Here is a 57,011-nt window from a genome sequence, read left to right on the forward strand (position 1 = left end):
CCACCTATGGCGTAGTCTTCTTCATTTTGAACTTTTCTTCCTTGATATATTCCAAATCCGATGAAACAGGCAAAATATAAAACAAACACAGCCAAGTATTGCAAATTATTACTAAAGCTCATATCCATCCTTAATGCCTCCCGTTCAAATTCTTTGATTCTCGGAAGCTTTCATCTGCTGCAGCCAAAAGAAAGAACGTTCCAAGGAATGTTCTCACTATAAAAGAAAGGAGCACAAAAACCTATATCTATCCTTCTTTAAAATTTTGTACCTAATGGACAAATTATGAATGCAATAAAGTTGGTAATAATTTACAGTAAAATATGACGAGAGGCGTCGTGATTAAGAATATTAAATTATTATGATGAAATTTAATCGCCATGGTCTCTAAAAGTCCCAGTATAATATAAAGGCACATAGAAGCAGTTCAGAATGACGAAGGAGGGCTTTTTATGATGGAAGCGCCTGTTTTGTTTGAGAAAAAAGAGGCTGCGGCGTGGGTTACTCTAAACCGCGCGGAGCGGATGAACACATTGACGCCGGAGCTGATCGCCACGCTTTTGGAGACGCTTGCGCGCTGTGAGGCCGATGATGAGGTGCGCGTCGTGGTGCTATGCGGAAAGGGCCGCGCTTTTTGCGCCGGCGGCGACCTTCCCACAATCCGTGGCTTTGAGCGTGTGGAGGAGGCCGAGGCCTATGTGCGCGGCGCGGGAAAGATAACGTCCGCCATTTTGTCCTCCAAAAAGCCCTATATAGCGATGGTGGGCGGCGCCGCGGCGGGAGCCGGCTTCAATATCGCGCTTGCCTGCGATTTTATCTGTGCCGCGCGCGGCGCTAAATTCACTCAGGCCTTTGCTGCGATAGGGCTCATCTCCGACTGCGGCGGTAGCCTGCTTCTGCCGAAGCTTGTCGGGCTTGCGGCGGCAAAGCGCCTTATGATGCTGCCTGATGTTTTGTCCGCCGAGGAGGCGGCGTCGCTCGGTATAGTGACAGAGGTGGCGGACGATGCGCGGCTTGCCGAATGTGTGGGAAAGCTGGTGAGTCGTTTTGGGGCGCAGTCTCCGCTTGCCTCTGCCGCCAGCAAGCGTATGCTGAACATGCGGCTTTGCGCGGAGCTGGACGGAGCTCTCCTTTTGGAGGAGGACGCCCAGTCGCAGCTTATCGTAGGCGCCGACTGTAAAGAGGGTATAGATGCGTTTTTTGCAAAGCGGGCGCCGGTATTTCACGGCAAAAGCTGACGACGGCCACGCGGCGAAGAATGCGCATAACAGGTATAACGACAGTAAGGGGCCGCGGCAAGCGGCCCCTTACTGTCGTTATTTTTTATTTTTGCCGGATCGCCGTCTTAGTCCCTTAGACGCTTTTTATATATTCGTTCATCGGTTTTGACATATAGGCGTTGTCGGGGAATTTGTCTGTCGTCACATAGCCCGGAGCTGCGTCTATAAGCTGAGGGATGCGGTTGACTATCGTGGCGCATGTAAGTTCAACGGTGGCTGGGCGGTTCACTACGGCAGTCGTCTCCGGCTCGCCGAACAGCGTCCAGACGTTGGCGTCGTATTCATCAGGCGCGTAGACTTTGCCGATGCACTCCGTCTCAATGACGACGCCCTCTTTCGTCTCTGTGGTGACGATGGCGCGCATTCCCGTCGCGTCGCCGGATTTTACCGTCATGCCGAGCGTGGACGATTTCAGATCGCCGTCGTGCGTCGTAGCGACGCACCTTTGAGTCTGCGACGTAGGCGTGAGGCCCAGCTTCGCGCAGAGCCAGCCGTTCTGGTTCCACATGTATGACGGGATGTAGGCGCCGCTTTCCACCAGTTTCTTTATTTCGTCGGAGGAGAGTTTGTTGTAGGCGCCGATTTTTTCGTCAAATTCCTCTGGCGAAAGCCCCGCTCCGTGCCCTTCGGCAAGAGCTATGCCGTAGTCTTCAACGTTGTAGCTGCTTGCGCCGTATATTTTCGTTATAGCGGCGGACGATCCCGCGAGGTTTGAAACGAGCGTGCCCCAGAACAGGTCGGGGTAGCCGCTGCCGCATAGCGTGCACTGGTTTGCCTTGGCCAGCTCGTCAAGTTCCTGTGTGACGGCGGGTGAGGAGTTCCACGGAAAGAGCGCCTCTTCACATGTGGTTATCGCGTTGACGCCGTTCTTCGCGCATATCGAGAAGGGTTCTTTCAGCTCGTTCATAGTGCTTCTGGTGGCGATGACGCAGACGTCGGGGCGCGTTTCTTTCAGCACGCGGTCGGCGTCTTTCGCGTCGGAGATGATGACGCCTGTAGGCGCGCCGCCAGTTATCTCGCAGACGTCATGTCCGATGACCGCCGGGTTCATGTCAAAGGCGGCGACAAGCTGCCCGCCCTTTTCCTGTGCGTACCTCATCAGATATTTGCTCATCTTTCCGCATCCGTACTGAGCGATTCTTACCTTTCTGTCCATTGCGATACCTCCGTCATGGTAGATTTGCGTAAATTGCGTAAGATAATGTTAGCCTATTTTCCATAAAAGATAAAGGCGAAAAAATGCGGAGTTTGCGGATAAAAAAAAGCGAAGGCCCGTGGTGAGGGGCCTTCGCGCTGCATTGTCTGGCATTTAGTTGTTGTTGTTAAAGTAGACCGCTTTTGACATATATAGGGAAAAAATCAGGCAAATTCCCGCCACCGCGGACATTCCCACTGTAAGCACAAATCTTCCGACGTCCATAGAGAACCCCTCCTCATACTGGATTATGATTCCACTAATGCCGCCCGTCCGAAAGTTTGTCAGGAAAGGAAGTGTGCGCGCTCAAGCCCCTCTCATCCACAGTGGTTTTATTTTGCTCTATGAGCATAACCTATATTGGAAGATTAGTAAAAGGTATTTTTTTAAATAATGGCGGCAATATCGGAGGCGTCGAATATTTTTCCTCTAAATGCAGCGCGACGCAGCACAAACGAAAACAGAAATTATGAAAAAGAAAAACAGGGGCGGTCGTCAAAGGATATTTTGATTTTTCTGCACCCTATATGCGCCCCCAGAGAAAGGCAGTTGTGATAATAAAAAACAGCAAGGCCCGCGAATTGCTGCGAAGCCTTGCTGTTGCTTGTTTTTTTATGGCGGGCCCGACCGGAATTGAACCGATGGCCTACTGCTTAGGAGGCAGTCGCTCTATCCAGCTGAGCTACGGGTCCGCTTGCACGCAGATTAGTCTAGCACGAAGTGCCGCCCTTTCGCAATATCTTTTTGAGCATTTTGCTAAAGTTTGATGTTGGCGGTCTTCTGCTTTCCGTTGTCGGAGAAGGTCACGGCGACTATCGCGTTTGCGGCGGCGCGGTTTTGCAGATAGGCGTTGAGCTGCGCTACATTCACCTGGGCTGTGCTGTTGCCGTCAACTTTATAGAGGACGGCGTCGTTTTTCACTCCGGCGTAGGCCGCGGCTGTGGCTGGAACGAGCGACTGCACTATGAGAAAGCCTTCGGGGCTGCGCGCGTCGTCTGTCAGTGTGAAGCCTAAGAGCTTCGAGGTCTCTTTGGGTAGCACTGGTGCGGGCGGCGTGTATTGGGCTGTGCTCGTCTGCGTGATGTTGTACTGCGGCGATAGGACGCTCACTGTGACGTTGTTCGTCGTTCTGTCAACGGTGTAGACGAGCGTCAAGTCCTGCTGAAAACCGGCCACTTTCAGTACGCTGACGGGCGTGCGGGCGTCGAGGAATGTCGCCTGTCCCTGCGAGTGCCAGTAGTTGTTGAGGTCGGCCAGCGCCTGGTCGGGCCCCGCCTGCGAGATTATCTGCATGACGTGCGCGCTCTGTTGGGAGGCTATGTTTGTGGCGGCGGAGCTTACCTGCGACATTTTCAGCGCGTAGGCCTGTTCTCTGGCCTGAGCGTCGGCCTGCGCCTGCATCTGCGCCTGATTGTTGAGCATTGCGCTTACGAGGATGCCAAGGCCAAGGCCGCCGGCGAACCAGCCGTCGTCATAGCCGTACCATCTGTCGTAGTGGCGGCCGCCGTAGTAGTAATGCCGCGGCGGGGGCGTCCAGCGCGGAGCGGGCCTCGGACCGTGGTACATTCTTGGAGGAGGCGGTGGAGGCCCCCATCCCGGCACGTGGCCCGGATTTGGCCCGTGTCCAGGGCCGTGTCCGTAACCGGGGGGAGGCGGGGCGGCCGCGGCGGCTGTGGCCAGCGTCAGCGCCAAAATAAGCGCCAGTAGTTTTATCTTCAAATTTATCTGTCTCCTCTCTCGATCATCTTGATTTCAAGTATCTCGTAAGAGAAGTATACACTATTTTTTAGCGGGCGGCCTGCGTCAAATCATGGGAGAACGGGTCGTATCCGAAGGGCAGCGCGTAGGTTCCTGTGCTTTCAGCGGATTGTTGAAGCGACGGGTTTGAGATGACAACTGTGACGCCGTCTGTCGCCTCGTTTATCGTATATCGTATGGCAAGCTGCGGCTGCTGCGGAAAGCCGGTTACACTCAGTATGGAGATGGGGCGTCCCTCGGTGAGCAGGGCGCTCTGCCCTGCTCCGCGCCAATAATTTACAAGCGTCTGCATCGCATGAGCCGGCCCCTGGCGCGAGATGAGCCGCGCAATATTGCTCTGCTGGTTGTCGGCCTCCGTCTGCATTGCGTTCTGAGACTGGCGCATCATGGCGCTGTTTCCCTGCGCGCTTGAACTGTTTGCGATGGCGCGAAGCAGCAGGCCTATGCCGGCGCCTATCGCGGCCGATTTCCAACCGTCGCCTCCGTCATCGCGGTTGTGATGGTAATAGTAGTCGTAGACGGGCGCGGCGCAGGCGGCTGATGCGGGCGCAAAAAGCAGACATAGCGCCGCCGCCGTGGAAATTATTTTTTTCATTGTATATCACTCCGTTCATGTTTAGTGGCTTTGAGTGATATTTTGTGCTTAATCCTCTTTATAGGAGGCGGTAAGTTTGTGGAAAATTTCCAGATTTTTTGCGGTATTTTGCCTTGCGATGCCTACTAGCATGATTACGCTTGAATTTTTAAATAGCGCCGCCTGATAGACGAGGGACTGCGGCGCGCCGTTTGTGTAGGCGACTGTGACTACCGCGGGAAGTCCGGCTATCGTCTCCGCGGACTGGGATATTATTTCCAGTTTCGCGTCGCGCTCGACTTCGGTGATGTTTTTCTTCGCAAATTCAGCGCGCATTTCAGCCGTGGCGCAGCTTCGCTGAAGGCTGGAGATGACAAAGAGCGCCTGATCCGCCTCTTTTGTCGGTATGGAGCCGTCTTTTGTGTAGATTAGCGCGCCCTGACGGAAGCCGGCTATTTTAAACGGCGTGCGCGCTGTGGAGACGCTTCCAAGAAGAGGAGGCGAGAGCGTTTCCGCCTCGCTGCCCGTCCACCACGCGCTTTTTATCATGGCAAGCACCGTTTCGCCCGTCTTTTGGTCGGCGGCGTCGTATAGCCCGCTTATCATCCAGCAGAGGTTTTCACCGCGGTCTACGACGAGCACCCATTTTCCTATGGTGAGCTTGCCGCTTGTCTGGAATATCTTCAGAAGCTCCGCCCTGTCGCCGTTCCAGATAAACGAGGAGCGCGATTTGACGGACATTTTCTGTTTGTTGAGGCAGCCGGCGGATATTTCCGCAAGCAGTTTGTCGAAGGGCATACTGATGGCCGCGGCTTCAAGCGAAACTTTTTTTGCGGCGTCGGCCACGCCGCCCTCCGTCTTTGCGAAGGCGTATCCAGCCTTTGGCGCGACGGATACCGGGATGGCGAAGTAGTCTTTGTGGAGCTGCCCTTTTGCGGTGTTTATGGTTTTTGGCGCGGCGGCGTAGGCCGCGGCCGACAATATCAAGGTCACAAGGAGCGCAAGCGCCGCCGATGCCGCAGTGTGTTTTATCTTCATTCGCATCTCCCTTTGTCGTAGCTCAGACAGTTATGTGCGCGCCGCGTCAGTTGCCCCCGGAGCCGCCTTCTTTTTCTTCTTCCGGCATGATGTTGCCGAGCACGTCGGGCACGCCGGGCAGTATCTTCTTGAAGAGTTCATTGAAGAAGCCCTTCACAGCGCCGGTCTGCATTGATTCTTTAAGCTCCTGCGCGTATCCGCGCGCCTCTTCGGTGTCGAGCGCCAGAAGCGCCTTTATCTCGCTTTTTGCGGCCTCGTTGTTTTTGTCCGCGATATAGAGTTTGCCAAGGCGGTAGCGCGCTTCGGCGTTTTTCGGCTCTATTGAGACTACCTTTTCAAAGTTGTCGCGCGCCTCAGCTTTGTCTCCAAGGTGGAGCCGCGCCGTGCCGAGCGCGAAAAGTATCGCAGCGTCTGGGCGAAGCGACCAGCGGTTTGCCTTTTCCAGACAAACGGCCGCCCTCGTGTAGTCTCCGCGTTCAAGCAGCGCTATGCCGTCTTGCGCGTTTTTGTTTTTCACGGCTCCCATTGCGAAATATCCCGTTCCCGCAAGCAGCGCCACGACTATTATTATAACCAGCAGCGTTATTATGCCGCCGCGTTTTTTGCTCATTTCGATCCCCTCTTCGCGGTCGATTTAATGTGTTGTATCAAGCGCGGGCGTCCAGTTGTACTTTAGCAGGCGCAGCCGGCCGCAGCGCTCTTCGAGCATGTGGATGCCGCAGTAATCCTGCGTGAAAAAGAACATGTCGTTCAAATCAAGCCGCAGATAGTGCGCCATGAGGCTCCAGATGGCAGCGCCGTGCGCGACTATCATGAGGTTCTCGCCGGGAAATGCGGCGCGCAGCTCTTCAAAGGCCGGAACGGTGCGCTGCTGCAGCTGGATGAAGTTTTCTCCGCCGGGCGGTGCCACGCTTGCGAATTTCGCGCCGCGCGCTTCGTATATCTCTTTGAACTCTGTGCGCACCTCGTCGTAGCCGCGTCCCTCCCATTCGCCTAAGTTTATCTCACGAAAGGCAGGCACCTCCGTCGCGGCAAAACCTGGCAGCGCAAGCGCGGCAGTCTCTTTGGCGCGCAACATGCCGCTTGTGTAGACGCGCGAAAAAGAAATCCCGCCGCCTCAGCAAGCGCCGAACCGAGCGCTGCCGCCGCGGTTTTGCCGTCCGCGGAGAGAGGGTAGTCCGTCTGTCCGTAGTAGACGCGGCCGCCAAAGGGCAGCTCCGGTCGCGCGTGTCTCATTAAATATATTTGTCTGTTTTCACTCAATTTTATGTGCTCCTTTAAGCCTGTCACGCTGCGTTCAATGTGCCTATTTTATCATTCTTTGCGCTTTTGGGCCGCAGCATTTAGAACGGAGAAAGGCGAACGGTTCAGCGTAACGTGAAGGAGCGGTTTTAAGGTGTGGGCGTCAGTTCCTGCGGCCCTGATTGTTATATTCGGTGTCCAGCGTGTGGCGGAAGACGAGAAGAGAATTTTTGACGGCTTCGTCAAGCCCTTCCGTGTTGCCGGTGCAGAAGATCTCCAGCAGTTTTTCGTGATTTTCCAGCACGACGGCGTCGGCTATCGTGTTGCTTTTTTCAACGTAGGGGCGGCAGAGGTCCATTATCAGCTCGCCCATTTTTATGATGAACTGATTGTGCGTCGCGCAAAGCATTGCCGCGTGAAATTCCTGGTCGCAGGCGTCCGCTTCGTCCTGACCGTTTTCCTGACGTTCCTTATATTTCAAAAAGGCCGCGCGAGCCGCCTCTTTTTCCTGCGGCTGTGCCTTTTGTGCGGCAAGGCGCATATAGGCGGTGTCGAACATCAGGCGGAACTCGTACAGCTCCTCCGCAGTCGAACGCTGGAGCATCATGTCAAGCAGCACGGGGCGCATTATCTCGGAGCCGAGCGACTCTCTTAAATAAGTTCCCTTTCCCTGCGCGGACTCGACGGCGCCAAGCACCTGAAGCATCTTGATAGCCTCGCGGATGCTGGATTTTCCGACGCCGTACATTTCCGACATCTCGCGTTCCGACGGAAGAAGCTGTCCCGGCTTGAACTCGCCGTCCCTCACCGATTTCTGTATGCTGTCAAGAACAAGCTGCGAAAGCGTCCGTTCTCTTTTTAATTCCATACGATTCACCTCAAAAATTATTTCTCTGCATCATTATAATAGCAACTGCGCTGTGCGTGACGCCACCAATAATAAAAATATAGCCGCTTCAAAAGGGCTTGACAAAATCCGCCGTCAATTTACAATACAACTTATCAGATAACTGATGTCTGTTAAGTATAAGGGACAAAAGATATTTTGAAAAGAGAAATTACAGAACGAACACGCGGTTTGCGTGAAATATATTCGCCGCAGCCACGACAGAAAAAACGAAAATAATATGATGGAGGAATTTTATGCTTTATTTAACTTCGGACGACATCAAAAAAGTATGCACAATGCGCGACGCCATCGAAAGCGACAGAGAGGCCTTCCTGATACAGAACGAAGGCGGAGCGGAGCTTCCCACAAGGACGAACTTTCATGTGACGGCAAATTCCATCACATCGTTTATGCCCGCCTTCCTTAAAGGGCCGCGTCAGGCCGGCATCAAGATAGTTTCGACATACCCGGACAATATGAAGCTCAACAAGCCTTCCATATCGGCCACCGTCATTCTTACCTCTCCCGAAAGCGGCGAGGTCTGCGCAATAATGGACGGGACGGAGCTTACGAGGATGCGCACGGGCGGCGTATCGGGCCTTGCCTCTGAACTGCTCTCAAACCCCGACGCAAAGATTGCCGCGCTTTTTGGCACGGGCGGCCAGTCTCTTTCGCAGATGGAGGCGGTGCTTTCCGTAAGGAAAATAGAAGAATACCGCATCTACGACCAGAGCGCGGAGCGCATGAGCGACTTTATCGAAAGAGCGTCCGCGCTTGCGGAACGCTACGGCGTAAAATTGATTGCGGCGAAATCCTCCGAGGCGGCGGCCTCCGGCGCGGACATAATAACAACTGTGACGACAAGCGCGGTTCCCGTTTTTGATGGAAACTGCGTCAAAGACGGCGTACACATAAACGCGGTCGGAGTCTTTTTGCCTGAAAAGCGCGAACTTGACGAGGTGGTGCTGCACCGCGCAAGCCGGATATTTGTGGACAACAAAGAGGCCGTACTCGCCGAGGCTGGCGACTTCCTCATCCCGCACAAGGCTGGTAGGTTCTCGCTGAGCTCTATAGACGGCGAGCTCGGCGCGCTTGCAAACGGCGACCTCAAAGGCCGCGCCTCGGCGTCTGAGATAACGATCATGAAAACGGTCGGCTTTGCGACGCTCGACATAGTATTCGCCTCAAAGATATACGAGAAGGCGGCGGCTGCGGGCATCGGACTGGAACTGTAGCACCGGAAAATATAGCCTGACAGGCTGGGAGTGAGAGTGGATAATGCAAAAAGTTCCTGCAAGTATTTTTAACGACGTGATAGGCCCCGTGATGCGCGGGCCGTCGAGTTCGCATGTGGCCGGAGCCGCGAGGATCGGCGCTATCGTAAAGGACGCGCTTGGCGAAAAGCCTGTAAAGATTTCCGTGGACTTTGACGTCAACGGCTCGCTTGCCGCGTCGCACGACGGGCACGGCACTGACATGGGCTTCATCTGCGGCATTTTGGGCAAGCCCATCACCGACGCGGACGTGCATCACTACGCGCGCCTCGCGGAAGAGGCTGGCGTCGAGGTGCTGTTCAACGTTCTTGATTACGGCGCGGAGCACCCGAACAATTACCGCATGGAGCTGACCGGCGCCTCGGGCAGGCGGCAGCTTTGGGAGGGCGTCTCTGTCGGCGGCGGGATGATAGAGATGCAGAGATACAACGGCTTTTCTCTTGCCATTGCGGGCGACTACTATGAGGTGCTGGCCGAGGCCGGCGCGTCGGCGCGCGCAATGATGGACGAGGCGATAGCCGCGCTTGCTGTCAGCCCCGACCAGATAGACATCAGCGAAAAAGACGACAAAATTCTATACGACCTGAAATACGCGGCGGCTCCCGACCGCAGCTGCCTGCGCGAAAAGCTTGGTGCGGCTGGAGCGGAAGAGCCGCTCTTTATAGCGCCCGTGCTTCCGGTTTTGTCATACGGCGGTTGTTCCGTGCCCTTCACAAAAGCGGCGCAGATGCTGAAGCAGAACGACGCGGCGCTGCGCATGTGGGAGCTTGCCGCCTCCTATGAGGCTGCGCGCGGAAACATCAGCACAGAGACGGTGCTTGCGAAGATGGAAGAGATAGTCGGGATAATGGAGGGCGCGCTGAACAACGGGCTGAAAGGCACTTCGTTTGAGGACAGGATACTCGGCCCGCAGGCCTTTTTGATAGACAAGGCAAAAGACAGCGGCAGCCTCATTCCCTGCGACCTGCTCAACTGCGCGATAAAATCGGTCACTGCGATCATGGAGACGAAGAGCTCAATGGGCGTCATCGTAGCGGCGCCTACGGCGGGTTCTTGCGGCTGTCTGCCCGGAACGCTGCTCGGCGTGGGGCTTGCTCTTGGCAAGACGAGAGAAGAGATCACGAAAGCTATGCTTGCGGCCGGCCTTATCGGCATATTCATAGCAAACAGCGCCACCTTCGCGGCGGAGGTCGGCGGCTGCCAGGTGGAATGCGGAGCTGGCTCCGGCATGGCGGCGGCCGGCCTTGTCGAACTGATGGGCGGAAACGCCGCCCAGTGTGTCGACGCGGCCTCGATGGCGCTGCAAAACATAACCGGTCTTGCCTGCGACCCCGTCGCAAACCGCGTTGAAGTGCCGTGCCTTGGCAAAAACGTCATGGGCGCCTCAAACGCTATAGCCTCCGCGAATATGGCACTTGCCGGATACGACAAGGTGATCCCTCTGGACGAGACGATAGCCGCGATGTACCAGATAGGCCTCCAACTCCCGCTCGACCTCAGATGCACCTTCGGCGGCCTCGGAAAGACGCCGACCGCGCGCCGCATCTATAAAGAGTTCAAGGCAAAAGAAACTCACTAAGCTCTGCATATAAGAGATAGAACAGCCGCCGCCAGCAGCACAGGCGCGGCCCATAAAAAAACCGCCTTCCACTGCACCGGAAGGCGGTTTTGTAAATTGTCGAATAAAGATGGCGGGACGCTGTTTTCGCCGTGGCGCTACAGAGGCAGGCTCTCGCGTAAATATTGTGCGGTGACAGAGGCTTCGCATTCAAGCATACCCCGCGGTGTTCCTGCGTAGAGTATACAGCCGCCAGCGCCTCCTCCTCCGGGGCCAAGCTCCAGAATCCAGTCGGCCTCCTTCATCACATCGACGCTGTGCTCGACGAGAAAGAGCGTGTTGCCGGCGTCGGTCATTTCGTTGAAGAGCCTCATCAGAGTTTTTATGTCGTCCAGATGCAGGCCGTCCGTCGGTTCGTCGAGGACGAAGATAGTGCCGCGTCGGTTTAAGTTTGACGCCAGCTTAACGCGCTGCAGCTCGCCGCCGGAAAGCGTCGTCATAGACTGGTTCAAATGCAGATACCCGAGGCCCACGCGCCGCAGCGAAGAGAGTTTTTCGCAAAGCGGCAGTCCCTTGAAAAATTCCCACGCGTCATCCACCGTCATGTCCATCACCTGAGCGATGTTTTTGCCGTTGTATGAGAAGGCAAGCGCCTCCTGTGAATAACGCTTGCCGCGGCAGAGATCGCAGACGGTCTCTATGGCGTCCATAAAGGCCATGCCGGAGACTATCATCCCGGAACCGCCGCAGGCGGGGCAGGCTCCCTTGGAGTTGAAGCTGAACCACGACGCCGACGTTTTGTTTGCCGAGGCAAAGAGCGCGCGAATGTCGTCCGCAATGTCAAGATAGGTGGCCGGAGTTGAACGCAGGTTGATGCCGATGTTCCGCTGGCCTATGAAAATCACTTCCTCCCGGCACTGTCTCTGGAACGATTCCATAAGAGAACTTTTGCCGGAGCCTGCGACGCCAGCTATAACCGTCATGACGCCCATCGGCAGCTGCGTGCTTACATTCTTTAAGTTGTGCCGCGAGGTCGGGCCGACCTGAGTCCAGCCCGCAGGCGTTCGCAGCTCGTCTTTGAACGGACTTTTTTTCTTCAGCATCCGCCCCGTTACGCTCTCTGAGGCAAGCAGCCCGTCGTAATTGCCCTCGTAGACTATCATGCCACCCGCGCTCCCCGCGCCCGGCCCCATGTCTACTACGTGGTCCGCCAGCTTTATCACCTCGCGGTGGTGCTCCACGATGAGCACGGTGTTGCCGTGGTCGCGCAGCGAGCAGAGCGAATTTTTGAGCAGGCTGATGTCCTTCGGGTGAAGCCCGACGCTTGGCTCGTCCAGCACGTAGGCCATGTCCGTAAGCGCAGAATTTATATATTTAGCTATCTTGATGCGCTGCGCCTCGCCGCCGGAGAGCGTGCTCGTGCCTCGCGCAAGCGAGAGATAGCCGAGCCCTATCTGCACGAGGGCGCCCAGCCGCCGGGAAAGCTCGCGCTTTATGTCTGCTGCGAGCGGGTCGGTTATCGAATTTACAAATGAAAGCGCCTCCGGTATAGGCATCGCAGTAACGTCCGCAATATTTTTGCCGTTGATGAGGCAGTTGCGCACCTTTTCGTTGACGCGCGAGCCGCCGCACTCCGGGCAGGGGAAGCTATCCACCATCTTGTCCAGAACGTGCGAGAAGCGCTTGCCCTCCTTAGTCGTGATGATGCTGCGGTACATGCGCGGAAAGATGCCCTCGAACTTCGCCGTCTTCGGCCAGTTTGAGGGAGGGTTTTTCAGCTTTATCTGCGGAGAGTGCAGAAAAAGTTCAAGCTCCTCCGGCGAGTAGTCACGTATCTTTTTATCAAGGTCGAAGAGTCCACTGTAGGCGTAGCGCTTCCAGCGCCACAGCCCGTAGCCGAAGGTGGGAAAATGTATGGTGTCTTCGTCGTTCAGGCTCTTGTTGAAATCCACCAGCTTGTGGATGTCGAGGTCGTTTACGACGCCTATTCCGTCGCAGCGCGGGCATTTTCCCGCCGGATGGTTGAACGAGAAAGAGTCGGAATAGCCGATGAAGGGACGCCCTACGCGTGAGAAGAGCAGGCGCAGAATGGAATAGATGTCCGTATAGGTGCCGACGGTGGAGCGAGTGTTGAGCGCCGGTTTCTTCTGGTCGATGACGATGGTCACCGGCAGGTTGAAGATGCCCTCGGCGTTGGGACGTCCGTATTTGGGCAGATACTGCTGCACAAAGCTGGGGAAGGTCTCGTTCAGCTCGCGCCGCGACTCCGCGGCGATGGTGTCCAGACAGAGCGACGATTTTCCAGAGCCAGAGACCCCGGTAAATACAGTTATGCACTTTTTAGGAATGGAAAGCGAGACGTTGCGAAGGTTGTTCTCAAAGGCGTTCTTTATCTCTATATTGTCATAAGGCATAGTTTTATCCCCACTTAAGAAATTAGGTCCAGCGCCGTTTATTATAGCATGACGCACAAGAGCCGGCCGGGGCGTCTGCGACCAGAAGAGAACAAAAGGGCGTGGAACAACGGTTCGCCGCGCCGCAATGAATGGGCGGCATGAGAACGTTACGCAGCATCATACGTGTCAACGCGGCAGAGAGTAGTAGCGGAAGATAAGTACTGCGTTTGTTGACAGCGGCTTCCATTAACGTATAATATTAATCAGAGTTAAAAAAGTTGGAGGACCCTGCCGTAAGTGGGAGCTTAAAAAGTTGGAGGACCCTGCCGCAAGTGGGAGCTTAAAAAGTTGGAGGACCCTGCCGCAAGTGGGAGCTTAAAAAGTTGAGAGGGGGCTTTTGCGCCCCTTCTCTTTTAGTAAGCGCGGAAGAATTTAAAATTTCCGTGCGCGTCGTCTCCTTCTTTGATTTTTTGCAAAAGCAGAGGGCGCTGTGCGAGTTGGGGGCGTGGAAATGGCGGCTAAAGAGATAAACATGACCGAAGGAAGGCCGCTTGCGCGCATTGCGGCCTTTGCCGCGCCGATAATCGCGGCGGGCGTCGTCCAGCAGTTCTATCAGCTTGGGGATACGCTCATCGCAGGGCGTTTTCTTGGCAGCGGCGCACTTGCCGCAGTCTCCAATTCTTCTATGTGCGTCTTCTTTATAATGGTGCTTTTTGCTGGCATCGGAAACGGAGCCTCTATCGTGCTTTCGCAGCTCTTTGGTGCTGGCTGCGATGAACAGGTTCGTTCCGCGGTCGACACCTCGTTCGTTTTTTTCTGCCTCGGCGGCCTCGTCTGTACGGCGAGCGGACTTGCTGCAAGCGCTCCGCTGCTTCGGCTTCTTGCTACGCCCGCTGAGATATACGGCGACACGCTCGTTTATCTTCGCATCCTTTGCGCGGGGATGGCGCCGATTTTTGGTTATTCAGTCATAATGGGGCTTCTGAACGCGGTTGGCGATTCCAGAACGCCGCTTGAAATGCTCATTTGCTCCACTATCTTAAACCTGGGGCTCGACCTGCTTTTTGTGACGCGGTTTGACGCTGGCGTGGCGGGCCTTGCGGTGGCAACCGTCATTTCGCAGAGCGCGGCGCTTGCCGGCTGCGTGATATATATGAACAGACGAAAGAGCGTCATTCGGCTTCGTCTGCACGGGCTTTCCTTCAGCTTTCGGATGCTGCGGCGCATCGTGGGCATGGGGCTGCCGACGGGGCTTCAGGACGCGCTTATGATAATTTCCGTCATGGTGCTGCAAAACAGGATAAACGGATTCGGCGTGGCGGTAATTGCCGGCCGGAGCATCGTCGGGCGCATAGAGGGCTTTCTGCTGCTGCCGATACACGGCTTCGGGGCTGCCGTTATGACCTTTATCGCGCAAAATTACGGCGCGGGAAAGAAGGACCGCGTCATGTCCGGGCTTAGGCTGGGGCTCGTTATGATGACGGTGCTTTCCGTCGGGCTTGCGGCCGCCTTGCTGCTTTCATCGGGCGCGCTGCTTGCGCTCTTTACGACAAACGAGGCGACGGTTGCCGCCGCCCGCAGATGTATAAATATAACGGTCCCATGCTACATCTTTTACGCGCTGGCCGTCGTCTGGCAGAGCTTTTTTCGCGGCTGCGGCGATACGCTCTTTCCTCTGGTTGTCTCGCTGCTGACACAATTTGCCTTCCGCATCGCCACTATCGACCTTTTTCTTTTCTATATCCCGGACCCTACGGGCGTCTGGTACGCCTACGCCGCAAGCTGGCTGCTGATGCTCGCGTTTGACGTTGTTTATTATAAGACGGGGCTGTGGCGTCGGTTTGGCGGCGTGAAGCTCTAACGGCGCCTACAGCTAAAGGCGCTCCGGGATTTCAAATTCTCCTATGACCGCTGTGTGGTCCGACGGTTTTTCCATCATGCGAAGCGACCTTTTTATCCAAACGCCGCGGCAGCGCGAAGCAAGGGGCGCCGTTGCGTTCATTCTGTCTATCAGCCAGCCGATGTTGCGCTTTGCGGCGTTTGGTACGCGGTAGTCCCAGAAGCTGTAGCTGCCTGGTTCTTTGTGAAAGCGCCGGAAAAGATCTGTGAAGCCCCAATTCATTACATCGCCGTAGGCGGCGCGCACTTCGGTGTTGGTCATCACGTCGTCAAGGAGGCCGTACTCAGGCGCAACGTCTATATCAAGCGGCGCGACGTTCATATCGCCCACCCACAGTACAAGTTCGTCCGGCCTGTAGCACCGGGAAACGAGCCGCGCAAGCCTTTCAAAAAACCGCAGCTTCGCTTCGTAGGCGGGGCTTTCCACGCTCTGGCCCTGCGGCACGTAGCTGTTGATGATGTTTATGCCGCCTATTTTTACGCGCATGAGGCGCGCCTCTTCTTCGGCACGCGCCGTCTCTAGCCCGTCCTCAAAGCCAAATCTAACCTCCTCCGGCGCGCCGATTTTTGACAGCACCGCCACGCCGTTGTACTGCCTCATGCCGCCTGCGGCGCATTTATAACCCAGCGCTTCAAAGGCCGCCGCGGGAAAGTCCGCGGTCGTGCATTTTGTCTCCTGCAATGCAAGTATCTCCGGCGCGCCGCTTGCTGCAAGCCACGCCTCCAGAATTGGCAGGCGGCTCTTGACAGAGTTGATGTTAAATGTTCCAATATTCACTAAGGGCATGAGAGTGCCTCCTAAACGTTAAAGAATGTGCGTTAAACATAACTCCTAGGGGGGAATTTTTCAATATGAAAATACTTGCAATACAGGGAAGCCCGCGTCTGCGCGGAAATACGGCCATCCTTCTCTCTCAGTTCGCAACGGGGGCGGCAGCCGCCGGAGCGGAGGTAGAGGTGGTCCATCTCCAGGAGGAGAATATCCATCCCTGTGACGCCTGCGATATGTGCGAATGCGGCGAAAAGCAGTTCTGCGTCTATAATGATTCGATGCGTTCCGTCATGAACAAGATAAAAGAGGCCGACGCGCTTGTGCTAGCCACCCCGGTTTGGTGGACGGGCGCCTCTTCGCTTACAAAAATATTCCTCGACCGGCTCTACGGCTACAAGACGCGCGAATATTTTGAAGGCAAGGGCATCTATCTGATCACCACGTACTTTGACAACCACCACCATGACCTGCCGCTTCCGGGCGCGGATATCGTAGGTTACGTCATCCAGTCCGTAGCGGACTTTACCGGCATGGAGTTTATCGGGCATCTGCGCTCCGCGGTCGCTGGAACCGTGCTTGAGGATACCAAGATCATGGACCGCTCGTATAAAGAGGGAAAGAATTACGCGAAGGTGCTGCTCGGCGCAGCCCGCTAGCGTAAAATAAAAATAAAACGGGGCGGCGGGGATCGGGAAAAATTTTCCGGTTCCCGCCGCTGAACATAGGGAGGCCGTGCTGCATGCACCTTTTAAAAGAACCGATAAAAATCAAAAACGTGACGCTCAAAAACAGGCTCGTCATGCCGCCGATGGCTACGGCAAACGCGGAGGCTGGCGCCGTTACGCGTGAGCTGGAAGATTATTACGATGAGAAGTCAAAGGGCGGCCACATCGGCCTCATAATCCTCGAGCACAGCTATATCAGCCGCGAGGGAATGGCGGGGCCGCGTCAGATATCCATTTCACGGGAAAGCGACGTGGCGGGGCTTACGCGCATAGCGGAGGTCATCCATAAAAACGGTACAAAGGCGATAGCGCAGATAAACCACGCAGGAAGCGCGGCGGACCCATCCGTCACAGGACTTCCCGCGGTGGGGCCAAGCGCCGTAGCGAATATGAGCCAGGCTGGGATACCGGGCGTAGTTCCGCGGGAAATGACGGCGGCCGAGATAGAGGACGTCGTTGAAAAGTTCGCAGCGGCTGCTGCGAGAACGAAAGAGGCCGGCTTTGACGGCGTTGAGATACATTCCGCGCATTTTTATCTTTTGAACCAGTTCTATTCACCTCTTTCAAACAGGCGCGCGGACGCCTACGGAGGCTCCGTCAAGGGGAGGATAAAGATACATCTTGAAGTTATCCGCGCAGTTCGCAAGGCCGTCGGGGACGACTATCTGATAGCTCTGCGGCTTGGCGCCTGCGATTACGCACCGGGCGGCAGCACGATAGAAGACGCCGTATACGCGGCCCGCTCCTTTGACGCGGCGGGGGTAGACCTGCTTGACATATCGGGCGGCCTCTGCCGCTACACGCGGCCGCAAGACACCGCGCCGGGATATTTCGGCGACGCAAGCGAAGCTGTAAAGAATGCGGTGCGGACGCCGGTCATATTGACGGGCGGCGTCACGGATGCGGCCTCCTGCGAAAAACTGCTTGAAGAAAAAAAGGCGGACCTGATAGGAGTAGGCAGGGCCATCTTGAAGGATTCCGGCTGGGCGGCGCGCCAGTTGGATAATTAGCGCGCGAAAATGTGTGATTTGACATGCTGAGGCAGGGTTGGAAGAAGTGCGCGGCCGGGGCTGCCATGATCGCGCTCTGGACGGGCAGCCTCACCATCCAGGCCACCTTTACGCCGGTTTATTCAAACCTCGCCTCTGCGGTGGCTCTTGACGAAGGCGCCTATCTGCTGCTTGCCGCGATGTGGCTGGTTGTCAACAACGCCGTGCGCGCTATATTTTTGTACAGCGGATGGTTTCTCTTCTCAGACGGCATTGCGGAGGCGACCGGCTCAAAGCGTGTCGCGTGGCTTTTGCCTCTCGCCGCCATCCCCATAAGCTACCTCTGCATACCGTTTCTGCACTTTCCGTCCGTCCCGCACTTTGGCGTGCCCGCCATCATAACGCTGACAAGCGTCTGGATACTTCAGTACATCTCTCGCGACGTAAGCCGCGCCGGATATAAATTCTCGGTGCAGGCTGTGTTGGTCTTTTCAATACAATGGCTGGACCTCATCCCGGTGCTTACGCCCTACGGCTTCGGCTGGGGAGAGCTGAGCGCCGCGATAAAGGAAACGGCGCAGCTAATGGAAAAGGACCATCTTCTGAACGGCGTATGCAGCCTCATCTTCGTCCTGAATACGGCGGCGGCGCTGCTGCTTGCGCGGCTCTTCGTCAGCTACGAGAAGCAGATAAAACAGCTGCGTCTCTTGCGCCAGCGCGAACGTGAGCTTACCGCGATGCGCACCCAGCAGACGCGTATGCGCCTCTACCAGGAGATGCATTATCTTGTGCACGACTTAAAACGGCCGCTTACCACGGTGCTCGGCCTTGCGGATCTGCTTTCGCTGTCGCGCGACGAAAACACGGCGAGCCACGCGCGCGCGATAGTGTCCGCGGCGGACAAGATGGATAAAATGATAGGCGAGATAAAGAACCCCGACTCGATGCGCGAGACGACGGTAGCGGAGCTTGTCAACTACACGATGGCGCAGGTGCGGGTGCTGCCCTGGGGCGCGCTCGTTTCGGTGGAGATACCGCCGCCGCTTTCTCAAATGAAGCTCACGCTGAACGTCATCCGCATCTCGCGCGTTCTCGTCAACATTCTGGACAACGCACGCCGCGCGGCAAGCTCCGCAAATGAGCCCTTCGTATCGCTTGGCGCAAAAGCCTCCGGCTCTACGCTCTCGTTTATAATAGAGGACAACGGGCCGGGCTTTGTCTGGCCGGAAAAAGGCGCCGTCTCAAGCTGGGGTTCCACCGGCCTTGGGCTTGCCTTCGCGAAAAAAGCCGTGGAAGGTGCAAACGGGAGCATAAAGCACGAAAAAAGAGAGGGCGGGGGCGTGCGCTGTTCCGTAACGCTGCCGCTTGCTGAGAAAGAGGCTCAACAATGACGATAACGCTTGGAATAGTCGACGACGACGAAAATATCCTGTACACGGTGAAGGCGATGGCGGAAACGCTGGGGCATTCGATAGTGACGACGGAGCATCCGCGCGAGGCGCTTGAATGGACGCGCAAGCGCGAGGTGGACATCCTGCTTGTAGATTACCACATGCCTAAGATGAGCGGCATAGACGTCGTGCGCGAAGCGCGCCAGCTCTCGCAGGAGGTCGTCCTCATCGCGCTTACTGTGGAGGAAAGTCCAGAGGTCGCGGCAAACCTCCGGCTTGCTGGAGCGGATGATTTTATAACAAAACCGGTGCGCCTTGCGGATTTTTCCTCGCGTATATCGCTGCACGCTGAGCTGCTGAAATACCGTGCGGACGCCAACTGGCAGGAGCGCACGAAGGGCCTTTCCGAAGAGACGGCGCGCCGCGTGCTTCGCCTCTTTGACGAAAAAAGCGGCCTCTCCGCAGCCGAAGCCGCCGAACGCGCAGGCCTTTCATACCCCGCCGCCCACAGATACCTCGAACATCTTGTCAAGAAAAATCTTCTGACGCGCACGGCAGAATACGAGGACGGCAAAAGCGGACGCCCGAAGAATATTTATACAAGGCAGGACAATCAAACCATTCGTTAAATATTTCATTTAAAAGATAAAAAAGAGAATAAATCTGGACGCCATCCGCCATAATGCCTACACTTAAATTAATCTAAATATTCTATATATATTTAAGTGGGAGGCATTCTTTATGAAAAAGTTACAGATACTACTAGCCGCGCTGCTTGTCACAGCGCTCGCCGCGTTCTCCGCAGAGGCCGCGGAGGTTGCGCTCACCTCCGTCGGGCAAAGCTCCGACGCGATGATGATACGCGTCATCCTCAAATCGCTGAAGATAGCGCCAGATTATGACGCCGTGATGAAGCCCGAGGCTCTCACAAACCAGAAGGTGCTGATAGCCGTCGTGGGCGGCAGCTCCAAGGGCCTTGGCGCCGCCGGCATCAACAAAGAGGACGAAGTCAAGCGCGCCGACGCGCTGATCAAGGCCGCGAAAAGCAAAAAAATGAAAATAGTGATGATGCACATAGGCGGCGAGGGCCGTCGCGGCACGCTTTCAGATTTCTTCATCACCTCAGCCGTTCCGAACGGCGACGTACTCATCCTAGTTGACGGCGCAAACAAAGACGGCCTCTTCGACAAACTGACAAAGGCAAAAAAGATCCCCGTCAAGTCCGCGGCAAACGTAAACGGCGCAAAGGCCCCTCTTAAAGAGGTCTTGGACGGTTACGGAGTGACGAAGTAGAAGTCATGGAATGGTTCTGGCCGGAGGGTTTCTACACCCTCCTTATGATAGGCGTCTTCGCTTTCGGCGCCTTCGCGTGGAAGCTGCCGATCGCGGTCGCAATGGCGGCGGCCGCGATCGTGGGCGCGCTTGCCGCGGGAGAGGGCATACCGCTGCGCCATCTTGTTGAGGGCGAGTTCGGCTATGTGAACACCATCCTCGTCATAGCGACGGCGATGATGTTCATGAAGGTGGTGCTTGCCACCGGCCTGCTGGATTCGCTATCCGCCTGGATGATCCGCCGCTTCAGACGGTTCCCCGCGCTGCTTGCCTTCGGCATCATGTTCATAATCATGATACCGGGCATGATAACCGGTTCGTCCACGGCGGCGGTGCTCACTACGGGCGCGCTCGTTTCGCCGATACTGATGACGCTCGGCATGTCGAAAGTGCGCACGGCCGCCGCGGTCTCAATAGGCGCGCTGCTTGGCATGATAGCGCCGCCGGTCAGCATCCCCGCGATGATAATCTGCGCGGGCGTCGACATTCCCTATGTCGGCTTTGCCGTGCCGCTTATGATATGCACCTTCCCGCTCGCCGCGCTCTTTGCGCTTTTTATGATCTACCCCGCGATACGCAAATTTTCGGACGAAGCGGCGCTTGAGGCGCAGCTCAAAAAGATGCAGACACACCCTCTGAACCTGAGGCTCATACTTCCCGTCGTCGTGCTCGTCGTGCTATTTGCGGCAGACCAGTACCTCGCAGGCAGGCTCCCCGGCATGGGGATGCCGCTCATCTTCCTGCTCTCCGCGCTTTCAGGGCTGCTTTCGGGAGTTAAATTCAACATTTACGAGACGGCGACAGAGGCCGTGGACGACGCGCTTCCCGTCATGGGCATATTGATGGGCGTCGGCATGTTCATCCAGGTGATGACGCTCATAGGCGTGCAGGGATTCATAGTCGTATCCGCGCTGAGCCTGCCCTCGTGGCTGCTCTACGCAGGCATAGGCGTCTCAATGCCGCTCTTTGGCGCCGTATCCTCGTTCGGCTCCGCCTCCGTGCTAGGCGTTCCGTTCCTGCTTGCGCTCTTGCAATACAACTCCATAATCGTAGCCTCCGCGCTGAGCCTCATAGCGTCGCTTGGAGACCTAATGCCTCCGACGGCGCTTGCCGGCATCTTTGCGGCGCAGGTGGTCGGCGAGGAGAACTATTTTAAAGTGCTAAAAGTCTGCCTCATTCCGGGAATAGTCATTGCTCTCTGGGGCATAGTCGTAATACTGATGAGCGGCCCCATCGCCGCGTTGATTTTCTAAAGGGGAGGAACTGACATGACATTGATATATCGTTTGATACTGCTGTTGGTCCTCATTCTTGTGCTGCGCTGCATGTTCCGTGAGCGTTCTTTCTGGAAACAGGTCACGGCGGCGATGGTCGTAATACCGCTCGTGCTGCGCCTGCTGATGCTTAAGTAGGAGGAGCGGATGATGGAATATAAAGTAAAAGGTACAAAAACAACCGCGCTCGTGCTCTGCGCCCTCTGCGCCGCCGTCTGTTGGTACAGCGCCGCGCAGTTCCTGCAAATGCGCAAACCTGATCTTCTAATACCGGCCGCGGGCTTTGTGGAACATAAGCTCTCCGAATGGGAGCCGGCGCTCAAAGGCACCAATATGGACACGCCCGTCTTCATCCAGCAGGGAGAAGAACCGGGAGGCACAGTCTACGTCGAAGGTGGGATACACGCCAACGAGCCGGCCGGCTTCATGGCCGCGGTGCTGCTTCTTGAACGCGCGCAGGTCAAAAAAGGAAAGCTTATAATCGTCCCATTTGTCAGCAACTCGGCGCGCACGCATAATTCCCCGCAGGACGCGGCTCCGCAGTCGTTCAAGATAGAACAGCCCGGAGGAAAATTCCGCACCTTCAAATTCGGCTCACGCGCCACCAACCCGGTTGATCAGTGGCCCGACCCAGATATCTACATACACAACCCATCCGGCCAGAAACTTGACGGCTCGTCGCGCAGCAACATGAACCGCGCCTATCCCGGGGACGGAAACGACGGCGTCACGCAGCTTGCGGCGCTTGCCGTGACGAACCTTTTGAAAAAGGAAAAGGTGAAGCTTGCCTTCGACCTTCACGAGGCATCGCCGGAATATCCAGTAGTCAACGCAATGGTGGCGCATGAAAATTCTATGGAGCTTGCCGCGATGGTCTGCATGGAGCTTGAAAACAACGGCATCCCGATGCGCCTTGAACCGTCGCCCGTCAACCTGCGCGGTCTGAGCCACCGCGAATGGGGCGACAGCGTGCCCGGACTTATGCCGCTTCTTATGGAGTCCGGCAACCCGTCCCAGGGCCGTCTGCGCGGCCGCACCGATGAGGCGCTTGTGCTCACGGGCCGCGACAAAGCCTACGTCAAAGCCGCTAAAATGGGCCTTTTGTTCATTCCATACGAAGGCGACCAGCCGATAGCGCTGCGCACCGCGCGACACGTAACAGGCGTCCGCACCGCGATGGAAATGTTAAAAGACGTATCGCCCGAAGACGCCGTAATCGTAGAAAATATCCCGTCCTACACAGAGATAAAAGACGGCGGAATAGGCAAGTGGCTCAACACGGAAAAGTAAACGGTTTGCAGTAAAGCCAAAATATGCGTTTTTATGTATCACAAATATAAAGGAAGTATGGGAGGAGTTTTTATGTTGAACAAAATCAAGAAACAGCTTTTTATGTTCCTGATTGCGCTGATATTCGCGCTGTCCGCGTGGAGCGGCGCAAACGCGGCTGCTGTGCCCACGGTGCCGAACAAGGCGCACGACGTATACGCCAAGAACGGAATGGTGTCGGCGGCGCACGAACTGGCTTCAAAGGCGGGCCTTGAGATAATGAAAAAAGGCGGAAACGCCATCGACGCGGCCGTTGCAACGGCGCTCGCCCTCAATGTGGTAGAACCGTACAACATAGGCATGGGCGGCGGCGGCTTTGCGACAGTTCGTTTTGCCAAGACCGGAGAGGTCGTATTCATCGACTTCCGCGAAGTGGCGCCCGCTTCGGCGCGCAAAGATATGTACGCCTCAGAGCAGGCTAAAAAAGAGAGCTGGTCGGCGCGCGGCGGCAGAGCTGCCGGCGTGCCTGGATTCCTCGCTGGATGGTTCTTCATCCTTGAAAAATACGGAACGATGTCCTTCGGAGAGGTCGCGGCACCCGCGATAAAGCTCGCGGAAGAGGGCTACGTATGGACAGAGGGACAGACGGGCACTCTACAGGGTTCCTACTATGAAGATATCTACAACTTCAACAACGAAGGCAAAAACGTACCTTACTTTGTTGACGGACTGCCCCGCGAAGCTGGCACCGTCATCAAGCACCCCGGACTGGCCAAAGCTTTCCGCCTCCTCGCGAAAGACGGCAAAAAAGCTTTCTACGACGGACCTATCGGCGAAGCCCTTGTAAAGGCAGTCAACGATTCCGGCGGAAATATGACCATGAAAGACCTCGCAAACTACAAAGTCCTAGTCAGAAAACCTGTAGAGGGAACATACCGCGGCTATAAGATATACTCCTCCGCTCCTCCGTCGAGCGGCGGCGCGCACGTCATCCAGCTGCTCAACTTCATGGAGAATTATGACATCAGCAAAAAGAAAGCGGGTTCCCCAGAACTTATGGATATGTGGGGCAAGGCGGAGAGAATGGTCTTTGCCGACAGAGACAAGTATATGGCGGACACGGACTTCGTAAGCGTTCCCCTCGAAGGCATCACCTCAAAAGAATATGCGAAAACGATGGTCAAGCAGTACGACCCCAACTCAAACCTCCCTGCACAGGGAAAGCCCGGAGATCCGTGGGCCTTTGACAAGACAAATAAAAAAGTCTCCCATATAGGCGACACTGGCCCCGAGCATTTCTCAACGACGCACTTCTCGACAGTAGACAAAGACGGCAACATCGTAGCCGCCACAAACACCATCAACTATTGGTTCGGCTGCAAAGTCATGCTCCCCGACTATCAGATTTTTGTAAACAACCAGATGGACGACTTCTCATCGAACCCCAAAAGCGTAAACGCGCCGGAACCCGGCAAACGTCCGCTCTCTTCCATGAGCCCGACAGTCATGCTGGACCCTCAGGGCCGTTCGTTCATGACCCTAGGTGCCTCCGGCTCCAGAATGATACTGACCGTAGTCGCACAGGTCATCTCCAATGTCATAGACCACAAAATGACAATGTCCGAAGCAATCGAAGCCCCCAGAATCTGGAACGACATGGACGGCGAAACGATACTTGAAGCGACGGCTGGAAAATCCGTAATCGACGCTCTTACGAAGAAGGGATACAAACTCAATCTCGGAGAGACCTACCACGGAGTCTGCCAGGGAATCATCTTCGACCATCAAAAAGGCATGATGGACGCGGCGGCTGACCAGCGCACCGGAACAGGAATGCCGGCGGGGTTCTAACGTCACAGAAAAAATTTTCAGGCAATAACACTGCAAAGGCACAGCCGTTTTCACGGCTGCGCCTTTTGTGGTAACGTTGCATAGAATAACAGCGGCGCATTTGCGGATGATTTGCAGTAACTATAAAACGAGGAGGTAACAAAATGGAAAAAGCAGCACGGTTATTTTTAGCGCTTATTTTTATCGCGGCCACGGCCGTAGCTTCAATGGCGGCGACGGCGAACGAAGTCTACGCCAAACACGGAATGGTATCCGCGGCAAACGAGCTCGCGTCGAAGGCCGGCGTTGAAATAATGCAGAAAGGCGGCAACGCCATCGACGCCGCGGTCGCAACGGCGCTTGCGCTCAACGTAGTTGAGTTCAACGCCTCCGGCATCGGCGGCGGCGGTTTTATGACCATCCGCGATGCTAAGACAGGTAAGACTATTTGTCTTGACTATCGTGAGACGGCGCCTCAGTCCGCCACAAAAGAGATGTACGCGAGCGACGCGTCAAAAAAAGCCAAGGAATCTATCTACGGCGGCAAATCAGTGGGCGTCCCAGGATGGCTCAAGGGCATGACCTACGCGCTCGACAAATACGGCACGATGAAATTCAAAGATGTCGCAGCTCCCGCAATCAGGCTCGCGGAAGAGGGGTTTGTCGTGGCTCCGATGCAGAACGAAATAATCGCCGATAACTATGAGACGCTTGCCAAATTCAGCGGAACGAACCTACCTTATTTCGAGGACGACCTTCCTATAGCGGCGGGCAAAGTATTAAAACAGCCAGCGCTCGGAAAACTTTTTAGGCTCATCGGCGAAAAAGGCCCCGACGTTTTCTATAAGGGCGAAGTAGCCGACGCCGTAGTACGCGCCGTCGAACGCACGGGAGGCAAACTGACGAAAGAAGACCTTGCGGGATATAAGATGTTTGAGCGCACGCCGATAACCGGCAGCTACAGAGGCTATCAGATATACTCCATGCCCCCCTCTTCAAGCGGCGGAACGCATATCGTGCAGCTTCTCAACATCATGGAAAATTTCGACGTCAAAGCCATGAAGCCCGGTTCTGCAAAATTCGCGCACGTATGGGCCGAAGCAACGAAACTGGCCTTCGCGGACCGCGGTAAATATATGGCAGACACAGCCTTTGTAAAAGTTCCGCTAAACGGACTCCAGTCAAAGGCGTACGCAAAGACTCAGGCCGCGAAGATCGACATGAAAAAGGTGAACGCAAACGCCGAAGCAGGCGACCCATGGAAATACGACAAGGGCACCGCAAGCGCCTATATCGCGGGGCTTGGCTCAGAACGCCAGTCGACGAGCAGCTTCTCCGTAGTCGACCAAAACGGCAACATCGTCACATCGACAAACACAATCAACTACTTCTGCGGCTCGTCGGTATATGTGCCGGAATACGGTTTTCTCCTCAACGACGAAATGGACGACTTCTCACAGGATCCAAAGAGCGTAAACGCGCCGGAACCTGGCAAACGTCCGCTCTCCTCAATGAGCCCGACGATAGTGCTCGACCCGAGCGGCAGAGCCTTCATGAGCATTGGCGCGGCGGGCGCTACGCGCATCATCACTGCCGTCTCCCAGATAATCATGAATGTTATAGATTTCGGCATGGAGATGGACGAAGCGATAGAGCAGACCCGTTTCCACAACCAGAGCGGAACGCTCCTTCGCGTAGACCAGGGCCGCACGCAGGATACGACCATGGCGCTGCTTGGCATGGAAGGCTATAAAATAGAAGAGGTCGGCCCCGGTACGCTTGGGACAGCGCAGGGCATCCTTTTCGATCATGCAAAAGGCCGTATGAACGGCGGCGCGGACAGCCGCAGGCTCGGAGTGCCGGTAGGCTTCTAAGTTCGGAGATCAGAGTCCAAACGATCAACGCAACGGAGCGCGGCCGAAATCGGCCGCGCTCCGTGTGATGATCGCGGGGATGTATCTCTACTTGATTAATTTACAGTTATCTGTTTATATATCAAGTATAAATGATTATGTATTACAAGATGTGCAAAATAGAGGCGATAGGTATGAATAGTAATAGTCCATTTAGTTCATTAAGCCAATACGCGCCAAGCGCTGCATTTAATACCAGCGTAGAGACTCTGGTAGTACAAACGTTGCGTTCAGCGATAACCCAGGGGGCCTTTTATCCAGGACAGGAGATAGACGAAGCGGCAATCGCCGAAGGCCTCCAAATTAGTAAAATGCCGGTAAGGCAGGCGATAGCAGCTTTAGAAGTTGAGGGGTTGGTGACCAAAGTACCGAGAAAAAAAGTATATGTTACCAGTTTGGATAAACACGATATTGAAGAAATCTATACGACACGCATTGCCCTTGAGGAGGTTGCTATAAGAACAGCCATTAAGAAAGCCACGGAAAAAGACTATCAACTGTTGGAAGAAAATCTTGCGATACCACTCTCTCAGATGGGAGGTTACGTCGGGTTTCTTGAGGTGGATAAAGAGTTCCATTCGTTGCTTTATTCTCCATCAGGGTGGCATCGTGTAATAAAATATTTACAACAGCTACGAAACAACACGGCAATGTATAGAATATTGAGGGAACCGCTACCGTCGGAAAAACTTCTACTTTCATTAGAAGAACATCACGCTATTTATATAGCCTATTTAAAGAAAGATGAAGAAATGACTGCAAAGCTGTTAAGGGAGCATACTTTACGCACGATACCAAGTCTTAATGACATAACTAGAGCGAATGACACGGTATCTCTGCTCCAGAAACTCAAATAACCGCATTATTTTTAATATAACAGGGAGGACTTTTATATATTGATAAAAGTCCTCCCTGTTTATTTGTCCAAGCTAAATTATAACTTGACATTAGAACATATTATGATATAAATAATATAAGATAAAAAATCATAAATACAATTTATATACAATCTGCTGTGGAGAAGAGAAAGGGGGAAGAAATAGTACATTCATCTGTAGCGCGATTGTCAAAGGGGTGGAAATATGAGTGATGTGCAGAATTGTAAATATGATTTCATAGCTGGCACGATATCCTTTATCGCCGGTGTGGGGTTATATATCAATGTTCAAATGCAAGATATGATGAAATTCGATCTGTTAGGCTCTAAGTTTTTTCCCAAGGTTGCGTGTGTTGGTATGATGTTACTAGGAGGTATCTTAGTACTCCAGTCTATCGCAAAGTTAAAGTATCTAAAAGCTGAAGGAAACGATGAGGCCGAAACGAAAGAAAGTTTCTTTAATAGAAAAAAGGCTTTGTTTGTAGTTTACTCAGTAACATATTTTACGGCACTTGAATTTTCTGCAGGTTTCCTGCTCATGACTCCTATCTACATGTTTTTAAATATTCTTTTGTTGAAGCATGGAAAACCTTCGATAGCAGAGACACTGACATACGTTATTTTCTCAATTGTAGTGTCTACTGTCACCCATCAGTTCTTTAGTAAAATTCTTTACCTACTTCTTCCGTAATAAAGAGGTGTAAAAAGTGAATCCAGATATTATTCAGGGTATCAGTAGTATCTTTGCTCCGTTTCCATTTATGCTTATGTTGCTTGGTACTTTTGTAGGTATTGTTTTTGGCGCGATTCCAGGGTTGACGGCAACGATGGGTATTGTACTTTTTCTTCCACTTACTTTTAAGATAGACCCTGTTTCTTCTATATGTCTCCTGCTTGGTATCTATACAGGAGGTATATCCGGAGGGCTTGTCTCAGCGGCTCTACTTAGAATGCCAGGTACGCCGTCTTCAGTAGCTACGACTTTTGATGCATACCCGATGTCTCAAAAGGGTGAGCCCGGTAGAGCACTTGGGATAGGAATTTTTGCTTCGTTTATAGGTGGGCTTTTCAGTTCAATAGCCCTAATATTTGTGGCGCCGCAGGTTGCAAAAATTGCACTTACCTTTGGAAATTTTGAATATTTTTCAGTGTCGCTCCTTGCATTGAGCATTGTCATAGTGCTTTCAAAAAAATCCATGATAAAAGGATTGTTGGCTACATTTATAGGACTTTTCTTCGCAACCGTTGGTAGTTCTGAAATAGACATGGTTCCACGCTTTACATTTGGATTTGAAGAGCTTGAGGCTGGATTTAATATAATGCCTTTTCTAATAGGGTTATATGCTATATCACAGATAATTTCCGATATGGGATCGAATAACGATGTGCTTGTTCCAGATGTACCGATTACAAATGTATGGATAGGATTCAGAAATTTCTTTAAAGGAGATTTCTCGAATGTGATGCAGAGTACCCTTATCGGTTTTTTTATAGGACTTCTTCCCGGTATCGGAGGTGCCACTGCTAATGTAGTCTCTTACGGAAACGCGAAATCTCATTCAAAACATCCAGAACTTTTTGGTACTGGATATAAAAGTGGGATAATAGCATCAGAAACTTCTAATAATGCGGTGATAGCAGGAGCACTTGTACCTATGCTCACTATGGGCATTCCAGGGGATGCTACCACCGCAGTATTAGTTGGAGCACTGATGATACATGGTCTGCAGCCCGGTCCGATGCTTTTTAACACTAACGCTGCTTTTGTCTATAGTACTTTCTCAGCGGTATTTTTTTCAAATTTGGCCATGTTTATAATGATGCTTGTGGCTATACGGATTTTTATCAAGGCTCTCAGCATACCTAAGACATATCTATTACCCTTCATTATTGTGATGTGCGTTGTGGGTGCCTATGCACTTAATAATCGAATCTTTGACGCTTGGCTTTTGCTTTTCTTTGGGCTTGTAGGGTACTGTCTAGAAAAATTAGAATTTCCAATGACGCCTGCTATTTTAGGTTTTGTTCTCGCTCCTTTGATAGAGAACAATTTGAGGCAAGGGCTGATGTCTAGTAACGGAAGCTATCTGCCTTTATTGGAAGGGAAAATATCTCTTATTTGCCTCGCTTTGGCAGTCATTTCGCTCACATGGCCTTTTGTCAGCGGAGTAATTAAGAGGGTTAAAAATGTAATTTGATTTAACTGTAATGATAAATAAAAAACTCAAGGAGGTTGTATTCTTATGTTCAAAAAATATGTGGCAGTGTTGATGTGTGTGTTGTCTTTAGTAGCATGTTCGTGTGTAGCCGCTATAGCGGCTGATACATATCCTTCAAAACCAATCAAAATGGTAGTTGGGTATGCTCCGGGCGGTGGAGTGGACACTACTGCAAGAATCTTTGCAAAATATGCGGAAGAGTTCCTTGGCCAGCCAATCATCATAACGAATATTACTGGTGGAGGTGGAAGTATTGGTGCAAGAGAGGTGTTAAAGGCGAAACCAGACGGATACACGTTGCTATGGATGCATGAAGCTATACTCTCGGGGTATATAACGGGAGTTGCTAAGTTCAGTTGGGAGGAATTTACACCACTTGGCAAGGCTGTTGCCACATGTGATGCCATCGTTGTCAAGGCTGATGCTCCGTGGAAAACCATAGACGAATTTATGGTTTATCTCAATAAAAATCCGGGCAAGGTTAAAATGCCAGTAGAGATAGGCTCAATGAGTCAGTTAGAGCTTGCCGCAATTGACAATGCTGCAGGTGGCAAAAAAATCGTCGCTGTGAGTGGCGGTGGTGGAGCTACGCGAATCCCTAAACTACTCGGAGGCTTTCTTGATGCTGCTTCTCTGAATGCTCCGTCAATCCCGCAATATGTTAAAGATGGTTCCCTTCGTCCTTTGGCGGTTTGCACTCCCGAACGTAGTCCGTTTTTTCCGGGGCTTCCTACATTGAAGGAACGTGGTTACGATGTAAATAAACCATTTAATATGTACGTTTTTGGGCCAAAGGAGCTTCCGAAAGCAGTTGTGATAAAGATTAACGGTGCGCTTAAGCAAATGACCGCGGATCCTAGAGTAAAGAAAGATCTTGCCGCCATATTAGCAAGTCCAAGCTTTATGACACCCGAAGAACAGGTAAAGTACCTTGCCAATCTTACAAAATATCTTCAGGGTGTTGCTAAAAAAGCTGGAATTAATCAGAAATAACGGACCAACAAATCTAATGGCCGGAGAGAGTTTGTTCTCTTCGGCTGTATATCTCTAATTTTTCAAGGAGTTCACTCATGGATAACTCAAGAAACATAATTCTAACTACTAAAAGATTACCGAGTGATGAAATAGTTAATGGCGCTGACCGTGCAGGGCATAGGGCGTTGCTATATTCTCTTGGGATAGAAAAAGACGAAATGACACGTCCGTTTATAGCTGTGGTGAATAGTTGGAATGAAATCGTCCCCGGCTGTGCACCGCTGAAAGAAATTGCTTCGTTTGTAAAAAGGGGAATTTCTGAGGCTGGCGGCCTCCCGTTTGAATTCTGTACTATCGGGGTTTGCGACGGACTGGCTCAGGGACATCGCGGCATGTCATATTCTCTTCCCAGCAGAGAAGTTATTGCTGATTCTATTGAAATAATGCTTAAGGCTCACTGTTTTGACGGAGCTGTCTTTTTAGGAAGCTGCGATAAGATTATTCCAGGAATGCTGATGGCGGCCCTTCGCGTGAATATTCCCTCGATTTTTGTGCAAAGCGGGCCAATGCAGAACGGTTGCTACAAAGGGCAAAAACTCTCTCTGCCGTCGTTGCGTGAATATACTGGCAAATTTTTTGAATCTCATATCACCGCTGAAGAACTTGAGAAAATAGAAAAAAGTACGATGCCAACTCTAGGAAGCTGTGCAATGCTGGGAACTGCTAATTCTATGAGTTGTGTCGTAGAAACCCTTGGTCTCGGGCTGCCGATGACCGCCACGACCCCTCCGTTCACATCCCAGAAAAAACAAGAAGCGGTACGTGCTGGAAGGATAGTCGTTGATTTGGTCTACAAAGGGCGTAGGCCAAAAGATTATGTCACCAAAAATTCTATAGAAAATGCCCTGAGGGTCGGATTTGCGATAGGTTCTTCGACCAATCTTGTTCTTCATATCAGTGAGATTGCAAAAGAGGCCGGAATAGACATCTCATTGACGGAAATGGATGAAATAAGCGAATCGACACCGTACATCTCCAAACTTCATCCCTCTGGCACGGTCCCATTCAACGACCTCAATGCTGCTGGCGGAGTTCCTGCCATTTTACGGTCGCTTGGTCCTCTGCTACACCTTAGCGAGCGGTGCGTATGCGGGCAGAGCATAGAAGAAATAGCAGAAACAGCCGACTGGGTCGATAGGGAAATAATACGCCCCAAAGAAAAGCCGTTCCATACCAAAGGTTCTCTGAAGGTATTGTGGGGGTCTCTCGCACCGGATGGTGCCGTTGTAAAACAATCCGGTGTAGCGGATAAAATGCGTATCCACACCGGTCCAGCCGTGGTCTTCGAGAATATGGAGGCTGCAATCATTGCTGTGGAAGAGGGCCGGATAACGAAAGGTTCCGTAGTCGTTATTCGCAACGAAGGTCCTGTTGGTGGCCCAGGCATGAGAGAGATGCAGCTTGTTACGACTCTTATGGTTGGAACTGGCCTATCAGACACGACAGCTCTGGTCACGGACGGACGTTTTTCCGGCGCGACACGCGGCCCTTGCATCGGTCATGTCTCCCCCGAAGCAGCTCTTGGTGGTCCGATCGCTTATGTTCGCAATGGTGACGCAATCTCTATAAACTTGGAAGAAGGGCGGCTTGATCTTGAAATAACGGCCGAAGAAATGCAAAAGCGCATTGAAAGTGATCCGCTAAGCGACATACAAAGCCAAGAAGGCGTACTGGGAAGTTTTATTGAGCATTACATACAAAAACATAAAAAAGAGCGAAAAAATAGACGCTCCGTGGCGTGAACAATGCCATCAAAGCCTAGCGCTGGTGCCGTGAAATAACAAGTGCGCGCCCATTACCGCGTCACCAGCATCCAGTAATTTTCCGCCAGCTTTTTTATCTCAAAGGGGCCGTGCAGCGCGCAGATCGAAAGCAGGTCTTTGTTTGTGAAGTCCGCGGCTATTATCTCTTTTTCTTGGAGCAGCGCAAGGTTGAAGCGGGCCATCGCCATTAGTACGGAGGGGCTTCTGCGCGCGCGCTGCGCTATGCCGAAGCCCATTATATAGGTGACGCGCCGTCCTTGCGCAAGCAGCGCGTCAAGCGCCGTTTGCAATTCATAAAAGGCGGGGACGCCGGCCGCGGCGTCGAAGATATGCGCGTAAAGTTTCGGGGCGTTGCTTTTCAGCGTTCCGTAGTCCGCCATATATTCATAAGCGTCAAGCTCGCCCGCCGCGTTTCGCAGGCCGAAGGCGCCCCCTGTCTCTATACAATACCTCAGCGTAGGACGCAGCCGCGCACAAACGGACGCGGTTTTTTCCGCGGCGGTGGCCGATGGGTATATACCGGCGTAATAGTCGCTCTGCGCCATGCAGTCGGAGGCAAGCTTCGTCGCCTCTTCGATATCATCTGCGCAAAGTGCCTTGACGCGTAACGTTGTGGCTCTCATCTGCATCTCCCCCGATTCATGGAAACATTTTAACATTATCCAATAAAATGCCAACTTGCCAATCCGGCAAAGAACCTATAGAATGTAAGCCATGAAAAATACGACGATCTTCCCAACCGACAATAAATCATCCTGTTGTTGCGGCGCCGCTGCGATCTCAATGGCGCGCCTCATGCCGCGCGCGTATACTACACGTTCGGGGGGCTGCATCGCATAGGCGCGGAGCAGACGATATACTAAAAAGCAAAAGGCCCGCCCTGAAAAGGCGGGCCTTTTTTAATAAAGTTAAAAAATCATATTCTCAGGGGGAAACGCAATGAATTTTTTTAGATATGTGGCAAGTGATTATAAGGCGGCGCGCCGCAACGACCCGGCCATTCCCGACGGCCTTCGCGGATTTCTAGAAGTCATACTCTGCACGCCGGGGTTTCTTGCCATCACCTTTCACAGGATATTCCATGTCATGCACGTAAAACTCCACATCCCGGTGCTTCCGCGTTTTCTTTCCCTATTCGTGCGCTGGTGGACGGGCATCGAGATACACCCCGCGGCCTCCATAAGTGAAGGCTTCTTCATCGACCACGGCGCCGGCGTAGTAATCGGAGAGACGGCGGAGGTTGGCAAAAACGTCACGCTCTATCAGGGCGTCACGCTCGGCGGCACCGGCAACGAAAAAAGCCACAAGCGTCATCCAACGCTGGGAGACAATGTTTTTGTCGGAAGCGGCGCTAAGATACTCGGCCCCATCACGATAGGTTCAAATTCACGCATAGGCGCAAACAGCGTCGTCCTTAAAAACGTCCCGGAAAACGCGACGGTGACGGGAATGAGGGCGAGGATAATAAAAGTGGACGGGCGTCCTGTAGCCGCCGCCTCGTCGGGGCACAGCCAGGAGGAACTTTTGATGCGAATGCTGCGCCTGGAAGAGGAGCTTTATTACCTTAAAAACGAATTTAAACGCTGCCGCGGCGACATTGTCATTGAAACGCGCGCAGCCGCCGACAACGTCGAAGTTGAAATAGAACATCGCCATTCCGCGCGAGCTTCGGAGGAAAGTTCTGATATATCTTAATGATAGATATATTCTTTAACTGATATATATCAATAAGATTAGTCTAATAAACGAATATTCTCTTTTTTAAACAATTACAGCGTTGATATACGCGGAAAGCCTAAGCTCGCGCCTTCCGCGTATAAACTTGCGCGCCGACGGGCCGTTTTGCGTAAAATGCGCCAAGAGCGGATGTTTTCCGGCGTCGCGCGAAGTTCGGCCTCTGTGCTGCAAGGCTGCGCTTACGGTCGCCTACAGCTGTGCAAATTATATTGATTACACCTTAACTGAAAATTAAAATAATGTAAAATTTGTGTGTGATATTTTAGAAAAGCCCTGAAATATTCTAACGTTGACACTATCCCTCTTCTGATATATCTTGTACTACAGTGAATGTATAAATAGCGCTTGACAATAATGTAGTTTCAATTTGGCTTTTCGGTCCTGAAGAAGGGCCGTCCTAATAAAAGCAGAATTTGAAGGGAGAGGTATCTTTATGCAAATCACCAAAAAGCTTGCCGCACTTATGGCAACCGTTTTCGTACTCGCGCTTATGGCAACAGCAGCTTCAGCGGCTCCTGTGGTTCTCCGTTTCGCAGGGCAGCAGCCCCCCGAGCATCAGTGCACCAAGATGATGAACGACTTCGCGAAGGAAATCAACAAGAAGACCAACGGACGCATCCAGGTCAAAGTATTCCCCGCCAGCCAGCTCGGCAACTACTCGCTCGTTATGGAAGAGCTCGTCCGCGGAACAATAGACATGTCAGTAACATCATTCGCCAGCGAATTTGACCCCCGCTTCGAAGTCATCTACGTCAACGGCTACGTCAGCGGCTACGATTCAGCGAAGAAGGTTTTCGCCCCCGGCGCATGGCTCCCCAACAAACTTGACGAACTCGGCAAGCCCCTCGGCGTTCGCGTTCTCGGTTCCTATGTTGAAGGCATGATCGGTATCTCTTCAGTGAAGCCCCTCAAAGACCCGCTGAACCCGAAGGTAGACAAGGGCGTTCTTACCCGCGTTCCCAACATGGACGTTTACACGCTCGGCGCAAAGGCCATGGGCTTCCGCACCATCACCATTCCCTGGTCAGACGTTTACCAGTCACTCCAGACCGGCGTCTGCGACGCAGTTGACGGAATGGCGACACCTGCCGCTTACACCATCCTGGGCGACGCGATCAAGCATTGGTATGCGACAAACTACTCAATGGAATATCTCCCCCTCATGGTGAGCTCGAAGACATGGGCGAAGCTTTCACCGGCCGACCAGAAGATTTTCCAGGAAGCCGCAAAGAACTTCACCATCAAGTCAATCAACACCGCAAAGGCTGAAGATACAAAGTACATGGCTCTCATGGAGAAGAAGGGCATCAAAGTTCACAGATACACAGAAAAAGAACTTGCCCCCATCAAGAAGGCCTGCGTATCAACATGGAAAGAACTCGGCAAGCGCGGCATGACCCCCGAGCTCATGGCTGAATTCGAAAAGAACCTCGCGAAATAAGCTGCACCACTAACATAAACAAAAATAAGACGAGACCTCCTGCATGGGAGGCCTCGTCTTTATTTTATGCGCCGTCTTTTACGGCGTTAGTCTACGATGAACAGCTTTGCGCCGGATTCGGTGTATGAACGGTGCGGGTTGTCTTCGTCATTTGAAGCGACATATCCCATCCCTGGCGTCAGCAGGCGTTTACTTCCGTCTTTGAGCTCCGAAACGAGAGAACCTTCAAGGACGAAAAGCACATGCCCTCTTGCACACCAGTGGTTTGCCAAATATCCCGGAGAATATTCCACGATCCTCGCGCGGACGTTTCCCTGCTCAAATCTCTTCCATTTGGCGACGCCGCGTTCGCCTTCGTGAACCTCTTCCGGTATGGCGTTCCAGTCAACGTTGAGGTACGGTATTCCTTCGATATCCATAGTTGTCTTTTCCTCCGCAGCTTCGTGATGGTTGATAACAAAATGATACACGAAAAAACGCAGAAAAAAAGAGGCAGCACAAAACAAAAAGTCCTGAATCCGAAAACCGGATCAGGACTGAAAATTCAATGGTGGAGATAAGCGGGTTCGAACCGCTGACCTCTTGAATGCCATTCAAGCGCTCTCCCAACTGAGCTATACCCCCGTCGAACGAGGGTAATTATACTTTTTTACGCGGCGGCTGTCAAGACTTAGCTGTTCGTTTGCTGGGCTACGAGATTTTCCGCTCTGTAGAGCTGACGCAGCTTCGGCTTTTCTATCTTGCCGGTGGGGTTGCGCGGAATGTCGGCGAAGATTATCTGGCGCGGGCGCTTGTAGCGCGGAAGTTCCGCGCAGAATTTTTCTATGTCTGCCTCGGTGCATAGAACATTTGGCTTCAGCTCTATTATGGCGGCCGCTATCTCGCCCAAACGATGGTCGGGCAGTCCGATGACGGCCGCGTCCTTCACGTTGGGGTTCGCGCGCAGGAAATCTTCCACCTGCACTGGGTAGATGTTTTCGCCGCCGCTTATGATGACGTCCTTTTTGCGGTCAACGAGGTAGATGAAGCCCTCTTCGTCCTGACGCGCCATGTCGCCGGTGGAGAGCCAGCCGTTGTGGAGTATCTCGTCCGTCGCTTCCGGATTTTTATAATAGCAGGTCATGACGCCGGGGCCTTTGACCGCCAGTTCACCCACCATGCCGCGCGGGACGACGGAGCCGTCCTCTTCAAGTATCTTCACGCGCCAGCCGAAGCCGGGCACGCCTATTGCGCCGACCTTTTCGATGTTGCCGACGCCGAGGTGCACGCAGCCTGGGCCGGTCGATTCTGAGAGGCCGTAGTTCGTGTCGTATTTATGCTTAGGGAATATCTTGCGCCATCTGTTGATGAGGCTGGGCGGCACGGGCTGCGCGCCTATGTGCATCAGCCGCCAGCGCGACAGGTCGTAGCCGGCTATGTTGATGCGGCCGTCGTCTATCGCGTCTAGGATGTCCTGCACCCACGGCACGAGCAGCCAGACGATGGTGCATTTTTCCTCCGCCGCGGTTTTTATTATTGCGGCCGGGTCGGTGCCTTTGAGCAGGATGCCCTTGCTGCCCGAGATGAGGCTGCCGAACCAGTGCATTTTTGCGCCTGTGTGGTAGAGCGGCGGGATGCAGAGGAAAACGTCGTCGTGCTTTTGCCCGTGGTGGGCCTGTTCCGTCTTCGCCGCGTGCATGAGGCTCTCGTGGTTGTGCAGTATCGCTTTGGGAAAGCCTGTGGTGCCTGAGGAAAAATATATCGCGGCGTCGTCGCTGTCCGAAAGCAGTATGCGCGGCGCGAAACTCGAGAGATTGGCCGTCAGGTGCAGATAGTTTTCGGCAAAGCGCGGGCAGCCGTCGCCTATGTAGAAAATGAGTTTGACGCGCGGGATGTCGCCGTAAATGTCCTCCACGCGTCCGATGAACTCTGGGCCGAAGAATAGCGCGTCCACGTCCGCCAGCTCAAGGCAGTATTTTATTTCGTCGGCGGTGTAGCGGAAGTTGAGCGGCACTGCGAGCGCCCCGGTCTTGAGTATCCCGAAGTAGAGCGGCAGCCATTCGAGGCTGTTCATCATGAGGATGGCCACCTTGTCGCCCTTTTGGATGCCGCGCGAAAGCAGCAGGTTGGCGCAGCGGTTCGCCTTTTCGTCAAAGACGCTCCACGTTATCTCGCGCCTGTAGCTCTCCGTGGGGCTTGACTCGATAAGTTCGTATTCCTTCCACGTGACGCGGCGAAGCTCCTTCACCTCTGGATTGATCTCGACAAGGGCCGTCTCATGGCAGAATTCGTGCGCGTTTCTTTCAAGCAGTTCAGTGATTGGCATTGCAAAATTTCCTCCTCGCGTTTTTATTTCGGCGGGGAGATATAAAAATCCCCGCCCTCCTGATTAACAGAGGACGGGGAATATTGACCCGTGGTACCACCTCAGTTTGGCGTCTCCTCGCGGAGCGCGCCCTCGTCGGGTACGCGGCGAAAGAATGCCATATACCCTGTCCGATATAACGGTCGAACCCGTCGCAGCCTACTTAGGAAGCCGTTTATCATATATGCCCTCCACAAAGCCTGTACTTGCCCCTGCTGGACGACCTCTTATGATCAATGACCCAATATCCCTTTTGGTGCGCCGCTCCTGGAATGTATTTCGGTTCGTTCGTCCGCCGCCTCGCACCATCCGCCGGCTCTCTGAAGGACTGAAAACGCGCCTACTTCTTTCCCGTCATTGCGTTTGCCTCTCTATGTGAGACATTATGAGATATTTTTACGCATCAAAGCGGATATGTCAAGGCCGCGAAAAAATTTTGCCGGCGCATTTAGCGGCGGAAAGCGGCGCGTTCATTGCCTGCTTGGCGCAATTATAGTAAACTTGCTATAGATGTATAAAAATATGGAGTTGGTATAGATGCTGCATTGCGGAATAGTCGGGCTGCCATTAAGCGGTAAGTCTACAGTTTTTAACGTTATAACGCGCGCCGGAGCGGAAGTAAAGCCATACGCCGGAGGCAAGACGGACCCAAACAAGGCCGTCGTCTCCGTGCCGGACAAACGTTTTGACAAGCTTGTCGAGATACACAAACCGAAAAAAGAGACGCCGGCGCAGGTCGAGTTCGTAGACCTCGCGGGGCTTTCGCGCGGGGCGGGAAAGGGCGAAGGGCTTGGCAACGCCTTCCTGAATTTTGTGGCCGACGCGGACGCGCTCATTCAGGTGATACGCTGCTTTGACAACGCCGCCGTCGAGCACCCGGAGGGAAGCGTAGACCCGCTGCGCGATTGGGACATTTTAGACAACGAGCTTATCTTCCGCGACCTTGCCGTAATCGACAACAGGCTCGGCAAGCTGCGAGCGAAGAAGCGCCTGCTGCCGGAAGAGGAGAAGGAAAAGGCGCTGCTTGAAAAGTGCTACGACTGCCTCATGGACGAAAAGCCGCTTTCCTGCATCGAGCTGAAGCCGGAAGAGTGGCGTCAGCTGCGCGGTTTTTCCTTTGTCACGTCAAAGCCTCAGATAATCCTGCTGAACCTTGACGACAGCCAGAGCGAAAATTCAAAGATACCGAAATGGGACGAGCTGAAAAAGCGCGCGGACGCAAGCGGAGCCATGCTCTGCACCCTCTACGGCAGCCTTGAAATGGACGTCATGGACCTCTCGCCGGAGGAGGCCGCCGAATTTACCGAGGGGCTTAACATCACGGAGCCGGGGCGCGAACGCCTTATCGAAGAGGCCTACAGAGTGCTTGGGCTCATCAGCTTTTTCACCAGCGGCCCCGACGAGGTGCGCGCCTGGACGCTGCATGACGGAGAAACGGCCGTAGATGCCGCAGGCACGATACATTCCGACCTTGCGAGAGGCTTTATCCGCGCGCAGGTCGTATCCTACGAGGACTACATAAAATACGCGGCCTCCCTGGACGAATGCCGCAAAGCCGGGGTGCTGCGCCTAGAGGGCAAAGAATATCCCGTAAAAGACGGAGATATGATAGAAATAAGGTTCAACGTCTAATACGCGCGAATAAATATTTATATCATCACTAATTTAGCGGCGCGGGGGAGCTATCCGCGCGCCGCGTAAGAAACGGCGGGGTGTTTTATGAAAATATACATCAGTTCGGACATGGAAGGCTCAACCGGCGTCGTCAGCCGCGAACAGGTGGACAGCGCCGCGCCTGAATACGCGCTGGGCCGCGCCATGCAGCGGGCCGACATCAGGACGGTGATAAGAGCCATCCTTGACGAGCCCGACGCAGATCAGGTAATCCTCAACGACGCGCATTGCCACATGACGAATATCGACATAGCCGATTTAGGCGCGGAGGTGTGCCTCATCAGCGGTACGCCGAAGCTGCTTGGAATGGTGGAGGGGGCGCAGGACTGCGACGCCGCCTTTTTCATCGGCTACCACGCGATGGCCGGCACAGAAAAAGCCGTGCTCGACCACACCTTTGACCCAGAGACGATATACGATCTTAGGATAAACGGGCGCCGGATGGGTGAAACGGGCGTCAACGCGCTGCTTTGCGGGGCGCTTGGCGTTCCAGTCGCCATGGTGAGCGGAGACGAGGCGCTTCGCATGGAGGCGCAGAGCCTTCTTGGCCCAGAGGTGGCAGCGGTCGCCGTGAAAGAGGGCCTTGGACGGTGCGCCGCAAGCTGCGCTACGCCGGAAAATTCAAGCGGCCTGCTCTACGAAGGCGTCAAAAAAGCGATGAAAAACCTGCGCAGCGGCCTCATCAAGCCCCTTGTGCCGGAGCTTCCGTGCGTCATGGAAGTAACGCTGCTTGATACGCTGCAAACGGACGCGGCCTCCCTTGTACCTGGCGCCGTCCGCATAGCGGCGCGCACGCTGCGCTTTGAGACGCAGGAGGCGCTTGAACTGAGGCGTTTCCTCTACTCGGTCATGGAATGCGCGGGAAGAGTGTAAGGTGACGGAGAGGCGGCCGCCGCAGCCAGTGGTCTGCGGGTTCGACATAGGCGGACACACCATCTCCGCGGGGACTGTGACCTTTGAAGACGGCGCGCCGCGCGTCGTCTCGCGCGTCACAGTGCCCACGCCCGCCGAGCGCGACATCGTGGCGCTGCTTGAGCGGCTTGCCGAAATCGTGCTGCTGCGCGCCTCGCCTGAGGTCCCATGCTTTGCGGGGCTTGCTGTTCCAGGCTTCATCGATACGGAGCGAAAAAATATAGTGCGGCTGACGAACTTCGTAGGCTGCGACGGCGCGGCTCTTGGCGCCATGCTTGCCGCCAATCTCAGCGTCAAAAAAATACGGCTCTCGGCGCTCATGGAAAACGACGCAAACTGCGCGGCCCTTGGCGAGGGCGCAGCGGGCGCGGCGGCCGGCCTCACGGATTACGCCGTGGTCACTCTCGGCACAGGGATAGGCTGCGGCATCGTTACGGGCGGACGGCTTCTTCGCGGCGCGCATGGGATGGCCGGCGAATTTGGACACGTCACCTCCGCCGCGTCAGAGCTGCCGTGTAAATGCGGCGGCCAATGTCACTTGGAGACCGCGGCTTCGGCGGACGGAACGGAGGCTGCGGCGCGCGCCGCAGGACTGCCTTCCGACTTCAAAACGTTATGGCTGCGAAGAAACGAACCGGCCGTCGCAAAAATAATATCACCAGCGCTTGAGGCTCTAGCCTCCGCGCTTGCGTCGCTTACCGCACTCCTTGACCCACAGTGCATAGTCCTAAGCGGCGGCATGAGCCGCGCGGAAGGGCTCGCGCCGGAGCTTGCGTCGCGAATGCAGAAATACCTTTCGTCGCCCTTTAGAGAATACTGCCGCCTGAAAACCTCATCACTGGGAGCGGACGCCCCCATAATCGGGGCCGCGTCGCTCTTTTTCAGAGATCGGCTTTATGGAGATGATCCCAAATGATAGAACTGAACCTGAATCTTGCCGAAACGTGCGCCTTTGCCGCGGCCATACTGTGGCTCGGCATGTTTCTCCGCACCAGGGTGAAAATACTTTCCACCTACAACATCCCCGCGCCCGTCATAGGCGGCGTCATATTTGCGCTGGCCAGTTGGGGGGCGAAGGACCTCTGCTCTTTTAATTTTGACATGACGGTGAAAGACCCGCTCATGATAACATTCTTCACAAGCATCGGCCTTGCCGCCAGCTTTAAAATGCTGAAACGAGGCGGCCCGCAGGTCTTCATCTTTTTGGGCGTAGCCTCAGTGCTCGTGGTGCTCCAGGACGTCATAGCCATCGCCCTCTCCTATGTCACCGGCATCAACCCGCTGCTTGGGATGTTGGCAGGTTCTATAACGATGTCAGGCGGGCACGGCACCGGCGCGGTCTATGCTACGCTCTTTGAAAAAAGCTACGGAGTGGGCGGCGGCATGGAACTTGCGATGGCGGCGGCCACCTTCGGTCTCGTCATGGGCTCCGTGCTTGGCGGCCCGGTTGCGCGCCGTCTCATCGAAGGCCGCCATCTTGCAAAAAGACATTCCGACGACAAGCTCACCTACGAGACAGTAGACGAAAGCCTCGACATAGAGGCCGACGGGCCCGTATCCGCCTCAGTTTTGATGATAACGCTGATGCAGATAACTATCGCTATGAGCGTCGGCAAATTTATAGACGAAATGCTCATAGGCGTCGGTATACAGCTTCCGACCTACCTATGCGCGCTCTTTGTCGGCATATTCATACGCAACGCAAGCGACATGACGGGGCTTTACAAAGTACATCTCAGACTCGCCGACACGATTGGCTCTGTCGCCCTCTCGCTCTTTCTCGCGCTCTCGCTCATGTCGCTGAAACTGTGGCAGCTTGCGGACCTTGCCGGCCCAATGGCCGTCATACTGCTTGCCGAGACGCTGCTGATGGGCGTATACGCCTACTACGTCACCTTCAGGATAATGGGCCGTGACTATACCGCCGCGGTAATAACCGGAGGTCACTGCGGTTTTGGGATGGGAGCTACGCCGAACGCGATAGCGAACATGGACGCCATCACCAGCAACTACGGGCCCGCTCCGCGCGCCTTCTTCGTCGTCTCGATAGTCGGAGCCTTTTTCATCGACATCGTGAACGCAATAGTGATCCAGGGCTTCATAGCTCTTCTATAGGAGGTTCAGTATGGCTGATATATTTATGATAAAAATGGATTTCATACAGACGATGGCCTTCGCCGCCATACTATACTGGCTCGGCGTGGAGCTTTGCCGCCGCCTTTCGTTTCTTCGCCGCTACAACATACCTCCGGCGGTGGCGGGGGGGCTGCTCTTTGCGCTACTGCGCGCCGCCGCCTCGTCTAAAGTAGGCTTTCAGTTTGAGATGACCCTTATGGAACCGTTCATGATCGCTTTCTTTACCGCCATAGGCCTCGGCGCGAGCCTCGCCTTTCTGAAAAAGGGCGGCGCTGCGGCCTTCAAGCTTCTTGCCGCCGCCTGCCTGCTGCTTGCGCTGCAAAACGCCGCGGCCCTCTTCATCGGGCGCGCCGCGGGGCTTTCGCCGATGCTCTCCATACTTGCCGGCTCCGCCACGATGACCGGCGGCCACGGCACCGGCATCGTCTTTGCAAATGAAATGGAACGCTATTTCGGCGTGCAGGGTGCGGGCGCCGTGGCCGTAGCATGCGCCACATTCGGCGTAATAGCCGGCTCGCTGCTTGGCGGCCCCGTCGCCGAACGCCTCATCAAAATAAATTCCCTCGCCCACGACAGCAGCGATGAGAAAACCGGCGCAAGAGACATCATAGCGGAGGTATTCAGCTTTGGCGACGCAAAAGAGCCCATCTCCGCGCACATGATACTGATGACGATATTTCAGATAACGCTCGCGGTCAGCGTAGGCATCCGCGTAAGTGAGTGGTGCGGGCTGCACGGCATCCTGCTGCCATCATACGCGGCGGCCCTTGCCGCTGGTATGATCATGCGCAACATAGGCGACCGCGTGCCTCTTTTTAGAGTACACCCGCGCGTCGTAAACTACATAGGCGGCGCGTGCCTGTCATTTTTTCTCGCCTTCGCGCTCATGTCCGTCGACCTGGGGAGTCTTGCCGTCCTTGCCGGGCCGCTGCTTCTCATACTGTGCGCTCAGACCGTCATAACCGCATTCTTCGCCGCGTGGGGCACCTTTCGCATCACCGGCTCCGACTACCAGGCGGCAGTTATCACGGCGGGGCACGTAGGCTTCGGGCTGGGCGCCACGCCAAACGCTATGGCCAATATGGAGGCCGTCTGCTCAAAATACCGGCAAGCCCCCGGCGCCTTCTTCGCGGTGGCCGCCGTCGGCGCTTTCTTTATCGACATAGTCAATGTCATAGTAATAAATATTCTGATACGGATATGCGCGTAAACGACACGCAAACGAGAGGGAGGAACATCATGCTTATTTTGACAAGAGAGGACATCCTCAAAGTTTTTACAATGAAAGACGCCATAGAGGCGGACAAAAAAGCCTTCATCCTGCACAGCGAGGGCAAGGCCGTCGTTCCGCTTCGCATAAACATCGACAACGAAAGCCGCACGGGGCAGCTCATGTTCATGCCGGCCTACGTAGGCGGCGACCTCAACATGGGCGGCGTAAAAATAGTCTCCTGTTTTCCCGCCAACGCGGAAAAAGGACTGCCCGTCATCCCGGCCACAATGCCCGTCATAGACGGCGAGACCGGCTGCGTCACCGCCATCCTCGACGGAACGACGCTGACGCAGATCCGCACCGCGGCTATCTCCGGCGCGGCCATAGAACTGCTCGCAAACGAAGACGCAAAAATCGGCGCGCTCTTTGGCACGGGCGGTCAGGCAGCCGCGCAGCTAGAGGCGCTGATGACGGCGCGCGCGCTCAGCGAGGTGCGCATCTTTGACGCCTGCTCCGGCAGAGCGGAAGCCTTTGCTGCGGCAAACGCAAAACTTGCTTCAAAATTCGGCGTGAAGCTCCTCCCCGTCCAAAGCCCGAAAGAGGCCGTCACGGACGCGGACATAATAACAACCGTCACCACCGCGCGCGAACCTGTCTTTGACGCAGCGGACGTCAAACCGGGCTGCCATATCACCGGAGTCGGCTCCTACACTCCTGCGATGCGCGAACTGCCGGAAGAGCTGCTTGCGCGCGCCGCGCGCATCTTCGTAGACAATCGTGAAGCGGTGCTGGCGGAGGCCGGAGATTTTACCATCCCGATGAGCCGCGGCGCCTTCTCAAAAGAACGTATCGACGGCGAGCTTGGCGAACTGCTGCTTGGGCGCGTCGGCGGACGCGCCGCGCACGATGAAATCACGGTAATGAAGACGGTAGGCTTTGCGACGCTCGACGTCGTAAGCGCCGCTGAAATAGTAAAAAAGGCAAGAGCGGAGAAGGCCGGCACGGAAATCGCCTTTTAACGGCCTGCGCCGTGCAATATTTACCCGAGATATCCGGCGGCGCTACCTGCCGAATATCTCGGAGTGTGACCCTGTGCGGGTCAGCGTGAGAACGAGGGTCTCATTTTCAATCATATAAACGAGAAGCCAGTCGGGCTGAATGTGACATTCTCTGCACCCGGCGAAGCTGCCTGCAAGGGCGTGGTCGTTGTATTGAAAATCCAACGCGACGCCGTTTGCGAGCTTTTCAATGACGTCATACAGACGAGAGATCCTCTTGCCCTGTTTGATAGCTGTTTTGTGATCTCTTTTGAATTGTGAGGTCCAAACGACCTGATATTTATTAGTCATCAGCATTCAACCCAGCTATGATTTCTTCCATAGTATTATATCGTTTTACGTTCGGGTCGCGGGCTATGCGTTTGGCCTCCTTTATCGCTTCTATCGTCTCTCTGTTATATTCTTTGCGCACATCGAAAGGAAACCCGCCCGTGTAAATGGCCTTGTGCAAAAAAATGTTGACGGCGTCCGCTGTAGTGATGCCGAGGTCGCGAAAGGTCTCTTCCGCCTGCAATTTGATTTCGGGCTCTACCCTTATGTGAAGCGTCTCTGTCTTAGCCATCGTCATACCTCCGCTGTATGAATGTGTTTTGTTTGCATAATTATTGTATCATTTTTTGATACGTTCGCAATGCGAACTCGATGCAGCTTTTGCCGCCCTGTCTTCATCCGCCGTTATTTTTTCGCGCGCCGCTGCTTAGTTTGCCTATTAGTTTTGTAAAATTTTCTAAAAAGCTGGACAAATTTAGCGTGTAAATGGTATTATGATTCGTTGGCTTGTATAATTACCAGCCTATAAATTTCTAATGGCGTATAGATACTAAATGTGAGAGGAACTTCATAAAATGCAGGACTCGTCAAAAATCAGAAACATCGCAATAATCGCCCATATCGACCACGGAAAGACGACGCTCATAGACGGCATATTCAAGGCCGCGCACCTTTTCCGCGACAACCAGGTGATGGAAGAGCGCGTAATGGACGCCGGCAACATCGAGCGTGAGCGCGGCATCACCATCAAAGCAAAACACTGCACAGTCGAATGGGAAGGCTATAAGATAAATATAGTTGACACGCCCGGACACGCCGACTTCTCCGGCGAAGTGGAGCGCGTCCTTTCAATGGTCGACTCCGTTCTTCTGCTCGTCGACGCGAACGAAGGCCCCATGCCGCAGACGCGTTACGTTCTCATGCGCGCGCTGAAGCTCGGACTGAAACCGATAGTCATAGTCAACAAGGTAGACCGCCCGAACGCGGAGCCGGATCAGGCGCTCGACAAAACCTTCGACCTCTTCATCGAGCTTGGCGCCACGGAGGAACAGTGCGACTTTATGACGCTCTACGGCTCTGGGCTGCAAGGCTGGATAGTCGACGACCTCAATAAATACCCCGACAACACAAAGGCGGGCATGACCGACCTCTTCAAAGCGATAATCGAACGCGTCCCCGCCCCGCAGGCGGAGATGAACAAGCCCTTCCTCATGCAGGTCTGCGCTCTCTCGTGGAGTGAATACCTCGGGCGCATCGGCTGCGGCCGCATCCTTCAGGGAACGCTCAGAAAATCCGACAGATTCGTCCGCACCCATACGCGTTGGAAGGACTACGAACAGACTGATTGGGAAGTGGTATCCAGCGACACCTCCAACTGCTCGCACCTATACGTCACCAACGGCCTCGCGCGCACCGAAGTAGAGGCGGTCGGCGCGGGAGACATCGTCTGGTTCACCGGGCCCGCCAATATAGACCTTGGCGACACGATGAGCGCGCCGGAGCTTGAAGAGCCGGCGCTCGCCCCGCTTGACATAGAAGAGCCGACAGTCTCCATGCTCATCCTCGTCAACACCAGCCCCTTCGCCAATCAGGACGGAAACGCCATCACGCTGCGCCAGCTAAAAGCGCGCATCGAACGCGAAACGAAGACCGACCCGGCGCTCCGCATGGAAGACCTGGGCCGCCCGGACGGCATCAAAGTCTCAGGGCGCGGCGAGCTGCACCTGGGCATCCTCATTGAGGAAATAAGACGCGAAGGCTCCGAGATCTGCGTCTCACGCCCAGAAGTCATCATCCAGCACGACGCAAAAGGCCGTTCGCTCGAACCAATGGAAGACCTTATCATCGACGTGCCCGAAGAATATCAGGGCATCGTCATCCAGAAGCTCGCGCAGCGCAAAGGCGAGCTGAAAAATATGGAAAACGGCGGCACCGGCGTCCTTCGCCTCGAGTTCCGCATCCCGACGCGCGGCCTCATCGGCTACCGCGGCGAATTTCTCACAGACACGCGCGGCCTTGGCATCTTGGCCTCGCGCTTCGTCGGCTACGGCCTCTGGGTGGGCGAAATAAACGCGCGTTCGCGCGGCTCGCTCGTCTCCATGGACACAGGCACCGCCACCGGATACGCGCTTGAAAACCTTCAGGAGCGCGGCCTTCTCTTCGTGAAGCCCGGCGACGACATCTACAACGGACAGGTGGTAGGCGAGTCCTCGCGCAACAAAGACATGCCCTGCAACCCCAGCAAGCGCAAACAGCAGAACAACATGCGCTCAGCCACCAAAGACATGAAAATAACGCTCGACGTGCCGCGCATCATGACGGTAGACACCGCTATGGAGTGGATAAGCGACGACGAACTTGTCGAAGTGACGCCCCACAACGTCCGCATACGCAAAATGATACTTGACGCCGACCAGCGCAAAAAAGCCCGTATGCAGGCCGGAATAAAGGACGAAGACGAAGATTAAACCATGATCCGCGAGCTTATCGTCTACAGAGATTTCGAGCGCGACGAGGTATTCGCCTGCGTCACAGGGCTTATAAAAAGCCTTGGGCAGATAGACGGCGCTTCGCTTGCGGAAAGCGCCTCATGGTACTGCGACTGCGTATCAAAAATGTGCGCCGCCGCGGAGAAGGCCGGCATAGCCGGCAACGTTTGGCGGAGCTGGATCGCGATGCTCCTTGCGGAAAACGAAAACGCCTTCTCCATCGCGCAGGAGCGCCGCGCGCCGCTTGACGGCACCGCCGCCGCGCTTGCCATGCAGGACTTTGAAACGCTCCTCGAATACCTCCGCTTTGATTTCGGCCAGCTTGAGGCGGAACTTGGCGTAGACGTCATGCGCAGGGCGGGCGACTTTCAGCCCACGCCCGCCGGCCCCGTCTCCTTTGGCCGAATACCGGGCGCAGTCATAGGCGAGCTTGCTCTTTGTTTGTCCAAAGCCTCATCCGCGCAAGAGATATACGACGCGGCGCTTGCCTTCTATCAGCGGCGCGGCGTCGGCAAATTCGCGCTCTACCCCGGCTTTCGCTGGGACGGAGCGTCGCGCGCCATAGCGCCCGCCGTCCCCCTGGAGGCGATAACGCTCCCTGACATAATAGGCTACGAAGAACAAAAAGCGCTCGTCGTTGAAAACACCGCAGCCTTTCTTGATGGACGCCCCGCGAACAACGTGCTGCTCTACGGCGAGGGCGGCACAGGCAAATCCTCCACAATAAAGGCGCTGCTCAACGAATACGCGCCGCGCGGCCTGCGCATGATAGAAATATACAAGCACCAGATAGCGGATCTGGAGACGCTGCTTGAGGCCATAAAAGAGCGCAACTATAAATTCATACTCTTCATGGACGACCTCTCGTTTGAACAGTTTGAAGTGGAATATAAATTCCTCAAAGCCTTCATCGAGGGAGGCCTTGCAAAACGTCCCGACAACGTCCTCATCTACGCCACCTCAAACCGCCGCCATCTCATGAAAGAGAGCTGGGCCGACCGCGCCGACCGTGCCGAAGACATGCACGAATCAGAGACGCAGCAGGAAAAAATGTCACTTGTAGACCGCTTCGGCCTCATGATACGCTACATCTCGCCAGAGCAGAAAGAATACCTGAACATCGTAAACAGGCTCGCATGCGAATATAAAATAAAAAAGCCGCAGGAAAAACTCGAAAACGGCGCCGTTCGATGGGCGATGAAGCACGGAGGGTTCTCCGGCAGAAGCGCCCGTCAGTACATCGAATTTATGGCTGGCAAAGAAAATAAAGATTAAAACTTTGGGCGGCCGCTTCTGGCCGCCCTTTTCGCGCGCAAAACAGCGCGCCTGGGAGGGACTTAAATGAACGCTGAAAAAAACAGACGAAACATGCTCGTAGATTACTACGTATTCTCCGGCACGGGAAACACGCTCAAAATAGCGGGCCATATCGCCGAACGCCTAAAAGAGCTTGGCGCCGAAGTGCGCCTGCGCAAAATGGAAGACGGCTTTTCGCCGCGCGAAAAAGGATGCGTAGCCGGCATAGCCTTTCCCGTCGCCTTCTTCTCGACCTATCCGCTCGTGCTCGACTTCATAGACTCGCTGCCGCGCGGAGACGGCGCGGGCATCTTTCTCACCTGCACCATGGCCGGCGCGACATTCGGCCTCGAAGGCCGCTTCCGCGAAAAATTCATCGCAAAAGGCTGGCGTCCGCTCGGCGCCGCCGCCTTTAAAATGCCCGGCAATTACAATGACGACATAACTCCTGCGGCAAAATACGAAAAACTCGTCAAAGACTCGCTTGCGCAGGCGCGGAGATTCGCCGACGCGCTGCATCAGGGTCAGGCCTCGTGGGGCCGCGGCCTCCCGCTCATCCCCGCGCTGTGCGAGAGCTTCGTCCGCGGCGGAAGAGCCATGAAATTCTTCAACAAACATTTCCCGCTCTCCGTCGACGAATCAGTCTGCATAAACTGCGGCAGATGCCTCGGCCTCTGCCCCGTGGGAGCCGTCACCCAGACCGGCCGCCACCCGCGCATAGACCTCTTGAAATGCCAATGCTGCCAGCGCTGCGCCGGCTTCTGCCCCGTACACGCCATCTACGTTCAGGGCAAACACAAAGCGCAGTACCGCGCAATGGACTTTGAAGACTTCACCAACTGAAACGACCCTTCATAAACGCCGTGCAGTCGGCGCGCAAAACGAAAATCCGTCCCCCGTCCCAAGGGCCAAGATGTGATAATATATCTCTAACGGACGGGGGTTTACGCCGTACCTATTGCGGTTAGGGGCTGGAACGGTGAAAAAATATATCCAAAAGGCCGGCAGGCTTTATTTGAAAGACGATTTGCAGCACGCCATGCAGGACATCCTGAAATATCCACTCACCTTTATAGAGGCAGGGCCCGGCTTCGGAAAAACGACGGCCGTCAACGAATATCTGGAAAATAACGCGCCGGACCACGAAACGTACTGGCACACCTTCCTCGGCGAGCCGACCGACAAAGCATGGAAAGCCCTCTGCGCGCTCATAAGCCGCGCCGCTCCCGCCACCGGCAAATACCTGCAAAAACTGGCCGCCCCCAGCCTCGACACACTTTACGAAATAACCTCCATGATGCACACCCTAAAATGCGCCAAAAACACCGTCATCGTCGCAGACAACTATCAGCTCGCCGCCTTTGCCATACCTATCCGGCTGCTCTACGCGCTCTCGCTGCACGGCTGCGAAAAACTGCACATCGTCGTCATCTCCCATCCAATAAGCGAAGAAAACCTGACCTTCGCGGCAAACCCGCACATGCTGCACATCCAGCAGGAACGCTTTGTCTTTAGCGAACAGGACGTAATAAAGTGGTTCGCCTACTGCGGCGCGCAGCTCAGCGAGGAAGAGGCGGGCCTCCTCATGCGTACCACCGACGGATGGGCCGCCGCGCTCCGCCTCCAAATGGAAAGCCGCCTCGCCACAGGCTGCATAAAAGACGCCCACGGCATCTTCGGCCTTCTCGAATCGGCTATATGGGACAAACTTACAGCAAAAAGAAAAAAAGAACTGCTCTGCCTCTGCCTGCCGGAGAGCTTCACCGCAGCGCAGGCCGCGGTAATGACAGGCAAAGCGCGCCTCACCGAAGAAGACCGGCGCTGGCTCTCGCACCTGCTCTTCTGCCGTTATGACGGACAAAATAAAACCTACCTCCTGCACTCCCTGCTTAGGGAATATCTACAGGAAAAATTCTCCGCCGAAAGCGCCTCATTCTGCGCCGAAGCGAAACGCCGCGCCGCTGACGGGTGCGCGGCGGCCGGAGATATACTCTCCGCCTCGCGCTTCTACAGCGAAATAAAAGAATACGCCTCACTGCTCTCAGTGATAGAAAAATGCCTCAACGTCTCCGAAATTATATGGTACGCGGGAGCGGAACTCTTCGACGACATACGCGACAACTGCCCCGCGGAAATACTCGACGCCCACCCGGAACTGATGGTAAAAATCTGCATGGGCGCCTTCACTTCGGGCCGCTATGAACTCTCCGCCAGCTACTATAAGCTCATGGGCGAAATAATAGCGCGCATCACAGCACGCGACGCGCAGTACGGCCGCGCCCTGAGCGGCGAGCTTGAACTCTTCAAATTCCTCATGGCCTTCAACGACATCCCCAAAATGTGCGAAGCGCACGAATGCGCATGGGAGATACTCAGAGGCCCAGCAAAATTCCTCTCATTCAAAACCACATGGACCTTCGGCGTTTCCTCAGTCGCCTGCATGTTTTGGCGCGAAAGCGGAAAACTCGACCAGGAAACGCACGAGGTGCGCGCCGGAATGCCCCGCTACTACAGCCTCACAAAAGGCCACGGCATGGGAGCCGCGGACGCCATGGAAGCCGACGCAGCACTGCTTCGCGGAGAAGACCAGCTTGCAGAAGAACGCGCCATAAGGACCCTATACCTCGCGGAGCAAAACGCGCAGGACAGCATCTCCTTCTGCGCCGAACTCACGCTTGTGCGCGTCGCGATACTGCGCGGCGACGCCGCCAAATACGCAGACTTCACAGGCAGGATAAACAGGCGCGCCTTCGAAAGCGCCGACCACTACAGCATGAAAACAGCGGAACTTTGCATCGGCTTCATAGCGGCGGAACTTCGGACAGAAAGCCTCTGCCCCGAAAGCATAAGAAACCCGCTCTCCATCATCAGCTCCATCGCCGCCCCAGCGCTGCCCTTTGCGCACATAGCCGTAGCAAAATATCTGCTCGACACAGACCTCGCCCATTTCCGGGCGTTAATAGGCTCCTTCACCGCAACGACGGAACGCTTCCACATGCTCCTCCCGAAAGTATACTTCCTCATATACACCGCCATAGAAAGAGAAGCCTCCTCCGACGCCGCCGCGGCAAAAAAAGCGCTGAACGAAGCGCTCGACATAGCGCTGCCAGACCGCGTATACATGCCATTTGCCGAAAACTACCCGGCCATCCAAAAAATATTGACAGAAGCTCTCCGTGAACGCGGCGAAGAAGAGGCAAAAAAAATTCTGCGCCTCGGCGAAAGGCTTGCCGCGGGGATAAAAAAAATCAAAAGCAGCGACAGAGAAAACAGCGACCTCACCACAAGAGAGCTGCAGGTAGCGCTGCTCCTAAAAGACGGCATGACCACAAAAGCAGCAGCCGCCGCCCTCTGCATGAGCGACTCAAACGTCCGTTCCGTCAAAAAAAGGATATACTCAAAACTCGGCATCCACTCAAAAATAGAGCTGCTCAAAAAAGATATATAAAAACAAAGCTCCGCAGCGGCGGCCGTTCAATAAAAAAATCCGGCAAACTTTATTTTTTTGTTCGTGCTGCCGCACGCCTGGAAAAATCCGCGCGCATCAACGCCTCGCGGCGCACGCCGTTACATTTCAAACATCCACCTCTATCAAAATTACCTTCGCCGCCCCCCCAAATGGGGGGTTCGTTATTTTTGCTTAGATGTTATAAACACAGAAATGTATCAAAGTTGAAAAGGCGCGGACCACTTCTGCGCTTTAAAAATTATAAAAATTTTTGCGGGGGGTATTTTTATGGAGGTTCTGAAAAGCGAAAGCGGCGTACACAAATCGAACAAGCGCGAAGATATGGCGCACGCCGGAGCGGGGAAACCGTCAAGCATTTGGCTGATTGCCGTGCTGGTAGGCTTCCTCTCCTTTGCCTCGTTCTTAATGCTGCGCTCACAGGCGGTGGATACCGACACCATATACGTAAGCAGCCGCGCCGAGCTTGAGGAAATTGCTGCGAATGTAAACGCCGAATCCGATGACTACGCCGGCAAGACCGTAATTCTAAGCTGCGACTTACACCTGAGCGGTGCGGAGTGGACGCCTATAGGGGGCGGCGGCAACAACAGCATTAAATTCCAAGGTATATTTGACGGCGGAGGCCATACTATATACGGCCTCTCAATAGACCGGACCGATAACCCAGCAGGAAATAATGTCGGTCTCTTCGGTCTCATCGGCGCGACCGCTGTCGTCCGTGATCTGAATGTCTCCGGGGACGTCAAAGGGAATGACACTGTTGGTATCATTGTAGGGAAGAGCGCAGGAGGCAGGGTCGAAAGCTGTGCCGCCACCGGCCGTGTAAATGCGGCTGTAGTTACGGCTGGAGGCGTCGTCGGTTATAGCAATGGCGGCGTTATCATTAACTCCTCCGCGGTAAATTGTAATATAAGCGCTTTGTATAGTAAGGCCGGCGGAATAGCCGGCGCTTTGGAGAGCGGCGCCTTATTGGCAAATTGTGTCGTTCAAAGCTGCGATATATCACAAACATCCGAAGTAGATCCAAGAGATAACATGGTTGGCGGCGTCGCAGGCTTCGTAGAAGGCTCCACGGTGAAAAACAGCGTGGCGGATTGTTTGGTGACCTCAAAAGGCAGCGCCGGCGGCATCGTAGGACTGGCGGCGTACTATTCTTCGATATTGAACTGTTATTCGTCAGGTACGCTCGTGGCCGCGCAAACGACCGCCCGCCTTGGCGGGATAGCAGGAAAGGGTTTGGATGTCACAATCGAAAACTGCATCTCTTCCGCGGTGCTCAGCGGAGATGCCGCTGTGAAGGGCGGCATCATCGGAGATAGCAGCAGTACAACAAGTCTCAAAAACTGCGGATGGCTCTCTGGAACAGCGGGCAAAGCTTGCGGGAGCGGCACTCCGGGCACAGTGGTGAGCGTCGGCCCTCTTGCTCAGGTCGATAATTGTGTTACCTCCTTCACAGGCGTATCACCGTTTATCAGCGCCGACAGGAACACAGAGGGCGCCTCACAAATATTCCGCACGTGGCCAGGCTCAAGGCAAGATGCCGTATCGAGCATGGATTACACGGTAACGTCTAATGATACTGTGGTAACGTCTAATGATACAAACGGCTTTTTCGCGGGATTTACTCTTCCAGGCGCGTACACCGTATCAGCCTCGGGCAGCTTTGTAAGTTTTGTGCTAACACAGAAGAATGTGACGTTCAGCGGCTTAACTGTCTCGGATGGCGTCGTGCCGCCGCTTGCCGTCGTAATGAATATCACCTCAGATGATGTATCGCCGCAGAGCGCGGAGATAAAGACGGCAGCCGGAGGCACGGCGGCGACGACCTCACTTGACTACTGGAGCGCCGCGAGTTTCGACACCGTGCAGCTCAGCTTCGACCATTATCCTTCCTTTACGGTAATAAGCGGCGACCCAGTGTGGAGCGTGAGCGGAGATGCCATCTCCATAGATAACAATCTTCGGGTCTCCGCAATGGGGACGGGCGGCGCGCAAATCGCCTCCGCCTCGGTCACCCTCTCCCTCACGGGGCTGAACGGAAAAATTGTCAGCAAAGATATGAGCTTCACAGTCCGCCAGCGCGTGGCGGGCATAAGCTGCGACCTCGGCGAGCCGCGAAGCATGGACAGAAGCGCCGGTCAAACGCTCAAGCTGAACGCCGCCGTCCTTCCAGCCTATGCCTGCGACGCCGAAATAACATGGAGCAGCAGCAGCGCCGACATCGCCTCGGTAGACCAGTCCGGCGATGTGACGCTCTATAAGGCGGGCGCCGTGGATATAGCCGCTAAGACGAGGGACGGAGATTTCACTAAAACGCAGCGGCTCGATATATATATAACGCCGACATCGGTAGATATAAGCCCCGGGGCGCTTTCGCTAAAAAGAGGAGCGACGGAGACTCTTACAGCCGAGGTGCTGCCCGCTGATGCTTCCGTCTCAAACGATGTGACATGGAGCGTCGTCGGTGCCAGCGGCGTTGTCTCAATAGCCGCAACCGGCGGCTCTTGCGTCGTCTCCGCGCTCAAAGCTGGAACTTCGACCGTAAAGGCCGTCACGGGCAACGGCAAATATAAGGAGATAGCGGTCACTGTCACAAATGTGGAGGGTGAGGCCAAAGTCACCGCGGCCACAAAAACAGACGACGATAATTCCGGCGTTATAACGATTGCCCCCAACACAGCGGAGGATGTCGCCATATACGATGCTTTCGCCGGCCTGAGCGCAAATGGCTTTCTTCCCGCCAACATAACGCTGGGCGAAATAAAGGCCGTCCAGGCATCCAGCGCCGATATTGTCACGAGCGAGGACCTCTTCACCAAAGAGGCGATAACGGAAGCCGTCGCGAAATACTGGAATGTTGGAAGCGCGTCGCAGGATAAGATATACATAGTCAATGTCCAAAACACCGTGGCGTCTAAACAGCACGAGGGGGAGACGCTCTTTGCCAAATTCTGGCGCCTTCTCGTCTCTTTCTTCACGGCCGTCGAAAAACACGACAACGACTATCTGCCCATCCAGGCCGTATTCAGCATAACGTCACAAGACATAGCGGCGCTCCCAAAAGACATACGCGACGGCCTCACCGCGGACAAATTCCTAAACGAGATATCTCTCTTTGCGGTAGTGCGAAGCGGCGACGTTCTGGCGCGCAGCCTCTGCGACGTCACATCGGGCGACACCGGCAAATATATCGCAGTGACCAACTCGCCGGACGGCGGCTATACCATAACGACCCGCCTCCTGCTCTTCAACATGGAAGGCAAGGTGACGCAGGGCGCCGGAGCCGCCTTCGTCCAGGCGGTCAATGTCACAAGCGGCGACAAAACGCGCGATGACAACTATTACCTGGTACAGGACGGTGCAAAGAACGATACTTACGACCTTTGCCTCGCCTTCGCCGCAAAAACATCCCGCATGGCGAAACTGAACGTCGTTGTAAGCGGAGATAAGACAGACGCGCAGTGGGTCGTCTCCGGCGACATTATCAAAGAACAGTTCAGCGGAAGCGGCAGCAGGGAGATCGCAGAGGGCAGATATTCCGTGGCTTTCGCGGACTATGCCGGTTATACCAAAGCAGTCTCCGGCTCCCTTGATGCGGCAATATCAGCCTTTGACCTCTGGGAGATAGAGGCAGTCTACAAAGCGGTCAAAGCGGCGGGCATAAGCCTTGACAAAAGCTCGCTGGTCATTGCCGAGGGCAAGAACGCGGCGCTCACTGCGACGCTCAGCCCCGACAACGCTTTGGCGGCCGGCATTGAGTGGACCAGCAGCGCTCCGTCTGTAGCGACGGTGGACGCCCTTGGCGTCGTAGCCGCGCGCAAAGCCGGAAGCGCCGTAATAACGGCGAAGACGGCAGACGGCACGGCATTAACCGCCCAGTGCTCCATAACCGTCTACGGCGACGCAAAAGATGCCCCTGGATATATGGAGCGGATACGTCCCGATATCGTCTCTTTGCAGCTTCCGCAAGGAACGCCGGCGGGCGTTGTAAGCGGCGCGGCGGAGTACATCCCCATTGACAAAGCCGGCGAGTTGACAGCCGCCTCCGCTCTTTTGCCAGAACATATAACGGCGGGAGCGGGCGGCGTGGTCGCGGCCCATCCCTCTATCGTCTCAAAAGCCGTGGACTTTGTGCTTTCGGAGGATAAGAGCATTTCCATGGACAAGGTGATAACGCTCCCCGTAATATCCATAAGCGCGCAGGAGCATGGCAAGATCCTTGCGGCCGGCTTCAAAGTGAGCGGCGATATATTCGGAGCTGCCAAAGAGGTGTCGGAGATAAAGGTGATAAAAATATTCCCCGATGGGACGGGCGTCCTCTTTAAAAATATCTCAACGGTGCAGGAAATATCGGACAGGTGCGTCATGCTGCTGGATGCGGACAATGTGCCGGCGACCGGCCCCATAGATAAAACTGCGAGCTATGTCATGACCGTATTTATAGAAGACGGAGGCAGTTTCGACCTCTCGAAGCCGAACG

46 protein-coding genes, 2 tRNA genes and 1 other annotated feature are annotated in these 57,011 nt (G+C 54.5%); of the genes, 32 read left to right on the forward strand and 16 right to left on the reverse strand.

Features of this window, described 5'->3' with window-relative positions:
* Positions 1–452: 452 nt before the first annotated feature.
* A complete protein-coding gene (locus RRY12_07655; GenBank protein MEG2184535.1) occupies positions 453–1,238 on the forward strand; it encodes an enoyl-CoA hydratase/isomerase family protein in 786 nt (261 codons plus the stop codon).
* Between the two features lie 115 nt (positions 1,239–1,353).
* On the opposite strand, the gene RRY12_07660 is transcribed toward RRY12_07655, so the two are convergent.
* From RRY12_07660 to RRY12_07695, 8 genes are all read right to left on the reverse strand, one after another.
* On the reverse strand, positions 1,354–2,436 hold the full coding sequence (locus tag RRY12_07660; protein ID MEG2184536.1) for a dihydrodipicolinate reductase: 1,083 nt from the start codon (positions 2,434–2,436) through the stop codon (positions 1,354–1,356).
* Positions 2,437–3,090: 654 nt separating this feature from the next.
* Positions 3,091–3,167: transfer RNA gene (locus RRY12_07665), tRNA-Arg, on the reverse strand.
* Positions 3,168–3,231: 64 nt separating this feature from the next.
* Positions 3,232–4,194, reverse strand: a complete 963-nt coding sequence (locus tag RRY12_07670) for a hypothetical protein (protein ID MEG2184537.1) — start codon at positions 4,192–4,194, stop codon at positions 3,232–3,234.
* Positions 4,195–4,261: 67 nt separating this feature from the next.
* The gene (locus RRY12_07675) at positions 4,262–4,828 is read right to left on the reverse strand and encodes a hypothetical protein (GenBank protein ID MEG2184538.1); all 567 of its coding nucleotides are present in this window, start codon (positions 4,826–4,828) and stop codon (positions 4,262–4,264) included.
* A gap of 48 nt (positions 4,829–4,876) precedes the next feature.
* Entirely contained in the window at positions 4,877–5,845 is a 969-nt protein-coding gene (locus RRY12_07680) for a hypothetical protein (protein MEG2184539.1), read from the reverse strand.
* A gap of 46 nt (positions 5,846–5,891) precedes the next feature.
* Positions 5,892–6,455: a tetratricopeptide repeat protein gene (locus RRY12_07685; GenBank protein MEG2184540.1), complete on the reverse strand. Its 564-nt coding sequence runs from the start codon at positions 6,453–6,455 to the stop codon at positions 5,892–5,894.
* A gap of 24 nt (positions 6,456–6,479) precedes the next feature.
* A complete protein-coding gene (locus tag RRY12_07690) occupies positions 6,480–6,953 on the reverse strand; it encodes a histidine phosphatase family protein (protein ID MEG2184541.1) in 474 nt (157 codons plus the stop codon).
* Positions 6,954–7,250: 297 nt separating this feature from the next.
* Positions 7,251–7,955: a FadR/GntR family transcriptional regulator gene (locus tag RRY12_07695; GenBank protein MEG2184542.1), complete on the reverse strand. Its 705-nt coding sequence runs from the start codon at positions 7,953–7,955 to the stop codon at positions 7,251–7,253.
* Positions 7,956–8,230: 275 nt separating this feature from the next.
* Here RRY12_07695 and RRY12_07700 point away from each other — a divergent pair, with 275 nt between their 5' ends.
* Together RRY12_07700 and RRY12_07705 are read left to right on the forward strand one after the other, a co-directional pair.
* The gene (locus RRY12_07700) at positions 8,231–9,211 is read left to right on the forward strand and encodes an ornithine cyclodeaminase family protein (protein MEG2184543.1); all 981 of its coding nucleotides are present in this window, start codon (positions 8,231–8,233) and stop codon (positions 9,209–9,211) included.
* 43 nt (positions 9,212–9,254) lie between these two features.
* Positions 9,255–10,829 carry an L-serine ammonia-lyase, iron-sulfur-dependent, subunit alpha gene (locus RRY12_07705; GenBank protein MEG2184544.1) on the forward strand — a complete coding sequence of 525 codons (1,575 nt, stop codon included), beginning with the start codon at positions 9,255–9,257 and terminating at the stop codon, positions 10,827–10,829.
* Positions 10,830–10,966: 137 nt separating this feature from the next.
* On the opposite strand, the gene RRY12_07710 is transcribed toward RRY12_07705, so the two are convergent.
* Complete coding sequence (locus tag RRY12_07710; protein ID MEG2184545.1) at positions 10,967–13,222, reverse strand: excinuclease ABC subunit UvrA; 2,256 nt, start codon at positions 13,220–13,222, stop codon at positions 10,967–10,969.
* Between the two features lie 493 nt (positions 13,223–13,715).
* Between RRY12_07710 and RRY12_07715 the strand changes: the two genes are divergently transcribed.
* Positions 13,716–15,065, forward strand: a complete 1,350-nt coding sequence (locus RRY12_07715; GenBank protein MEG2184546.1) for an MATE family efflux transporter — start codon at positions 13,716–13,718, stop codon at positions 15,063–15,065.
* A 12-nt stretch (positions 15,066–15,077) separates the two neighbouring features.
* Here RRY12_07715 and xth read toward each other — a convergent pair whose 3' ends face one another.
* Entirely contained in the window at positions 15,078–15,890 is an 813-nt protein-coding gene (gene xth, locus RRY12_07720) for an exodeoxyribonuclease III (protein MEG2184547.1), read from the reverse strand.
* 65 nt (positions 15,891–15,955) lie between these two features.
* Here xth and RRY12_07725 point away from each other — a divergent pair, with 65 nt between their 5' ends.
* The 15 genes from RRY12_07725 (at position 15,956) to ilvD (ending at position 32,471) form a co-directional block, all read left to right on the forward strand.
* Positions 15,956–16,531 carry a flavodoxin family protein gene (locus tag RRY12_07725; protein MEG2184548.1) on the forward strand — a complete coding sequence of 192 codons (576 nt, stop codon included), beginning with the start codon at positions 15,956–15,958 and terminating at the stop codon, positions 16,529–16,531.
* An 83-nt stretch (positions 16,532–16,614) separates the two neighbouring features.
* Positions 16,615–17,610, forward strand: coding sequence for an NADH:flavin oxidoreductase (locus RRY12_07730; GenBank protein MEG2184549.1), 996 nt, complete (start codon positions 16,615–16,617; stop codon positions 17,608–17,610).
* A 23-nt stretch (positions 17,611–17,633) separates the two neighbouring features.
* Positions 17,634–18,980: a HAMP domain-containing sensor histidine kinase gene (locus RRY12_07735; GenBank protein ID MEG2184550.1), complete on the forward strand. Its 1,347-nt coding sequence runs from the start codon at positions 17,634–17,636 to the stop codon at positions 18,978–18,980.
* Complete coding sequence (locus RRY12_07740; GenBank protein ID MEG2184551.1) at positions 18,977–19,609, forward strand: response regulator; 633 nt, start codon at positions 18,977–18,979, stop codon at positions 19,607–19,609. The genes RRY12_07735 and RRY12_07740 overlap by 4 nt, the downstream gene beginning before the upstream one ends.
* A 112-nt stretch (positions 19,610–19,721) precedes the next feature.
* Positions 19,722–20,273 (forward strand): DUF6305 family protein, encoded by a 552-nt coding sequence (locus tag RRY12_07745; GenBank protein ID MEG2184552.1) that lies wholly within the window; start codon positions 19,722–19,724, stop codon positions 20,271–20,273.
* Positions 20,274–20,278: 5 nt separating this feature from the next.
* On the forward strand, positions 20,279–21,565 hold the full coding sequence (locus tag RRY12_07750; protein MEG2184553.1) for a TRAP transporter large permease subunit: 1,287 nt from the start codon (positions 20,279–20,281) through the stop codon (positions 21,563–21,565).
* Positions 21,566–21,580: 15 nt separating this feature from the next.
* Positions 21,581–21,724: a hypothetical protein gene (locus RRY12_07755; protein ID MEG2184554.1), complete on the forward strand. Its 144-nt coding sequence runs from the start codon at positions 21,581–21,583 to the stop codon at positions 21,722–21,724.
* Positions 21,725–21,733: 9 nt separating this feature from the next.
* A complete protein-coding gene (locus RRY12_07760) occupies positions 21,734–22,876 on the forward strand; it encodes a succinylglutamate desuccinylase/aspartoacylase family protein (protein ID MEG2184555.1) in 1,143 nt (380 codons plus the stop codon).
* A gap of 72 nt (positions 22,877–22,948) precedes the next feature.
* Positions 22,949–24,706, forward strand: a complete 1,758-nt coding sequence (gene ggt, locus RRY12_07765) for a gamma-glutamyltransferase (protein MEG2184556.1) — start codon at positions 22,949–22,951, stop codon at positions 24,704–24,706.
* A 143-nt stretch (positions 24,707–24,849) separates the two neighbouring features.
* Complete coding sequence (ggt, locus tag RRY12_07770) at positions 24,850–26,559, forward strand: gamma-glutamyltransferase (protein MEG2184557.1); 1,710 nt, start codon at positions 24,850–24,852, stop codon at positions 26,557–26,559.
* A gap of 173 nt (positions 26,560–26,732) precedes the next feature.
* Positions 26,733–27,455: a GntR family transcriptional regulator gene (locus RRY12_07775; GenBank protein ID MEG2184558.1), complete on the forward strand. Its 723-nt coding sequence runs from the start codon at positions 26,733–26,735 to the stop codon at positions 27,453–27,455.
* 225 nt (positions 27,456–27,680) lie between these two features.
* Positions 27,681–28,166: a tripartite tricarboxylate transporter TctB family protein gene (locus RRY12_07780; protein ID MEG2184559.1), complete on the forward strand. Its 486-nt coding sequence runs from the start codon at positions 27,681–27,683 to the stop codon at positions 28,164–28,166.
* 16 nt (positions 28,167–28,182) lie between these two features.
* Entirely contained in the window at positions 28,183–29,673 is a 1,491-nt protein-coding gene (locus RRY12_07785; GenBank protein MEG2184560.1) for a tripartite tricarboxylate transporter permease, read from the forward strand.
* 45 nt (positions 29,674–29,718) lie between these two features.
* A complete protein-coding gene (locus tag RRY12_07790; protein MEG2184561.1) occupies positions 29,719–30,687 on the forward strand; it encodes a tripartite tricarboxylate transporter substrate binding protein in 969 nt (322 codons plus the stop codon).
* A gap of 77 nt (positions 30,688–30,764) precedes the next feature.
* The gene (gene ilvD / locus RRY12_07795; GenBank protein MEG2184562.1) at positions 30,765–32,471 is read left to right on the forward strand and encodes a dihydroxy-acid dehydratase; all 1,707 of its coding nucleotides are present in this window, start codon (positions 30,765–30,767) and stop codon (positions 32,469–32,471) included.
* Positions 32,472–32,524: 53 nt separating this feature from the next.
* Here ilvD and RRY12_07800 read toward each other — a convergent pair whose 3' ends face one another.
* Positions 32,525–33,115: a hypothetical protein gene (locus RRY12_07800; GenBank protein ID MEG2184563.1), complete on the reverse strand. Its 591-nt coding sequence runs from the start codon at positions 33,113–33,115 to the stop codon at positions 32,525–32,527.
* Positions 33,116–33,431: 316 nt separating this feature from the next.
* On the opposite strand from RRY12_07800, the gene epsC reads away from it, so the two are divergent.
* Both epsC and dctP read left to right on the forward strand, forming a co-directional pair.
* Positions 33,432–34,187 carry a serine O-acetyltransferase EpsC gene (gene epsC, locus RRY12_07805; GenBank protein ID MEG2184564.1) on the forward strand — a complete coding sequence of 252 codons (756 nt, stop codon included), beginning with the start codon at positions 33,432–33,434 and terminating at the stop codon, positions 34,185–34,187.
* Positions 34,188–34,662: 475 nt separating this feature from the next.
* Positions 34,663–35,670, forward strand: a complete 1,008-nt coding sequence (gene dctP, locus RRY12_07810) for a TRAP transporter substrate-binding protein DctP (GenBank protein MEG2184565.1) — start codon at positions 34,663–34,665, stop codon at positions 35,668–35,670.
* A gap of 86 nt (positions 35,671–35,756) precedes the next feature.
* Here dctP and RRY12_07815 read toward each other — a convergent pair whose 3' ends face one another.
* From RRY12_07815 to RRY12_07825, 3 genes are all read right to left on the reverse strand, one after another.
* Positions 35,757–36,089, reverse strand: coding sequence for a DHCW motif cupin fold protein (locus RRY12_07815; GenBank protein ID MEG2184566.1), 333 nt, complete (start codon positions 36,087–36,089; stop codon positions 35,757–35,759).
* A 129-nt stretch (positions 36,090–36,218) separates the two neighbouring features.
* Positions 36,219–36,294: transfer RNA gene (locus RRY12_07820), tRNA-Ala, on the reverse strand.
* A gap of 46 nt (positions 36,295–36,340) precedes the next feature.
* The gene (locus RRY12_07825; GenBank protein MEG2184567.1) at positions 36,341–37,975 is read right to left on the reverse strand and encodes a class I adenylate-forming enzyme family protein; all 1,635 of its coding nucleotides are present in this window, start codon (positions 37,973–37,975) and stop codon (positions 36,341–36,343) included.
* A gap of 66 nt (positions 37,976–38,041) precedes the next feature.
* Positions 38,042–38,381, reverse strand: a binding site (T-box leader).
* 170 nt (positions 38,382–38,551) lie between these two features.
* On the opposite strand from RRY12_07825, the gene ychF reads away from it, so the two are divergent.
* The 6 genes from ychF to RRY12_07855 all read left to right on the forward strand — a co-directional run bounded on the left by ychF (position 38,552) and on the right by RRY12_07855 (position 44,968).
* Positions 38,552–39,646 (forward strand): redox-regulated ATPase YchF, encoded by a 1,095-nt coding sequence (ychF, locus tag RRY12_07830; GenBank protein ID MEG2184568.1) that lies wholly within the window; start codon positions 38,552–38,554, stop codon positions 39,644–39,646.
* Between the two features lie 87 nt (positions 39,647–39,733).
* Complete coding sequence (locus RRY12_07835; protein ID MEG2184569.1) at positions 39,734–40,561, forward strand: M55 family metallopeptidase; 828 nt, start codon at positions 39,734–39,736, stop codon at positions 40,559–40,561.
* A 1-nt stretch (position 40,562) separates the two neighbouring features.
* Entirely contained in the window at positions 40,563–41,516 is a 954-nt protein-coding gene (locus tag RRY12_07840; protein MEG2184570.1) for an ROK family protein, read from the forward strand.
* On the forward strand, positions 41,513–42,715 hold the full coding sequence (gene gltS, locus RRY12_07845; GenBank protein MEG2184571.1) for a sodium/glutamate symporter: 1,203 nt from the start codon (positions 41,513–41,515) through the stop codon (positions 42,713–42,715). Before RRY12_07840 ends, gltS (RRY12_07845) begins: the two co-directional genes overlap by 4 nt.
* Before the next feature lie 10 nt (positions 42,716–42,725).
* A complete protein-coding gene (gene gltS, locus RRY12_07850) occupies positions 42,726–43,946 on the forward strand; it encodes a sodium/glutamate symporter (GenBank protein MEG2184572.1) in 1,221 nt (406 codons plus the stop codon).
* 29 nt (positions 43,947–43,975) lie between these two features.
* A complete protein-coding gene (locus tag RRY12_07855; protein ID MEG2184573.1) occupies positions 43,976–44,968 on the forward strand; it encodes an ornithine cyclodeaminase family protein in 993 nt (330 codons plus the stop codon).
* A gap of 42 nt (positions 44,969–45,010) precedes the next feature.
* Here RRY12_07855 and RRY12_07860 read toward each other — a convergent pair whose 3' ends face one another.
* Together RRY12_07860 and RRY12_07865 are read right to left on the reverse strand one after the other, a co-directional pair.
* Positions 45,011–45,298 carry a type II toxin-antitoxin system YafQ family toxin gene (locus RRY12_07860; GenBank protein ID MEG2184574.1) on the reverse strand — a complete coding sequence of 96 codons (288 nt, stop codon included), beginning with the start codon at positions 45,296–45,298 and terminating at the stop codon, positions 45,011–45,013.
* A complete protein-coding gene (locus RRY12_07865; protein MEG2184575.1) occupies positions 45,291–45,569 on the reverse strand; it encodes a type II toxin-antitoxin system RelB/DinJ family antitoxin in 279 nt (92 codons plus the stop codon). Before RRY12_07865 ends, RRY12_07860 begins: the two co-directional genes overlap by 8 nt.
* Before the next feature lie 283 nt (positions 45,570–45,852).
* Here RRY12_07865 and typA point away from each other — a divergent pair, with 283 nt between their 5' ends.
* The 5 genes from typA to RRY12_07890 all read left to right on the forward strand — a co-directional run.
* Positions 45,853–47,745: a translational GTPase TypA gene (typA, locus tag RRY12_07870; protein MEG2184576.1), complete on the forward strand. Its 1,893-nt coding sequence runs from the start codon at positions 45,853–45,855 to the stop codon at positions 47,743–47,745.
* 3 nt (positions 47,746–47,748) lie between these two features.
* Positions 47,749–49,041, forward strand: a complete 1,293-nt coding sequence (locus RRY12_07875; GenBank protein ID MEG2184577.1) for an ATP-binding protein — start codon at positions 47,749–47,751, stop codon at positions 49,039–49,041.
* Positions 49,042–49,107: 66 nt separating this feature from the next.
* Positions 49,108–49,905, forward strand: coding sequence for an EFR1 family ferrodoxin (locus RRY12_07880; GenBank protein MEG2184578.1), 798 nt, complete (start codon positions 49,108–49,110; stop codon positions 49,903–49,905).
* Between the two features lie 136 nt (positions 49,906–50,041).
* A complete protein-coding gene (locus RRY12_07885) occupies positions 50,042–52,510 on the forward strand; it encodes a LuxR C-terminal-related transcriptional regulator (protein MEG2184579.1) in 2,469 nt (822 codons plus the stop codon).
* Positions 52,511–52,798: 288 nt separating this feature from the next.
* Positions 52,799–57,011 (forward strand): Ig-like domain-containing protein (locus tag RRY12_07890; GenBank protein MEG2184580.1); only part of this gene is annotated, 4,213 nt, incomplete at its 3' end.

Origin of the sequence: Cloacibacillus sp. (genome assembly GCA_036655895.1) — a bacterium.
In the GTDB taxonomy this organism is placed as follows: Bacteria; Synergistota; Synergistia; order Synergistales; family Synergistaceae; genus JAVVPF01.

Excerpts from the sequence above, each read along its gene's own strand:
- RRY12_07710 (MEG2184545.1), bottom strand. The coding sequence starts at position 13,222 with ATGCCTTATGACAATATAGAGATAAAGAACGCCTTTGAGAACAACCTT.
- RRY12_07800 (MEG2184563.1), bottom strand. The coding sequence starts at position 33,115 with ATGAGAGCCACAACGTTACGCGTCAAGGCACTTTGCGCAGATGATATC.
- RRY12_07825 (MEG2184567.1), bottom strand. The coding sequence starts at position 37,975 with ATGCCAATCACTGAACTGCTTGAAAGAAACGCGCACGAATTCTGCCAT.
- RRY12_07815 (MEG2184566.1), bottom strand. The coding sequence starts at position 36,089 with ATGGATATCGAAGGAATACCGTACCTCAACGTTGACTGGAACGCCATA.
- epsC (MEG2184564.1), top strand. The coding sequence starts at position 33,432 with ATGAATTTTTTTAGATATGTGGCAAGTGATTATAAGGCGGCGCGCCGC.
- RRY12_07755 (MEG2184554.1), top strand. The coding sequence starts at position 21,581 with ATGACATTGATATATCGTTTGATACTGCTGTTGGTCCTCATTCTTGTG.
- gltS (MEG2184571.1), top strand. The coding sequence starts at position 41,513 with ATGATAGAACTGAACCTGAATCTTGCCGAAACGTGCGCCTTTGCCGCG.
- RRY12_07715 (MEG2184546.1), top strand. The coding sequence starts at position 13,716 with ATGGCGGCTAAAGAGATAAACATGACCGAAGGAAGGCCGCTTGCGCGC.
- RRY12_07680 (MEG2184539.1), bottom strand. The coding sequence starts at position 5,845 with ATGAAGATAAAACACACTGCGGCATCGGCGGCGCTTGCGCTCCTTGTG.
- RRY12_07860 (MEG2184574.1), bottom strand. The coding sequence starts at position 45,298 with ATGACTAATAAATATCAGGTCGTTTGGACCTCACAATTCAAAAGAGAT.
- RRY12_07660 (MEG2184536.1), bottom strand. The coding sequence starts at position 2,436 with ATGGACAGAAAGGTAAGAATCGCTCAGTACGGATGCGGAAAGATGAGC.
- RRY12_07730 (MEG2184549.1), top strand. The coding sequence starts at position 16,615 with ATGCACCTTTTAAAAGAACCGATAAAAATCAAAAACGTGACGCTCAAA.
- RRY12_07740 (MEG2184551.1), top strand. The coding sequence starts at position 18,977 with ATGACGATAACGCTTGGAATAGTCGACGACGACGAAAATATCCTGTAC.
- RRY12_07760 (MEG2184555.1), top strand. The coding sequence starts at position 21,734 with ATGATGGAATATAAAGTAAAAGGTACAAAAACAACCGCGCTCGTGCTC.
- RRY12_07695 (MEG2184542.1), bottom strand. The coding sequence starts at position 7,955 with ATGGAATTAAAAAGAGAACGGACGCTTTCGCAGCTTGTTCTTGACAGC.
- RRY12_07705 (MEG2184544.1), top strand. The coding sequence starts at position 9,255 with ATGCAAAAAGTTCCTGCAAGTATTTTTAACGACGTGATAGGCCCCGTG.
- RRY12_07685 (MEG2184540.1), bottom strand. The coding sequence starts at position 6,455 with ATGAGCAAAAAACGCGGCGGCATAATAACGCTGCTGGTTATAATAATA.
- RRY12_07750 (MEG2184553.1), top strand. The coding sequence starts at position 20,279 with ATGGAATGGTTCTGGCCGGAGGGTTTCTACACCCTCCTTATGATAGGC.
- RRY12_07655 (MEG2184535.1), top strand. The coding sequence starts at position 453 with ATGATGGAAGCGCCTGTTTTGTTTGAGAAAAAAGAGGCTGCGGCGTGG.
- RRY12_07865 (MEG2184575.1), bottom strand. The coding sequence starts at position 45,569 with ATGGCTAAGACAGAGACGCTTCACATAAGGGTAGAGCCCGAAATCAAA.
- RRY12_07775 (MEG2184558.1), top strand. The coding sequence starts at position 26,733 with ATGAATAGTAATAGTCCATTTAGTTCATTAAGCCAATACGCGCCAAGC.
- RRY12_07835 (MEG2184569.1), top strand. The coding sequence starts at position 39,734 with ATGAAAATATACATCAGTTCGGACATGGAAGGCTCAACCGGCGTCGTC.
- RRY12_07780 (MEG2184559.1), top strand. The coding sequence starts at position 27,681 with ATGAGTGATGTGCAGAATTGTAAATATGATTTCATAGCTGGCACGATA.
- typA (MEG2184576.1), top strand. The coding sequence starts at position 45,853 with ATGCAGGACTCGTCAAAAATCAGAAACATCGCAATAATCGCCCATATC.
- RRY12_07735 (MEG2184550.1), top strand. The coding sequence starts at position 17,634 with ATGCTGAGGCAGGGTTGGAAGAAGTGCGCGGCCGGGGCTGCCATGATC.
- RRY12_07675 (MEG2184538.1), bottom strand. The coding sequence starts at position 4,828 with ATGAAAAAAATAATTTCCACGGCGGCGGCGCTATGTCTGCTTTTTGCG.
- xth (MEG2184547.1), bottom strand. The coding sequence starts at position 15,890 with ATGCCCTTAGTGAATATTGGAACATTTAACATCAACTCTGTCAAGAGC.
- RRY12_07725 (MEG2184548.1), top strand. The coding sequence starts at position 15,956 with ATGAAAATACTTGCAATACAGGGAAGCCCGCGTCTGCGCGGAAATACG.
- gltS (MEG2184572.1), top strand. The coding sequence starts at position 42,726 with ATGGCTGATATATTTATGATAAAAATGGATTTCATACAGACGATGGCC.
- RRY12_07745 (MEG2184552.1), top strand. The coding sequence starts at position 19,722 with ATGAAAAAGTTACAGATACTACTAGCCGCGCTGCTTGTCACAGCGCTC.
- ychF (MEG2184568.1), top strand. The coding sequence starts at position 38,552 with ATGCTGCATTGCGGAATAGTCGGGCTGCCATTAAGCGGTAAGTCTACA.
- RRY12_07875 (MEG2184577.1), top strand. The coding sequence starts at position 47,749 with ATGATCCGCGAGCTTATCGTCTACAGAGATTTCGAGCGCGACGAGGTA.
- RRY12_07700 (MEG2184543.1), top strand. The coding sequence starts at position 8,231 with ATGCTTTATTTAACTTCGGACGACATCAAAAAAGTATGCACAATGCGC.
- dctP (MEG2184565.1), top strand. The coding sequence starts at position 34,663 with ATGCAAATCACCAAAAAGCTTGCCGCACTTATGGCAACCGTTTTCGTA.
- ggt (MEG2184557.1), top strand. The coding sequence starts at position 24,850 with ATGGAAAAAGCAGCACGGTTATTTTTAGCGCTTATTTTTATCGCGGCC.
- ilvD (MEG2184562.1), top strand. The coding sequence starts at position 30,765 with ATGGATAACTCAAGAAACATAATTCTAACTACTAAAAGATTACCGAGT.
- ggt (MEG2184556.1), top strand. The coding sequence starts at position 22,949 with ATGTTGAACAAAATCAAGAAACAGCTTTTTATGTTCCTGATTGCGCTG.
- RRY12_07880 (MEG2184578.1), top strand. The coding sequence starts at position 49,108 with ATGAACGCTGAAAAAAACAGACGAAACATGCTCGTAGATTACTACGTA.
- RRY12_07790 (MEG2184561.1), top strand. The coding sequence starts at position 29,719 with ATGTTCAAAAAATATGTGGCAGTGTTGATGTGTGTGTTGTCTTTAGTA.
- RRY12_07855 (MEG2184573.1), top strand. The coding sequence starts at position 43,976 with ATGCTTATTTTGACAAGAGAGGACATCCTCAAAGTTTTTACAATGAAA.